We start from the raw sequence: 54,498 nt of genomic DNA, 5'->3' as shown, positions 1-54,498 counted from the left end.
TGTCGGCGGACATGAAAAACTGCCCGTAGGCGGACATGAAAGTGCCCACTGACGGCCAATAAGAACTGCTCACTGGCGGGCACGAATGTGCCCGTTGCCGGCCATGAATCTGCCCAGTCCTGTTGATCCCAGTGCGGCGCGTCTGCGCCGTGGGGGCCTCTCCCGAGGTTCGATGTCGATGCCTAGTCGATTCGAATCACCCGGGAGAGACCACATTGAAGTCTGACGGAGAACTCATGGAAATACTCAATGCCTACGATCTGACTGGGTCGTATCGCGCGGCAGCCGAACTTTGCGGGTGCTCGCATCACACGGTCAAGAAGGCGGTCGAGGACCGCGATGCCGGCCTGCCGCCGCAGGTTCGCCGGGCCCGACTGATCGACGACTTCACCCCGAACCTGGAGAAGTGGGTGCAGGATTCGCACGGCAAGATCCGCGGCGACAAAGCCCACGAACGCTTGGCCGCGTTGGGGTACACCGGCAACGAACGCACCACCCGCCGGGCACTGGCGGAGATCAAAGCTCAATGGCGCCTGGGCAATACGCGAGTGCACCGACCGTGGGTCACCGAACCCGGATTGTGGCTGCAGTACGACTTCGGTGACGGCCCGATCGTGAACGGCCGAAAGGTGGTGCTGCTGGTCGCGTGGTTGGCGTGGTGCCGCTTTCGGATCGTCATCGCCCTGCACGACCGGACCGGGCCGAGCGTGTTCGCCGGCCTCGACCGTGTATTTCGCATCGTCGGCGGCGCTCCGACGTACCTGCTGACCGACAACGAGAAAACGGTCACGACCGGGCACGTGGCGGGGGTTCCGGTCCGCAACCGTCATGCGGTGACCTTCGGCCGCTACTACGGCATCTCCGTCCTGACGTGTGAGCCGGCCGACCCGGCCTCCAAAGGCGGGGTGGAGAACGCCGTCAAACTCGCTAAAGCCGACATCGTGCCGACCGAGACGAACCTGCTAGGCGAGTACGCGAGTTTCGTCGACGTCGAGACCGCGTGCGGCGAGTTCATGACGCTTGTCAACAACCGGGTCCACAGGGCCACCGGCCGGGTACCGGCCGAGATGCTCGAGATCGAACGCACCCAGCTCCATGCGGTGCCCGATCTGCCGCACACCGCGGGCCTGGGGGTGACCCGCAAAGTACCGGACAACACTCCGATGATCACTTTCGAGCACGGCCAATATTCCATCCCGTCAACATTATTGGGACACAGTGTGTGGGTGCGCCACCACCCGGGTACCGATGAGGTCATCATCTGCGCCCTCGACGGCGGTGGCCCGGTCGAAGTGGCCCGGCACCGCCGCACCACCCGCGGCACCCCCGCAATCGATGACGCCCACTTCCCGGATCAGCCCGGCAAGATCCCCGGTGACTACCGGATCCGCGCTCGTAGCGCTGCTGAGCACGCTTTCCTGGCGATCGGAGAGGGCGCGGTGGTGTGGCTCAAAGAAGCCGCCGCCGTCGGGACCGAACGGATCTTTCAGAAGATGACCCACGCCGTGGACCTTTCGACCCTGAGTAGCCGCCCGGATGTGGATTGGGCATTGGGTCACGCCGCGGTGCACGGCCGGTTCGCCACCGGCGACCTCGACTCGATCCTCGCCAGCAAAGGAATGGACCCGACTCGCCACCAAGCCTCCGAAGACACCTCCTTGGCTCAAGGAACAACCGGATGGAACTCGTTCGGCCTCAACAATTCTCACGTAAACGACGAGGACATCGCATGAGTACCCCGACGCTGCCGGCCGAGGTGGAGCAGTTGATGCGCCAACTGCGGCTTCCCCACGCACGGGCGGTCGCCGGCGACGTGTTGGCCACCGCCCGCTCACAACGCTGGGATCCGGCCGAGGTCATCAAAGCGTTGCTGACTGAAGAAGCCGCTGGTCGAGCCCGGTCGATGCTCACCACCCGCCGCAAAGCCGCACGGTTTCCGACCGGCAAAACCTTCGATGTGTGGGACGAGAATGCCTCCTCGATCCCACTGCCCACCCAGCACGCGCTGCGCACCCTGGAATGGGTGGGGCGGCGGGAGAACCTGGTCGTGTGCGGGCCAGCTGGGACGGGGAAGACATTTTTCCTCGAAGCATTGGGACACAATGTTATTGAAGCAGGTATGCCGGTGGCTTGGTTCACCCTCGAACAGCTCGGGGTACTCGTACGTGCCCATCGTGCTGATGATTCTTTGGGCAAAGCCGTCGCCAAGATCGTCCGCGCCGAGCTCATCATTGTCGATGACGTCGGGCTCCTCCCGGTCGGCGCCGACGCTGCCGAGGGGCTCTACCGGATCGTGGAAGCAGCCTACGAACGCCGATCGGTCGCGGTCTCGTCGAACCTGCATCCCAGCGGGTTCGATGAGTTGATGCCCAAAACGTTGGCGACCGCCACCGTGGACCGACTGCTCCACCACGCACACCTCTGCCAGACCAGCGGAGACTCAGTCCGCCTCGCACAAGCCCTGCACGGACAGGGGGTCAAAGCCTTGAACTGACCACCCTCGGAACCGGTGGCGGGCACCGCCGCATGGGCAGATTCATGTCCGCCACCGGGCAGTTCTTATTGGCCACCTACGGGCAGTTTTCAAGTCCGCACATGGGCAGTTCCCGATGACCGTTGACAAAGCTCGAACTGGAGGGCTACCCCGATAGTGAGTCACTACCGAAGTACCGCTGCGTATCGGCGCCGCTGTACGCGACCGTTCACTCGGGACCGAGTTCGTTCAAGCAGCTAATTTCGAAGCTTCACGTACCCGAACGCCTGTGGGAGCACGTTCCGGACAGTCTCAATCTGCGTCAGTCGATCGACGAAATCGAGCAGATGGCGGAGGGGACGAGCTCCTACACCTTCTCCACACCAGGAATGCTGATGGCGTCGTCCGGCTGGACCCACGATCTTGGCGAGGCTCCATTTCGGGTGATCGAGAATCTCTACTTCTCCTGTAGTGGTGCGCAATTACGTGGTGTTGTGGGGGCGGTGCGAACGGTTCTCGTCGATATGGTGGGTGACCTGACCGCGGACCTCCCGATGGCGTCACTTCCTACGAAAGAAACGGTGGATGCTGCTGTGAACGTGAACGTGTACGGAAATGGCGATCACAACCATGTCGAGGTGGGCGGGAATGCGAACGCCCTGAACGTCGGTACTGGAGCGACGCAGAACATCGGCAACACGACTACGAATCCAGCGCTCAGCGAAGTCACTCAGGCGATCACCGCGCTTCGCACCGAACTCGCCGGCATCAGCGACGAGGACGACCGTGCCGACGCAGAGCACGCGCTCACCGAGTTCGAGGAGGCGGTGACGGAGGAGAATCCCGATGAGAGCAAGATCCGCCGTGCCGGCCGTTTCCTCGTCAAGATCCTTACGCCCGCCGCCTCGGCTGGACTTGTAGAAGCTGCGACTGGCCTCGTGCCTCTAGCGATCGCAGCGTTGTAACCGGGCCGGCAACGCAGCAGGAATGTCGGAGGTCCTGGCTACATTCACGGCATGAGAATTCCAGACAAAGATCAGTGGGCTGCGCTGCAGGAGCATGTTGGTACGGGCAGCTACTACGCCCCGCTCGGCTTCTACCTGCCAGTTGTGGCACTAGTTCCCGATCCAACGAGAATTGCTGCTGCAGTTACGACGGTCGACATGAACGGCCCGACTGTTTGGACCTCGTACATCGCAACCGATCGCGCTTTCGCGCACGTGAGCGCATCCTTTGACGCCGAGCTATTTGATGCGGCGCTCGAGGACGAACAGTTCTACCGGCACAACCCGCCAGAGGTGAAGTTGCTGCAGGCCTGGGTCCGGCCGATGTCGTCGATCAGCAGCATCAGCTTTTCTAGCATCGGGCGCCGCGCGACCCCGAGGTCAGAATTCTTCCCAGTCGGCGCCGCGAAAGTCACGTTCGTTGGCGGTGACTCGGTCGAGATTCCAGGCCACGCCAACAATTACGACGAATCGGCGCGCGAGCAGCTCGACGCGTTGCATTCAGTGCTCCGCGGCGCCATCGACAAATGAGTCGAGCGACCAGGGCGTAGCCCGCAGATGGCCCGCAGCAGCTCAGAAGCGCACCCTATCCGGCAAACCGAGCAAACGTAGCTGACCTGCAATAATCGCCACAGTTCATAACAGCTCACGCTCACCATCGCTCGAGTAGTCGTTCTCGCTCTACTACGATGTGTGATCTGCCTCCGGCAAAGGACGTGTGATCTGCAGTAGACCGAACACGATCCGCCCGCTTGGCCTCGGCCAGGCGGGCGGATTTGTTTTGTCCAGAACTCGCGGCGACATCGCCAACCGACTTGTTCGAGGAGTCGCCCGGAGCACGAGAGTGCCGACATCGCTACGGTGGGTATCCAGGGGGGCGATCACCGGATGGGACGGCCGGACCGATCACCGAACGGATAGAGGTGCAACCGTATGCAGGCCGCCGAACAGGTCGTCCTGGTGTCCGATGACGGCACGCCGATCGGTGTCGCCCCCAAGGCAACAGTCCACGACGGCGCTACTCCCTTGCACCTTGCGTTCTCGTGTCATGTATTCGACGGGGAAGGCCGGGTCCTCGTCACGCGGCGGGCTCTGGCCAAGACCACCTGGCCCGGGGTCTGGACGAATTCCTTCTGCGGACATCCCGGTCCGGGAGAAGCGATGGAAGACGCGGTCATGCGTCGAGCCTCGTTCGAATTGGGTATTCGCACAGACCGGATCGCACTGACACTTCCCGACTTTCGGTATCGCGCGGTCGACGGATCCGGAATCGTCGAGAACGAGATCTGTCCTGTCTATCGATCCGATCTGGTGGGCGACCTCCGGCCCAACCCGGACGAAGTCGTGGAAACCCGGTGGGTGCACACGGCGGCCCTTCGCACGGCAATCGATGCAGCGCCATGGGCTTTCAGCCCCTGGCTCGTTCTGCAGGCCCGGCAGCTCTACTGAGCACAGCGTGGCTCGGCCGAGGTCACACCATTCCCACCTCGGACAACATGGTCCGGGTCTGCGCCACAGACGCCAGCTCGTCCAGATCGATGTCGAGTCCGGCAACCTCTGCCAGCGGGGGCAGCTCGTAGGTCGTCGAGGTCACGCCCGACACCACCGGGTATTCGGCCGCCTCGTCCGCGAAGTAGGCTTGCGCGCCCTCGGACAGCAACTCTCGCAGAAACTCGATTGCCTGGGGTTTGTTGTCGGAATATTTGACGACTCCGGCACCGGCGACGTTGACGAGGGCGCCAGGATCTCCGGCGGCGAAGCGGTGCAGGCCGACCGACGAGGCGCCACCGGCGAGGACGAGCGGGTACCAGTAATAGTGGTTCGTGAGCCCCAAGGTCGCCTGTCCAGAGGTCACGGCCTGCACCACGGACCCGTTGTCGGGCAGAGCAATCGGGTCGTTGGCCAGGAAGTTTGTCAGCCACCGGCGAGCCGCATCATCGCCTCGCGTGACCCGCAGCGCCGTGACGAACGACTGGAACGATGGGTTCGTCGGGGCGTAGGTGATCTGGCCCCGCCAGCGCGGATCGAGCAGGCCATCGATCCCGGCAGGTAACTGGGCGTCGGTCACCCGCGCGGAATTGAAGATGAGGACCCGCTCACGCGCTGAGGTCGCGATCCAGGTTCCTTTACTTGATCGATATCGCGCTGGGACCAGGCCGAGGATGTCATCGGGCAACGTCTCGAGCATGTCGTTTTCGTCCAGCATTCCGAGGGCGGCCGCGTCTTGACCGAAGAAAACCTCGGCGGGTGTGTCGTCACCTTCGGCAAGCATTCTTCCCACCTGTGCATGGGTGTTGCCCGCGTAATCGACGTCCACCGTGAAATCCAGTTCGCCGCTGAACAACTCGATCATCGGGGCGACCAGACCTTCGTCCCGTCCCGAATACACGAGGATCGATCCTCGGCCCTCGACGTCCGAATCGCCGCCTGGGGCACCGCAGGCCATCGCAACGGCCAGTAAACCGGAAACCACCACGAACGACAGGGCTCGCTTGAGCAGCGGCACACGATCTCCATTCCTTGAAAAGGGATATACCCGGCTTTTCGGGCGTGCAGATACACAGTAGCGAAGATAGTTGTCACGCACACAAGACGCAGCGCCAATTGCGCGGCGGATTTCTATATCGGCTGTTCAAAGTGCGCTGGCGAGAGTCACCTTCGGACACGATTCGACGTCTACAGTCTTCACTCGATCCGATGGGTCAGGGCCTGCGAAGGCTTTCCGGTATTGATGATCAATCTCTTCCGCGTCGACGACGATCCCGCCTCGGAGCCGTACCCCTGCCGATCGGCAGCATCGGCCAACCATCGATCGAACGGGGATGCCCAATCACGTTCGACCTGCTCATCGAGTGCCTGGAGTCTGTTGTCGATGGGTTCGTGCTGGTCGGGTGGACATTGCTCCCGCAGAGTCTGCAGAAGGGCACGAAGCCGACGCTGTACCTGCGCTGCATTCGACGAGTAGTGACGGATCTCGTCGGTGCCCACGGCGACGAAGTCGTCCCACGTCCGTCGGTAGCCCCCGATGAGCGTCAACGACGCGTACTGCTGGTCGACGCGCATCCGCGGAGCGAGCATCAGCAGGAGATCTTCGATGTGATCGAGTGCCTGCACCGCACGACCGGGGTCATTGATGGCCGGCGACAGCGCCTTGAGCGCAATATCCGAGATCGACTGCAGCGCAGCCGCTGGACTCACGGAAGGCCTGTGTGTGTCCCCGAAGAGCAGGGTGGCCAACAGCTGGTGTGGTCTCACTCCATCGCCAGGACCGTGCACCTCGAACACATCGGCATTGTGCGCCACAAAATCTCCGATACCGATCAACAGATCGACGCGAACATTCCAATCGGTGGCGAGCCGTTGCAGCCTCGGCAGATCGACCGCCATCAACACCCTTCCCTGACTGGGTATCTCACGAAGCTGAATCACGGTTGTCTGCGAACCGGGTGCAGGTTCGACCGCCACCGGTGGTTCGTCGCCCGGATCGCCTGTTGCCTCGACGGGATACACCCGCCGGATCGCGCCGCGTCCCTCGTTGGCGATCCATCGCAACAATTGCGACGAATTCAGAACACTGCCCACCTTGACGACGAGTGCGATGAACATGAAGACACTCAGGATCGTGACAAGGAGCGCCAAGAGTGTCGAAAGACCGGGCGCCGGCACGTCCTTGCTGTCTTCGGCGATGTCGAGGGCGGTGATGAGGGTGAAGACGAACGTAGCCAAGAACGTTCCGATCGACCACCGCATGATGGGATCCTGCTGCAACACCGGGATCACCCGGACAGAGATCTGCGAGGCACCGAATTGCATGGCCAACGTGATTGCGGTGAAGACCAGACCCGTCAGGGTGGCCATCGCGCCGGCGATCACACCGAGAAGTGTCGATGTCGAACTGGCATCCATCCCCTCGATCACAAACGTGTCGTCGACGGTCGTGACGACCAGCGCAGTCAGGATCGACAAGGAGACCAACACCGCGGGAAGTCGCCAGACCGGGATCATGCCCAGTCGGTGTCGGGTGCGCCGCCACCGGATCGCGGTGGCCACTCGGTTCGGGGCCCGAGCACCCGGTTCGGCCACCACCACGTCGATCGGAATCGGCGCAGGGTGATCGGGGATTCCGAACCGACCGGCGACCGCCTCCTGCACGACGATCTTCCATCGTACGATCGGCTCCCGATAGCGCTGCTCGCGGCGGATGGCCTTCTCTCGCTTCCCTGGCCGGGTGCTGTATCGCCACCGGGCCCACGGTGACGCCGGTCGGCCGATCCGGATGGAACCGACGATCAGCAAGGGCAGGACGAACAGACCGATCAGACCGGTCCACAGCTTGCCTTTGAGCAGCGTGATGATCGCCAATACCGCCGACAAGGCCAGCACCACGATCACCGCCACTCTGGCGGCGGTATCCGGCGCATTCTCGTAGTCGTTGAGTTCGCCACCGAACCCGAAGGGCCGCAGACCCATCAGGAACAGGGTGATGACTGCGATCGCGACGAAGACCGCATCGATCGAAGACCGGCCCTCTTCCTCCCAGTACACATCCCTCAGATGCAGCACCAGCGCGAACTCGTCGAGAACCAATGCTGCTCCGATACCGAAGATCGAGGCGAGAAGGCAGTTGGCGATCGGGGTGTGAAAGCTGGCGAGCGCGACAAAGCAGAACCCCGAGATCATCATCATGATCACACCGAAGAACTCGTGATGCATGTGCACGCCGCCGGGTGTCACGTTGCCCGGCCACCACGACACCTGGGCGCGGATCATCCGCACGCTGAACCGGATGAACAGAAACGTCAGGACGAACGCGACCAACAGGAAGAACAACGGCAGGCGGCCAGTATCGACGATGGTGCGGTCAAACCACTCGTACATGCTCACCTCTCGCGTACCGGACCACATCGACGACAGCCATCTGCGAGAACAATATCGCCGAGGACTGCGATTGGTTTGGGCAACGGACGCTCAAGTAAGTTGCGATCATGACTCTCAAGCGCCTGTCCCTGACCATCGTCGCCTCCTCGGCGCTCTTTCTCGCCGCCTGCGGATCCGACGATTCCTCGGACACCGCCGAGTCGACCACCGCAGGTGCCTCCGGCACCGCCGCAGCGGCGACCTGCCCGACCGCAGCTCCCGCGGGCGACGTCGCGCCGGAATGGACGCTTCAGGGCACCACTGGTTCGGTCGAGGTCACCGGTTCCACCGACTCCGCCGCGCCCAAGGTCACCGTGTCCTCTCCGTTCACGGTCGACGCCACCCAGGTACAGACGCTGACCGAGGGCACCGGCGCGGTTGTGCCCGAGACAGCCGAGGTCTCCGTCTGCTACATGGGTGTCAACGGTCGCGACGGTTCGACCTTCGACAGCAGCTACGAGACCGGCTCGCCCGTCGACTTCCCACTGACGGGCGTCATTCCCGGCTTCCAGAAGGCCATCGCCGGACAGAAGGTCGGCTCCACAGTCGGGGTGGCGATGACGTCGGCAGATGGGTATGCCTCCGGTAACCCCGCCGCGGGCATCGAAGCGGGCGACAGCCTGATCTTCGCGATCAAGATCCTGTCGGCGCAAGGCTGACAACCAGCCCGCGGTGATCTGAACCGCCTATGCCGAAGGTCCTCAGGTCTGCTGCGACGAAACCGCGGGAGATCACGTGGTCGATCGCGATGACCGGCGGAAAGGTGCGATCGGCCGGGTAGGTCATCTTCCACATGCCTCCGGACTGTTCGGTGGCATCCCGAAAGCCGTTCTCCAACAACGCTCGATACTGGGCGTGGTCCCAAGTCGAATTGAAATCGCCGCTGACGATCACCCGGTCGGTCGTCGTGGAGTGGACGGTCTGGCGCAGCCGCTTCATCTCCCCCACCCATCGATCAGGGTCGTATGGGTACGGCGGAATGGGATGCACCGCGTACACGGTGGTCGACGACGCACCGGGCAAGTCGACCTCCGCTCGCAGGTTGTTCAGACCGAAACCGTTGAGCTCCGCGGTATTACGCAGCGGGAAGCGACTGAAGATGCCGGTGCCCACGCCCCCGTCGTCCGGCACCACGAACTCATAGGGAAGCATGCTCCGGAGTTCGGTCTGCTCGAATCTGGCCAATGCCGCCGGAGTGATCTCCTGCACCGTGAGCAGGTCGGCACCACTCGATGCGACTTCGGCGACGACATCATCGACGTTGCCCTCCCCCAGAGTGACGTTCGATGTGACCACGGTGATCCGCTCGCCGGCGGGCGCGTCGGTGGCCTTGAGCAGTGGTGCCTGCGTCCAGATCCCGACGCCGAGGAGGATCACCGCCAGCACGGTGGAGATCCAGCGCCGGGTGACGGCCAGGATGATCACCGCCGGGATCGCGGCCAGCAGTAGCCATGGCACCGCGCTGGCGAATGCCGTCGACGCGCGACCTTTGCCGGGGTAGTAGTGCAACCAGATCGCGACGATGACCGCGGCGAGCAACGCCCACCCCAGCACGACCGCGATGAAGTAGAAGACTTTGAAGGCAGCTCCGCGCTGAGCGAGACGCTGCTTCACCCGCCGAATACCTTGAGGACCACTGCCTTGGCTCTGCGGGTGACCCGCAGGTAGTTGTCCAGGAACTCCCCCGAGTCGTCGTCATGCCAGCCGGCGACAAATGCCACCGCTCGCAAGGTCTTGCCGGGCGCAGGTAGTTGGTCGACCGGCTTGCCCCGCACCAGAACCAGCGCATTGCGCGCCTTGGTTGCGGTCAGCCACGCCTCCTTCAGCAAGAGGACGTCGTCCTGGGCCAGCAGCTCGGCCGAACCGATCGCGTCGAGGCATTGGAGCGTCGACGTGTTGTGCAGCGACTGCAACCTGTGCGCGTGCCGCAATTGGAGCAACTGCACGGTCCATTCGACGTCGGCCAGACCGCCGCGACCCAGTTTGGTGTGGGTGGCCGGATCGGCGCCGCGCGGCAAACGTTCCGAGTCGACCCTGGCCTTGATCCGGCGGATCTCGCGCACCGCGTCCGCGGACACTCCCCCAGCCGGGTACCGAATCTGGTCGGCCATGTGCAGGAACGCAACTCCGAGGTCTTCGTCGCCCGCGACCTGGTGTGCCCGCAACAATGCCTGGATCTCCCACGCCTGCGCCCACTGCTGGTAGTACGCCGCGTAGGCGGCCAACGTGCGCACCACCGGTCCGTTGCGCCCTTCCGGCCGCAGGCCGGTGTCGACCTCGAGGGGCGGATCGGAGCTGGGTGTTCCGAGCAGCGACCGCACCCGCTCGGCGATGGTGTTGGCCCAGCGAACGGCTTCGGCCTCATCGGCGCCCTCGACGGGATCGCAGACGAAGAGCACGTCGGCGTCGGAACCGTAGCCGAGTTCACCGCCGCCGAGACGACCCATCCCGATCACGGCCATCGTGGCCGGCGCGGGCGATTCGCGTTCGGCGACAGAAGCGTTCGTGACGACCGTCAGGGCAGCATTGAGCACACCGGCCCAGACCAGCGACAGGGCCCGGCAGACCTCGGGTACGTCGAGCATGCCGAGGATGTCCGCGGAGGCGACTCTGGCGAGTTCGAAACGCCGATGTGAACGCGCGACCGAGATGGACGCCTTGAGGTCGCGCTGGCGGATGGCCGAGGCGACCATGCCGCCCACGACGTCCTGCGGATCGACCTCGACGAGCTTCGGTCCCCTTGCCCCGTCGGCGTACAGCCGGATCACATCCGGCGAACGCATGAGGAGCTCGGCCGCATACGCCGACGTACCGAGTACGGTCATGAGCCGTTCGGCGACCACGCCTTCGTCGCGCAGCAGTCGCAGGAACCAGTCCCGGTCGGCCGCGGCATCACAGAGCCTGCGGTAGTTCAGCAGCCCCGCGTCGGGATCGGGTGTGCGGCTGAGCCATTCGAGCAAGGTTGGGAGCAACAGCTCCTGGATCTGACCTTTTCGGCCCGCTTCGGAGACGAGTGCCTTGAGGTGACCGAGCGCGTTGTCCGGTTTGCCGTAACCGAGGGCCCCCAGCCGGCGAATCGCCGAGGTGTCGGACAGTCGCAGTTCGTCTTTGTCGAAACGGGTCACCGCCTCGAGCAGGGGCCGATAGAACAACTTCTCGTGCAGGCGGCGGACCCGGTGGGATTGCCTGCGGATCTCTTCCCGTAGGACGCCGCCCGCATCGAGGTCGCCGGTGGGCCGGATGTGTGCCGCACGAGCGAGCCACCGCATCGCCTCGATGTCGTCGAACTCGGGCAGGGTGTGAGTCCGTTTGAGCCGCTGGAGCTGTAGGCAGTGCTCGAGCAGGCGTAAGAACTCATACGAGGCCACAAGATTGGCACCGTCGTCGCGACCGATGTACCCGCCGTCACGTAAGACCGTCAGCGCCTCGACCGTGCTCTTCACCCGAAGCGTCTCGTCCACGCGGCCATGCACCATCTGCAGGAGCTGTACCGCGAACTCGACATCGCGCAGGCCGCCCCTGCCGAGCTTGATCTCGCGCTCGCGCAGGTCTTCGGGCAGCATCTCCTCGACGCGACGACGCATCGCCTGGACGTCGATGACGAAGTCCTCGCGCTCGGAGGCCTCCCAGACCATCGGGCTCACCGCATCGACGTAGGCGCGTCCGAGTTCCATGTCGCCGGTCATCGGGCGGGCCTTCAGCAACGCCTGGAATTCCCAGGTCTTGGCCCAGCGCCGGTAGTAGGTCAGGTGCGACTCGAGGGTGCGGGTCAGCGCGCCGGCCTTGCCCTCCGGTCGCAACGCCGCGTCGACCTCGAAGAACGCCATCGATCCGACTCGCATCATCTCGCCCGCGATGCGGCTGGTCTGGCCATCGGCCGGTTCGCTGACGAAGATGACGTCGACGTCGCTGACGTAATTGAGTTCGCGTGCACCGCATTTGCCCATCGCGATGACGGCAAGCCTGGCCGTCAACGGTTTGTCGCCGCAGACCTCGGCGATCGCCACCGCCAGCGCCGCGGTGAGTGCGGCGTCGGCGAGCTCGGCCAAGAAGTTGCTGACCTCGCCGAACCGCAGCACGGGCTCGTCCTCGACGGTGGGTGCGAGATCCCGGGCAGCGACCTGCAGGAGCAGGTCGCGGTAGGCCAGTCGCAGCGCGATGACGGCTTTGGGGCCGGTCAGTTCTGCCCGGTAGATCAAATTGTCGTTGTCCTCGTGGCCCGCTTCGGGCTGCGCCGACACCGCGCCCAGCATCGTGCTCCGCACTTCGGCGACGTCGAGTAGGTCTTCCCGGGTCAGCAACCGCCACGCGTGGGTTTCGGCGACCAGATGATCACCCAGTGCGGTAGAGGATCCCAGCACCGCGAACAGCCGCCCGCGGAACCGTCGATCGGTGCGCAGGAGGTCGTCGATGTCGTTCCAGTCGGGCCCCACGGCCGAGCGCAACCGGACCAGCGCGCGCAACGCGATGTCCGCGCTGGGTGCCCGCGACAGCGACCACAGCAGGTCTACGCACTTCTCTTCGTTCCAGCCGAGTGTGGCCAGGTCATTCGCAGCGGTCGACTCGAGAAGACCCAACCGGCCGACGCCGGGTACGCGAGATCGGGACGCAGGTGGTGTCACAGCTGTAAAGGTACTGGGCTGGTTCTGACGAGCACCAACAACCCACCAACCCGGCCGGACTGATTCCGCCTCGGGAGGCAGAGATCAGATGGGAGGCACCGACTACAGGGAGAGGTAGTTCTTCAGCTCGAACGGTGTCACGTGGCTACGGTATTCGGTCCACTCCGCCCACTTGTTCCGCAGGAAGTACTCGAAGACGTGCTCGCCCACCGCCTCGGCGACCAGTTCGGACTTCTCCATCTTGGTCAGCGCCTCAGCCAGAGAGCCCGGTAGTTCCTTGTAGCCCATCGCCCGACGCTCGGCCGAGGTGAGCGAGAAGACGTCGTCCTCGGCGTGCTCGGGGAGTTCGTACCCTTCTTTGATGCCCTTGAGGCCGGCAGCGAGCAGGACCGCGAAGGTCAGGTAGGGGTTGCAGGCCGAGTCGGGGCTGCGGACCTCGATACGCCGCGACGACGCCTTGTTCGGGGTGTACAGCGGCAACCGGATCAGCGCGGAACGATTCGCCGCGCCCCAGCTGGCCGCTGTCGGGGCCTCTCCACCGTGGATCAGGCGCTTGTAGCTGTTGACCCACTGGTTGGTGATGGCGCTCAGTTCGTCGGCGTGGTGCAGGATGCCCGCGATGAACTGCTTGCCGGTGTCCGACAGCGCCATCGGATCGTCCGGGTTGTGGAACGCGTTGGTGTCGCCTTCGAACAGGCTCATGTGGGTGTGCATTGCCGATCCGGCGTATTCACTGAAAGGCTTCGGCATGAACGTCGCCCAGACGTTTTCCGCGATCGCGACCTCTTTGACCACGTAGCGGAAGGTCATCACGTTGTCGGCCATCGACAGCGCGTCGGCGTAGCGGAGGTCGATCTCCTGCTGGCCGGGCGCTCCCTCGTGATGTGAGAACTCGACGGAGATGCCCATCGACTCGAGGGCCTCGATGGCGTGCCGACGGAAGTTCGGTGCCGAGTCGTGGACGGCCTGATCGAAGTAACCGCCGTTGTCGGCGGGGATCGGGATCGAACCGTCGGTGGTCGGCGGATTCTTGAGCAGGAAGAACTCGATCTCGGGATGGACGTAGCAGCTGAAGCCCTGATCGGCGGCCTTGTTGAGCTGGCGGCGGAGCACGTGCCGCGAGTCCGCCCACGACGGTTCCCCGTCGGGCATCACGATGTCGCAGAACATCCTGGCGGAGTGGTGCCGACCCGTGCTCGTCGTCCACGGCAGGATCTGGAAGGTCGAGGGGTCGGGCTTGGCGATGGTGTCTGCCTCCGAGACCCGCGAGAAGCCCTCGATGGCGGATCCGTCGAAGCCGATGCCCTCGGCGAAAGCGCCTTCGAGCTCGGCCGGCGCGATGGCAACCGACTTCAGATATCCGAGTACGTCGGTGAACCACAGACGAACAAAACGAATGTCGCGCTCTTCGAGCGTCCGGAGCACGAATTCTTTTTGGCGATCCATGACATCGGAGCCTAGGAGCGCCCTGTTAAATGCATGTTACGGGCGCGCTTCAACCAGAATATCCAGGGCATTTCTGGCAAGAATCTCAGCATTTGAGGCCTTCGTCCGGCAGGGTGAGATTTACGAAGTAATCAGTGACGGCGTCGTCGACGCATTCGTGACCCTCCAGAGACGCCGTGTGCTGAGCACCCTCGTATGTGATGAGCCGGGCCCCCAACTGCGCCGCGAGATCGACACCGGCCTGATACGGGGTCGCGGGGTCGTTGGTTGTCGAGATGACAACAGTCGTGGGCAGATTCGGGATGTTCAGATCGTGCGGCGTGCTGGTGGGCGGTACGGCCCAGAATGCGCATACGTCGCGCGCGCCCGTGCCGGTGCCGCGCCCGTCATCGGTGAACGGCGCGGCGCGCCGTCCCTCGACCTCGAGCCGGTCGATCTCGGCCTGATCGGTCAATCGCTGGTCGTCGACGCAACGGATCGCCGTGAATGCGTCCGAGCTGTTGCTGTATTCGCCGGCCGCGTCGCGTCCCTCGTAGAGGTCGGCCAATCGCAGCAGGGTGTCTCCGCGACCGCCTGCGAGTTCGGTCAGCGCTTCCCGCAGGGGCTCCCACAGCACGCCCGAATACATGGCCTGTGCGACACCGGTCATCGCGTCGTCGTAGGTCAGGGGACGGCCGTCCGACGTCGGCGCGGGTTTGTCGATCAGTGGTCTGGTCAGTTCCTGGAACCGGGTAGTCGCAGTCGCTGGGTCGTCACCGAGGGCACAGCCGCCGCGCGTGATGCAGTCGGCCGCGAACGCGTCGAACGTCGACTGGAACCCGGCGAGTTGCCGGATGTTCTCGTCGACCGGGTTCGCCGAGGGATCGACCGCACCGTCGTTGACCATCGCCCGGACCTTGGTCGGGAACTGCTCGGCGTACGCAGATCCGATCCTGGTGCCATAGGAATAACCGAGGTAGTTGAGCTGGTCGTCGCCGAGCGCCGCCCTCAGCACGTCCAGGTCCTTCGCCACGTCGACGGTTCCGACGTGCGCGAGAAAGTCCGTACCGACCCGCTCCGCGCACTTGTCGGCGTCTGCCTTGTTCTCCGCCTCGATCTTCGCGATGCCGGCCGGGCTCATGTCGACCAACGTCTCGGCTCGCTCGTCATCACGCTCTTGCGCTGTGAAACAACGGATCTGCGGCGTCGACTTGCCGATCCCTCGCGGATCGAAGCCGATCAGGTCGAATCGTTCCCCGAGATCGAGAGCGCCGAAAGTCTGCGCCTGCCCGGCCATGAACTCGACTCCTGACGCGCCGGGACCACCGGGATTCATCAGCAGCGAGCCCACCTTGTCACCGGACGCGCGGACCCGGAAGATCGCGATCTCCGCGGCGTCGCCGTCGGGGTTCTCGTAGTCGACGGGCACCGTGATCGTCGCGCAGTCGCTGCGGTCCTCCGGGTAGCCGGTCGTCTCCTGGTCGGCGTAGTCGGCACACGATTCCCAGCGGATCGTCTGGCCGTAGAATCGGTCGAGGTTCGGCGCCGGCCCGGCGCCGACACTGAACGTGGCATCCTCGGCCTGCCCGTCGACGCTCTCGGTGCAGGCCGTCCCCGCCATCACCACCAGCACCGCACCGATCACGCCGAACCATCGCCGCACCCGCGGTCGCCTTCGCCTGCTCACCAGGCACATCGTGCCACGGGGCCCGCCGGCGCAGTCCACGGAACACGTCCCCCGATGTGACAAATTCGACAGCTACCTGCTGTTTCCCGGCAGCCATACCGGTGCCACACTGGTGGGGTCATCCACCCACCCGGGTACCTGCTGACGCAGGACTCGAGGCACGAAAGAGACAACGATGTCTGAGAATTCGGTTTATGGTGCTGCGCATTCGGCAAACGATTCGGCCGGCGCAGCCGATTCCCCCCGACGCCGCGTGACCCGCGTGCACCATCTCGCCCAGATGAAGGCCGAGGGCGAAAAGTGGTCCATGCTCACCGCCTACGATTTTTCCAGTGCCCGGATCTTCGACGAGGCACAGATCCCGGTCCTTCTCGTCGGAGACTCCGCCGCCAACGTCGTCTACGGGTACGACACCACCATCCCCGTCAGCATCGATGAACTCCTTCCGCTCGTCCGTGGCGTCGTCAAGGGCGCCCCTCACGCGCTGGTCGTCGCCGACCTGCCCTTCGGCAGCTACGAAGCGGGCCCGCAGCAGGCCCTCGAATCCTCCATCCGATTCTTCAAGGAAGGCGGCGCCCACGCCGTCAAGCTCGAAGGTGGCGAACGGGTCGCCGACCAGATCGCGACCCTCACCGCTGCCGGTATCCCCGTCATGGCCCACATCGGCTTCACCCCGCAGAGCGTCAACGGCCTCGGCGGCTTCCGGGTGCAAGGCCGCGGCGACGCCGGTGACCAGCTGATCAACGACGCGATCGCCGTGCAGGAAGCGGGCGCCTTCGCCGTTGTCATGGAGATGGTCCCCGCCGATCTCGCAGGCCAGATCAGCCGCAAGCTCACCATCCCGACGGTCGGCATCGGCGCGGGCAACGAAACCGATGCCCAGGTTCTCGTCTGGCAGGACATGGCCGGTTTCACCCACGGCAAGACCGCCAGATTCGTCAAGCGGTATGCCGACGTCGGCGGCGAGTTGCGCCGCGCGGCAGAACAATACAACGACGAGGTGCGTCGCGGGACCTTCCCGGGACCCGAGCACAGCTACTGATCCGACGCCCGATCTTGGTGGGTTCTGGCGAGCATTCACCCTGCTCGACGTCGCCGGAACCCACCACTTTCGGGTCCGTGGGCCACGGGACGGGCATAGTGGACACATGCGTGACTTCTATCCACCGATCGAGCCCTTTGCCGCCGGCCACCTCGATGTCGGTGACGGACAACAGATCTACTGGGAACAGAGCGGCAACCCTGCCGGCAAGCCTGCGATCTTCGTGCACGGCGGACCAGGCGGCGGCACTGCGCCGGCCCAACGGCGATTCTTCAACCCCGACGCGTATCGGATCATTCTGTTCGACCAGCGCGGCTGCGGTAAGTCCACGCCCCACATCGCCGACGGTGCCGACCTCTCGGTCAACACCACCGACCACCTGATCTCCGACATGGAAAAGCTCCGCGCGGAGTTCTCCATCGATCGCTGGCAGGTCTTCGGCGGGTCGTGGGGCTCGACCCTCGGTCTCGCCTACGCTCAACGCCATCCCGAGCGGGTCACCGAGCTGGTGCTACGCGGGATCTTCCTGCTTCGCCGCAGCGAAATCGACTGGTATTACAACGGAGGCGCTGCCAACATCTACCCCGACCTCTGGGAGGGCTATCTCGAACCCATCCCGGCCGGCGAGCGTGAGGGTGATCTCGTCGAGGTGTACCACCGACTTCTCACCGGCAGCGACCCGGTTGCGGCAACCCGTGCTGCAGTGGCCTGGACGACCTGGGAGAAGTCGACGAGTTACCTTCTGCCACAGGCCGATGACGACGACGGATCCGACTCCGATCGGTACGCATTGGCGTTCGCCGGAATCGAGAACCACTACTTCTACAATCGCGGCTTCCTCGACGAAGGACAACTACTCGCCGATGCGCCTCTGATCAAAGACATTCCCGGCGTCATCGTGCAGGGACGCTACGACGTGGTGTGCCCCGCACGCAGCGCGTGGGACCTGCACCGCGCGTGGCCCATCGCCGACCTGCACATCGTGGACGACGCCGGTCATGCGTCGTTCGAGATCGGGATCCGCCATCATCTGATCGAGGCGACGGACCGCTTTGCAGGTCTTGCCGCCGCTGAGAAAGGACACTGAGTTGACCGCGCACGAGGCCCTGGAGATCGAGCTCAAGTACGACTTGAACGCCGGCGCGTCGGTGCCGGACCTCACCGTGCTCGACGCGGTGCAGTCGGTGACCGGTCCGGTCGTCGAGCATCTCGATGCCACCTACTACGACACCGACGCCCTCGATCTGGCGGGCAACAAGATCACCCTCCGACGCCGCGAGGGCGGCCACGACGAGGGGTGGCATCTCAAACGCCCGGCGACGTCCGCAGGGCCCGGACGCCGAGAGATGCAGGTCGGATTGGAAACGGCCGCCGATCCCTTCTCCGAGGTATTGGTCCCGACCGAACTCACCGACCATGTCCAGGTCCATGTACGCGGTCGACGGCTGTCCCCTATCGCCACGATCTCGACCGTTCGCCGCATCACCGAACTGCACGATTCGGCAGGCCAGGTTCTCGCCGTTCTCTGCGAGGACAGCGTCGCCACCCAGTCGCTGTTGCCGGGTGGTCACGCGCAGACATGGAACGAGTGGGAACTCGAACTCGTGGCAGGCGACGAGAAGTTGCTGAAGGCAGCGGACAAGGTGCTGCGCAGCAGCGGCGCCCGTACCGCGTCGAGTGCGTCGAAACTCGCTCGCGCCATCGGACCGACCCCGACCGGCAGCGACTCGACGAGGCACGGAGGCAAGAAGTCGGCGGCGAAGAAGTTGTCTGCGCTCGAGTTGGTGATCGCAGAACTCGCCGAACACCGTGACCATCTCATCGCCCAGGACCCGCTGGTGCGGGTCGACGCACCTGACTCGGTGCACCAGATGCGGGTCGCGACCCGGCGCGCTCGCAGCGTCCTGCGGTCGTTCCCAGAAGTTCTGCACGGCGACGTGATCGGACACCTCGAAGGCGAGCTGAAGCACTTGGCGGGCATTCTCGGTGATGCGCGCGACGCCGAGGTGCAACTCGAACGCAACCGCCACCTGCTCGAAGGTGAGTCCGCGCCCGCGACCATCATCGCGGCGTTGGTCGACGACCAGATCAGGACCTGTGGATCCACGGTCGAGGTGGTGCTCGATTACCTCAGGTCCACCAGGTACTACAACTTGCTCAACGAACTCGACAGCACCGTGGCCGAACCACAGCCCGGACCCGACTCCGATCTCACTGCGACGAAGGCCCTCGACGAGGCGGTGGCACGCAGCGCCAAGCGGGTTCGGAAGGCCCAGCGCAAGCTCGAAGGACTCACCGTCGAGTCCGCGGAGTGGATCGAGCAGTTGCACACCATTCGCAAACGGGCAAAACAGTTGCGTTACACCACAGATTCGGCTGACCGGCTGGGCACCGACAAGTACAGGAAGATCGCGAAGCAGGCCAAGCAGGAGCAGGCCGCACTGGGCGACTTCCACGATGCCGAGGTCAGTCGCGAACACCTCGCTCAGTTGGCCGGGGGTTCCGGCATCTCGGTCGCCGACGCCTTCGTCTACGGCCGCCTGGATGCCCGCGAGCAGGCGGCCGCCCAGATCGCGATGCGTGAGTACCTCAAGGCGAAGTCTCGGCTGTGAACACCAGATTCGGGCCATGCGTGTCGGCACTGGTCAGGCGCACCGAGATCTGACTGCCCTCGGCCGGGTCTCCGATACAGGTCGCGAAGACGGCGGGTTCGGCGATGAAGATCTGGGCGGGGCGCTTACCCCGTTTCGGGTGCAGGACGGTGGCCGAGAAGATCTCGCCCACCCGGTCTGCGAGCAGGATGGCCTCGGCGAGGTCGAGTCCCGCCCGGTCCGCCCGCCCCGCAACGGAGCCCGAACTGCGCATGATCTCGGGCAGGGTCGGCAGTGCCGCGAGTACCCACTCGGGCACCGGTTCGCCCGTGTGCAACGCCAGGCACACCTCTGTGGCGAAGCGGTCCGCCAACCGACGCAGCGGTGCGGTGACGTGGGCATAGACCCCGGCGATTCCGCCGTGGGTGGTCACCGCGTCGGCCGGGACCTCCCCCAGCAAAGCGAGATAGTCACTGCCGCGGAGCAACGTGGTGGCGTCGGACATCAGCGCGAGCGTGGTGGGGGCCTGGGGATCGAGCCCGGCCAGGAATGCCCCCGGAGAGAGCGATTCGGGCCACGACACCCCCAGGGCGACCGCCGATTTGCGCAGAGCCGCGACCTCGCCGTCCTGCGCATCGGGCAGCGTTCGCAGCAGGCCGACCGCGTGGTCGAGCATGAGTTCACCCGCACACATACCTGTCAGCAGTGAGACCTGCGAGTTCCACATGTCTGCACGGGTTCTCGGCTGCACCGACAGCTCCCAATTACCGTCGGCGTCGCGAATCACATCCTGCTCGGGCAGACCGAGCTCGATGGCTCCCCGACTGATCGACAACCTCTGCCGCACCTCACCGAAATCGGGCAGAGCCGCGATCGAGGGGTGCAGGGTGCCGGCAGCGTGGTCGGCCATGACGCCCGCATAGTCCAGGCGCGCCACGGACTTCACCCGCGCCCTGGTCAGCTCCACCGACACCGGGATCGCCTCGGCGTCGACGACGATGCGCCAGAGCACCGCGGGCCGGATCTGTTCGGGGAGCAACGAACCGGTGTTCTCCGACAACGCCCGCGGGTGCAGGGGAACGTTGCCGTCCGGGAAGTAGATGGTCTGTCCGCGTCGCCGGGTCTCCTGGTCGAGTGCGCCCTGCGGCACGACCAGAGCCGCAACGTCTGCGATCGCGTAGTGCACGATGAAACCGTCGCCGTCCCGGGCGATGTGCACGGCTTGATCGAGATCCACCGAACCAGGCGGATCGATGGTCACCAACGCGAGGTCGGTGCGATCGATCCGAGCGTCGGCGAGGCGGTCGACCGCGGTCTCGGCCTCGTGCTGGGCCGCGGCACCGAACTCCTCGGACAGCCCCAGGTCGGTCCGAATGGCGCCGAAATCTATGTCTGCGGCACGGAGTCTGCGTTGCACAAGCCCCAGACTATCGGGCGCAGAATCTGCCCCGGGCGAACGAGCCGGCCTGTAAGCCGGATCCTGTGCCGCCCACCTCACGGTGGGCGGTAGCGGCCATCCATCTGGGCACACCGTCGCCGGGTACCTCGAGCGGTCCACCCGCAGGCTCGGGCGAGCAGCCCTCGAACGCCTGCGCAGCCGCACCGGTTAGATGCGGCCTTCGACCTTGCTCCGGGTGGGGTTTACCGAGCCACCACGGTCACCCGTGGCGCTGGTGCGCTCTTACCGCACCGTTTCACCCTTACCGGCTTGCGCCGGCGGTCTGTTTTCTGTGGCACTGTCCCGCGGGTCACCCCGGGTTGCTGTTGGCAACCACCCTGCTCTGTGGAGTCCGGACTTTCCTCGACCGTGGGCAGGTGCGCGTGAGCGACTGTCCCCGCGATCGCGGCCGCCCGGCCGGCTCGTTCGCTCCATCACTCTACGTTCTCGCCGACTGCGGTTCGCACCCGCGACCCGCCGCAGTGAACAATCAACGCGTGGATGTCGTGTCATTGGTGCTGCTGATGGCGGCCCTGGGATTTGCCGTATGGCGTCCACGAGGCCTCCCCGAAGCCACCGTCGCCGTCCCGGCGGCCCTGACGGTCGTCGCTGCGGGGGTCGTGGAGGTCGATCGGGCCTGGTCCGAGGTGACCGCGCTCTCGTCGACGGTGCTGTTCCTCGCGGCGCTCCTGGTGCTGTCCTATGCCTGTTCGGTCCTGGGCGTGTTCACCTGGCTCGCAGCGGTGATCGCTCGGCGGGCCTCGCCGTCAGCCGGCGACACGCGGCCGAACCGTCATCGGCTGCTGGCCCTGGTGTTCGGTGCCGCGGCGCTGACCACCGCTGCGCTGAGTCTCGACGCGACCGTGCTGCTGCTGACCCCGGTGCTGTTGTCGATGACCCGGACCCTGCGGGTGTCAGCGCGGCCATACAGCTATGCCACGGTGACACTGGCCAACTCGGCGTCGACGTTGATGCCCGTCTCCAACCTCACCAATCTGCTCGCGTTCGCGGCGACCGGACTCGGCTTCGTCGAGTTCACCCTGTTGATGGCACTGCCGTGGCTGATCACCCTCGTCGTCGAGTTCGTGGTGTTCTGCATTTTCTTCCGCGGCGATCTCCGTGAGCGCCCGCACCCCGACCACATCGAGGATCCCGGTCCCGCGCCCCGGCTACCACTGGCGCTGCTGGCGATCACCCTCGTCTCTTTCGGACTCAGCTCGGTGGTCGGCATCGAGCCGGTGTGGTGCGCGGTTGTCGGAGCCGTCGTGATGTCCGCCCTGGCGCTGCGTGCAGGGTCCAGTTCACCGCTGACACTGGCGCTGTCGGCAAAACCCGGCTTCCTGCTGTTCGTGTTCGCGCTCGGCGTCCTGGTCGCGGGCATCTCCGACGGCGGGATCGGCACCGGCCTCGCCGACATCCTGCCGGGCGGCACCGGGTTGGCCGATCTCCTCGTCGTCGCCGCGATCTCGGCAGTGATCGCGAACCTGATCAACAACATCCCCGCGGCACTGCTGATGCTGGCCGCGTTGGGGTCGGGCGCCCCGGCACCGCTGGTGCTGGCCATGCTCCTCGGGGTCAACATCGGACCCACCCTGACTTACCTGGGCTCGCTGGCAAATCTGCTGTGGCTCAAGCTGGTTCAACACGACGGACAACAGGTCACCGTGCGGGAGTTCACGCTGGTCGGGCTGGCCACCGTGCCGGTCACCTTGGTGATGTCGGTGATCGCGTTGTGGGCCGTGACCTGAGGCGGATCAGTCGTGACCCGGCATCGCGCTTCGGACCGACTGCAGCGCCGCGATGAGGTCGCCGACGATCTCCGAGTGCGCGGCGGGCGATCTCACGACCGCCGACACCGACACCCGCAGCGCTCGCTCCCGATCGCGCGTGAATGCGATTCCCGCCAACGGAGTGCGCTCGTAGAGGACCGTCCACTCCTCGGGGTGATTGAGCAGCTCCATGGTCGCCGTGTGATCGACCGGCAACGGCGGCGCCTGCCGCGGCCGTTCCAGCCCATGCCGATCAAAAGCGTCGCGGATCACGTTGTGTAACAACACCTGATCGCGGGCAGAGGGCAACAGCAACGGGTAGCCACCGAGCTCGGCCAGCCCCACCTCGTCGGCACCCGCCAGGGGATGACTCTGCGACATCGCGACCACGAGGTCGTCGACCCAGAGCTCCTGGACCGCCAGCCCAGGCCGATCGAGGCCGCCACGGATGAGTGCGAGGTCGACGTCGCCGCCCAGGACTGCTTCGATACGTTGATCGAAGCTCTTGATGATGAACTCGATCTCGACGTCGAGGTGCTCGTTCCGCAACTGCGCGATGGCCGCGAGCGACTGCTGGGCGAACGACATGTTCGCCGCCATCCGGACGCGGCCGCTGGGGGTACGGGCGGTGGCGGTGATCATCGACTCGATCTGCAGCATCTGCTGCGCCAACGGCAGCACCTGGGCGCCCAGGTCGGTGAGCCGCACGAGCCTGGTCGAACGCTCGATCAGTTTTGCGCCGAGTTCGTGCTCGAGGCGCGCCACCTGATGGCTGATCGCCGATTGCGAGATGAAGCAGCGCGCCGCAGCCCTGCTGAAGCTCAGCTCCTCGGCGACGGTGACGAAGTAGGTCAGCTGGCGTAGTTCCACACGACCAGGATATATGAGCGATGCAGATAAGTTCTATCTAAACATTGTGTTTGATCAGGCGCTGATAAGGGATTACTTCTTGTTAGGTGCGCGCTGTACTAGGCAGTAGTCGCCAACAGGAGATAAAAGGATCATGAACACAATGCCCGCACCTCACCGCGTGCCCACTCATCTGGACGTCGACGTCGCCATCGTCGGATCGGGATTCGGCGGGTTGACTGCTGCTCAGAAGCTGGCCAAGACCGGCCTGCGCGTCGCGTTGATCTCCAGCACTCCCGAGCATCTGTTCCAGCCGCTGCTCTACCAGGTGGCGACCGGTGTACTGAACAGTGAAGAGATCGCACCGGACGTTGCCGGGATCCTGCGCAAGCACCGCAACGTCGAGGTCATCCTGGGCACCGTGACCGAAGTGGACCCTGATGCCGGGGTTCTGCGTTACCGCCACGACGGACCGACGCAGACCATCTCGTTCCGCTACCTGATCGCCTCGACCGGTGCCACGCAGTCGTACTTCGGACGTGACGAGTTCGCGCACTACTCCTATTCGCTCAAGACGATCGACGACGCCACGAACCTGCGCACGCAGATTCGCCGATGCTTCGAGGAAGCAGCCAGGACCGACGACGCCGACCTGCGTCGACGCCTACTCAGCTTCGTCGTCGTCGGGGCGGGCCCGACCGGCGTCGAGGTCGCAGGCCAGATCCGCGAACTCGCCACCCGCTACTACAAGCTCGACGATGTGTCGGTGTATCTCGTCGAGGGCGCAGGCAACGCGCTGCCCGTCTACGGCGGCTCGCTCTCCGCTTATGCGAAGAAGGCCCTCGAACGCGGCGGCGTCGAGGTACTGCTCGATTCGCTGGTGACAGAGATGGATTCAGACGGCGTCACCATCAAGGTCGGTGGCGCAGCCACTCGACGTATCGCCGCGGACACCGTGGTCTGGTCGGCCGGCGTGCAGGCCAGCCCGTTCGCAGCGGTACTCGCGAAGGCGACCGGCAGCGAGACCGACCGGGCGGGCAGACTCCTGATCAACCAGGATCTGACCGTGGGCGGATACGCCAACGTCTACGCGATCGGCGACATGACCTCGCTGAACGGATACCCGGGACAGAGCCCGGTGGCGATGCAGCAGGCCCGTCATGCAGCAGATGTGATCAGCCGAAAGAAGCTACCGGGCACCGCCTTCGAGTATTTCGACAAGGGCAGCATGTCGGTGATCAACCGGTTCAGCGCGGTCGTCGCACTCAACGAACGGGTCCGCTTCGGTGGCTTCATCGCGTGGCTGACCTGGCTGGCCGTGCACCTGTTCTACCTGGTGGGTTTCCGCAACCGGTTCGCGGCCATCGCCTCGTGGCTGTTTGCTTTCATCGGCAGTAACCGGCCAGGCTTCGCGCAGGCCGACAAGGTGGATTCTGAGGCCAGACGCCAGCCCAAGGCGAGCTGACGCCAACGCTCAATCGCCGCGCCCGCACTCGAGTTTCCCTCGGGTGCGGGCGCGTTGGCGTGTGAGGTCAGAACTCGCCGAGGTGGCTGGTGTCGTTCACGAGGCGGACCGACGCACCACCGTCGGGATAGAACTCGGCAACACTCAGCGACGCCAGGTCCAGATGCATGCGGTACAGGAACGATGAACCGACACCCAATGCATCACGCAGCGTCACCTTGATCGGCGTGACGTGCGAGACGACGAGCACCTCGCCACCGGCGTAGCGATCGACGAGTTCGGTTCGCGCGTCCAGTACGCGCTGCGTGACGGCGTCGAAGCTCTCGCCACCCGGCGGCGCCACAGAGGTGTCACCCATCCACGTGGTGTGCAGCTCACGATCGCGCTGCGCCGCCTCGCCGAACGTCAGACCCTCCCAGGCGCCGAAGTCGGTCTCGGTGAGACCCTCGTGGATCTGCACCGGCAGTCCCAGTTCGGCAGCGGCGGCTTCAGCCGTCGCGAGCGCGCGGGACAGCGGCGAGGACACGACCGCGGCGATACCCGCGCCACCGGCGTCGCGCTGCGCGCGTGCGGCCAATCGCTTCGCTGCGCGAGCGACCTGATCGCGACCCAGCTCCGTCAGCTCCGGGTTGCCGCGGCCGGAATAGCGTCGTTCGATCGACAGCGGTGTCTGACCGTGCCGCAGCAGGAGCAGTCGCGTGGGCTCGCCGCGCGCCCCGGTCCACCCCGGTGAGGGCTTGAGCTTCTCATCCGGTTGCGGAGCTTCGGATGCCGGACTCACGCCCAACCCGGCCGCCGCATCCATGGCCTCGTTCGCCAGCCGATCGGCGTGCGAGTTCTGAGCTCGGGGGATCCAATGGAAGTCGACGCTCGCGAATCTGCCGACCAACTGCTTGGCCTGCTCCGCGAGCGGAATCATGTCCGGATGCTTGATCTTCCATCGTCCCGACATCTGTTCGACCACGAGTTTGGAGTCCATGCGGACCTGCACCTCGTCGGCCCCGACCTCGGCGGCGGCAGCCAGGCCGGCGATCAGTCCGCGGTACTCGGCGACGTTGTTCGTCGCGATCCCCAGGGCTTCCTTGCGTTCGGCCAGCACGGCTGAACGATCGTCGGAGAAGACCACCGCGCCGTACCCGGCCGGGCCGGGGTTGCCCCGCGAGCCGCCATCGGCCTCGACCACGACTCTCATTTCGCCGACAGACCGGATTCGTGGGTCCGGACCAGGATGGCGCCGCACTCGTCGCACCGGACGACCTCGTCGCTCGCAGTCGCGGTGATACGACCGATCAGCCCGCGGTCCAGTTCCATCCGGCAGGCGCCGCAGCGCCCGGCGCGCAGCAGTCCGGCCCCGACGTGTCCATTCCTCACCTGGCGTTCGTAGATCGCCAGCAGCGCCTCATCGACGTTCGCGATCAGGGCCGCACGCTTGGCCTTCGCGTCGGCCTCGTCCTGGGCGATCTTCTCGAGCGCGACGTCGCGTCGCGCGGTGGCCTCTTCGATCTGGCGCTCCGAATGGTTGGTCATCGCGGAAGCACGTTGCTCGTCGGCCGACACCGCCTCCTGCTGCTCCATCACCTCGAGCATCTCGTCTTCGAGCATGGAGCGCCGCCGGATCAGACCGACAACCTCATGTTCCAACTCGCTCAGTGCTTTCGCAGGCAAGTTGCCCGCTGCGAGTTGCTGATTGTCTTTCTGCTCTCGCAACGACATCGACGTGATCTCGTTGTCGAGCCGGCGTGACTCGCGAAGCAGGTCCTCGGCCGCGATCTGCGCGCGCACCGCTTCGTCGCGCTGCGTCTGCAGTTGCTCACCGAGCGCCGCCAATTCGGCGTTCTCGGGCAACATCGCCCGCCGGTGATCAATACGCAGGAGTTCGGAATCGATGTCGGCGATGTCCAACATCAATCGTTGGGCGGCCGGGTCTGCTTTCACCAGTGTCTCTTCATTCCTCTGCTGTCCGGCCCCGCGGCCGGATCGTCGCCAAGTCCGACATCTATCGCCAGGATGACATTGTGCAACGGTACGCGGTCTGCGCCCCCGTCCCGTCACCGCGGCGCTTGCGGCGCACGTCAGGATCCCCGTTGGGCATGGATCGTCCACGGGTCTGTCGGGACGCCGAACACATCGGTGCGCAGTCCGGGCAGGGTTGCCGCCAGCAACCGGCTCACCTGCGAACACCAGGGGAACTCCGTGGCCCAGTGCCCGGCGTCGATCAGCGCGGGCGGACCGCCGCGCAGGTGTTCGTCCACCGGGTGATGCCGGAGATCGCCGGTGACATAGACATCCGCGCCACTGCCGCGCGCAGTGTCGAGCAGCGAATCGCCGGCCCCACCGCACACCGCCACCGTCCGGACGATCTGCTGCGGATCACCCGCCGCGCGGATCCCGACCGGCGCTGCCGGCAGTGAGCGGGACACGAGGTGGGTGAACTCGGCGAGCGTCATCGGCTCGGCGAGTTGGCCGATCCGGCCCAATCCCTCATCGCTGTCGGCCGCGGCCATCTCCACGAGGTCGAAGGCGGGCTCCTCATAGGGATGCGCGGCGCGCAGAGCGGCGAGAACGTCGTCGCGAACCGCACGGTGAGCCACCATCTCGACGCGGTTCTCGGCGACCTGGGTCAGCTCCCCGGTCGATCCCACTGCCGGGTTCGCGCTCGTTCCCGGCAAGAACTGCCCGGTGCCTGTCGTACTCCAACAGCAGTGGCTGTAGTCCCCGATCCGACCGGCCCCGGCCTCGAACATCGCCTCGCGCACCGTCCGGGCATCGGCGGTCGGTACGAACACCGCCCACTTATCCGTCGGGACAGCGGGTTTGGGGTCGAGTGGCCGCAGCGCGGTGAGTCCGAGCAGGTCGGCCAACGCGTCGGACACTCCCGGATTCGCCGAGTCCGCGTTGGTGTGCGCCGTGTACAGGGCACATCCGCTGCGGATCAGGCGATGCACGAGGCGCCCTTTGGAGGTGTGGACGCCCACGGTGTCCACACCTCGCAGCAGCAGCGGATGATGCGCCACGATGAGTTTCACGCTGTCGGCGATCGCGCGGTCGACCACCTCATCGGTGACGTCGACGCAGCAGAGCACCGAATCGACCGATTCGGCCGGATCGCCGCAGACCAGGCCGATGGAATCCCAACTCTCGGCGAGCCGAGCCGGGTAGGCGCGTTCGAGAACATCGATCACGTCGGTGAGTGTGGTCATCAGAGCACCTTCCTCAGTGCTGCGATCAATCCGGCGACGGTGGCCTCGTCTCGAACGGCGAGCCGTAGGTGGTCGGGACCCAATCCGACGAAGTTGGCGCAACTGCGCACCGCGTAACCGTGTTCACGCAGCCTGTTCTTGATGACGGTGCCGTCGGCAACGGCGACGATCACAAAGGAACCCCGCGGTGACCCGATCACGTGGAGACCGACCGATCGCAGCGCGTCGATCATCGAGGTTCGTTGCGTGGCAACCGATACTGCCTGTTCGTGGGCGTAGCGTGACGCCTGGGCGCCCGCACAGACCTCCAGGGCGGCCAGCTGCAGGGTCCCCAGTGGCCAATGCGGTCGGCGGGCCGACAACTGTTGCAGCACAGCGGGATCCCCGAGCAGGTATCCGGCACGCAGCCCGGCCAGCGCGAAGGTCTTGGTGATGCTGCGCAACACCAGCACTCCGCTGTGTCGGACGCCGGAGAAGCTCTCCGGTTCGCCGGGAACGATGTCCGCGAATGCCTCGTCGACCACCACGACCCGACCGGGCCGCACGAGTGACTCGATGGCCACACGCGGATGCAGCACCGACGTCGGATTCGTCGGATTCCCCAGCACCACCAGGTCCGCGATGTCGGGCACCAGATGCGGATCGAGTTCCCACGGCTCGGGGAGAACAACGTGATCGATCTCGATCCCGGCCGCCCGCAGCGCGCGTTCGGGCTCGGTGAACGACGGCTGGACGAGGGCGGCCCGCCGGGGTGCCAGCTGTGGCAGCAACGCGAACCCCTCCGCTGCACCGGACAGCAGCAACACTTCTGCGGGGTCGCGCCCGTGGCGGTGTGCGATGGCCGCAACCGCTCTGCGTTCGTCGTCGGCGGAGGGATAGCCGGCCAGGTCATCGAGACGGCCGGCGAGTACCTCCCGCACGAAACGGGGCGTCGAACCACGCACGTTCACCGCGAAGTCGACCAACCCGGGCTCTGCGTCGACATCGCCGTGCCGCCCGAGGTCCGCCAGCGAAGCCTGCGTCCATTCCGATCCCACGGTTCGGATTCCTGATTTCACACTTGTCGAGCCTACGGGCAGGATGGACGAGGTGAGTTCGCCCAACGTTTCTCCCCGACCCGACCCCGCCGACCCTGCCACCGTCCTGTTGTTCGATCTCGATGGCACCATCACCGATTCGTTCGCAGGCATCGAGAACAGCTTCCGTCACGCGCTGGCCGCAGTCGGGGCACCGGAGCCCGACCGTGCCCTGGTTGCGGGTATCGCAGGCCCGCCGATGGTCGACAGCCTGCGCGGCATGCAGCTCTCCGACGCCGACGTGGAAGCGGCGATGCTCGCCTACCGCGAACGGTATGTCGCGACCGGATGGCTCGAGAACTCGGTGTTCGACGGGATGGCGGCGCTGTTGGCCGACCTGTCCGACTCCGGCCGGCCGATGGCCGTGGCCACGTCCAAGAACCAGACGACAGCCCGCCGGATCCTCGAGCATTTCGGGCTCGACGGTCACTTCCAGTACATCGCGGGCGCCTCCGACGACGGAAGCCGACGGACGAAATCCGACGTGATCGAACACGCACTGAGTTCGCTCGGGATCACCGATGTGGCGAAGCGACCGGTCGTCATGATCGGTGATCGCCACCACGACGTGCACGGCTCCGCCGAGTTCGGCATCCCGGCGGTCTTCGTCACCTGGGGATACGCACTGGACAACGAGGACTCCGACGCGGCCTGGACCGTCGAGTCCGTGTCGGCGCTGCGGGAGCTCATCCATGCCTGAACGTCTACACGTCACCTTCGTCTGCACCGGCAACATCTGCCGATCACCGATGGGCCAGAACATCTTCCGGCACGCCCTCGACGACGCGGGCCTCGCGGAGCAGGTCCGCGTGAGCAGCTGCGGGACGGGTGACTGGCACGTCGGCGAGGCCGCCGATGTCCGTGCCCGCACCGAACTGACCTCCGCCGGATGCGACGACGAACACGTCGCGGCCCAGCTCGGCAGCGAGCATCTGTCCGCGGATCTGTTGCTCGCCATGGACACCGGTCACTTCGCCGCGCTACGCGACGCCGGGGTCGCCGACCGTTCCGCACTCCTGCGCAGCTTCGATCCCGGTGCCGACAGCGACGACGTCGCCGACCCCTATTTCGGGTCGGACGCCGACTTCACCGACGTCCGCATGCAGATCGAAGCCGCGATGCCCGGTCTGATCGAGTGGGTCCGTACCCGCCTGTAGACCCACCGCCACACCCACCCGGCCGCGGTACACCCGGCTGCTGAAGCACCCGGCTGTACCTGGAACGAGTGGGTGTGTGGTCGGTCAGAGAATCGCCGGTGAGATGAGGCCGTGTATGAACCGCATCTTGTCGAGCACCTTCGCGGGCAGCACGAACGGGTACAGGTCCTGATGACCCATCGAGCGGTTGATCTGGTTCAACGCCCAGGTCAGCGGTAGCCAGAGATCGATGATCTGGTCGAAGCCCACGTCGCCCAGAAGCACACTGTCGAGCGTCGCCCCGCTGGGCGCCATGGCGAACGCCGCGGCGGTGTCGAGGGTGTCGCGGATGTGCAGGTAGTGCGCGAAGGTCTCGGCCCAGTCTTCCGCCGGATGCATCGTGGCGTACGAAGAGACGAAATCGCTCTTCCAGTTGTCGGGCGGCCCTTCGCTGTAGTGACGATCGAGCGCGGCCTGATAGTCGTCGTCAGGGTTCCCGAACAGTTCCTCGAAACGCGGCCGGTGTTCGCCGGTTCCGACCAGCACCATCTGGTAGTAGTGCCCGATCTCGTGGCGGAAGTGCCCGATGAGGGTGCGATAGGGCTCATCCATCGACACCCGCAGCTGTTCCCGGTGGACGTCGTCGCCTTCCGCGAGGTCGAGTGTGACGACCCCGTCGGCGTGGCCGGTGATCACCGGGTTGTTCGCACTCGAGAGCAGGTCGAACGCCAGGCCGGTCTGCGGGTCGACGTCCCGTCCCCGGATCGGCAGGCCCAGCTCGTCGAGTTCGAGGATCACCCTGCGCTTGTTGGTCTCGGCGTCTCCGAAGACGGAGATCGCATCGACATCGGTGTCGGCCGGACGGGTCCGGGTCAACCGGCACGACTCGCACAGCGCCGACGGATCCGGTTCTCCGGCAGGGGTACTCGCGCCCGGTTCGACCGGAGGGATCAGCCAGTTGCAGGCGATGAGGTCGAAGTTGGCGCACCGCACCAGCGTCTCGCCGTCGACTTCGGTGGTGGCGTTCTCGTCGAGCACGTACATGGTCCGGGCGGGAAGGTGGAACCCGAGCGGACTCTTGCAATTGAGGCACAGGGTGTTTTCGAACGACAACTTCTGGCCACATTTGCGGCAGACCAGATCGCGCATGAGGACTCTCCGATCAGATGATGATGGGGCGGCGCGGCGAAGGCCCGCCGCCTGGGGACCGCAATTTCTCGACCGCCCCTCTGCGGTCAACAATAACCATGCTCTCCCGCGCATCCGACGTCGCTGCGGCGGCCACCCCAGAACTTCGTCTCGGTGCGCTCGGTACCGTATGGGTGTGCGAATCCTGCGGAACTTCCTACGTCCGGGCTGGATTTCGCTCGCGCTGGTGGTCGTGGGCTTCGCTGCCGCGTGCTTCTGGGTGCTGGCGCCCTGGCAACTCGGTAAGAACTCGCAGAACGAGCACCAGAACGATCTGATCAAGCGGGCCGAATCGGCGGAGCCGGTACCGGTGGCCGAGCTGTACCGAGATGGCCGGCCGATCACCGACGCCGAGTGGAGCCGGGTCCAGCTCACCGGTTCGTATCTGCCGGACAAGGAAGTCGTCGTCCGGCTGCGTTCGGTGGAAGGCTCCCCCGCCTACGAGGTGCTCACGCCGTTCGTCGAGACCGCTGGCAGCACGTATCTGGTCAACCGGGGATACGTGACCCCGGAACAGGGCACTGCGCTGCCACCCATTACCCCGGCACCGACCGGACAGGTGACCGTCCAGGCCCGGATCCGGGCGTCGGAGAGCACCATGCCCGGTCGCGAACCCCGCACCGAAGCAGGGGCGATACAGGTCTACTCGATCGATCCCGTATTGATCAGCCGCACTGTGGGCGTACCGCTGGCCGCCGGTTATCTGCAGTTGACCGATGGGCAGCCCGGCGCGCTCGGAGTGATCTCGCTGCCGCAGCTCGAGACCGGCCCCTATCTGTCCTACGGATTGCAGTGGCTGGCCTTCGGTTTGATGGCCCCCCTCGGGCTGGGCTACTTCGCGTGGTCGGAGATCAAGCAACGGCGGGCGAACGCAAGCGGTACCGACGTGCCGCCCCGCAAGCCGCGCGAACGGGGCAAGCAGACCAGAGAGGCGCTCGCGGCCTCGTCGACGCACCGCGAGAGTGCGTCCGCGCGGGGGGTCATCGGTTCAGGCCCGACGGGCGACAACGGTTCGAACCAGAAGCTGACCGACCGCTACGGCCGCGAGCGCACCTAGCTGCACCTGGCGCGACAGCGTCGTCGCCCGCTGCACATCGTGGACGGTCGGCGGCGTACCCCGGCCCAGAACGGGTCGCGAATCCGTGCCGTGCCGGTAGACGGTGATCCCTCCCAGACTCACCCCGAGGACACCGGCGAACGACGCCTCCACCACCCCGGCGTTGGGGCTCGGATGGGCCGCGGCATCACGTCGTACGGCTGCCGTCCCGGACCGGCGGTCGGGTCCGATCGCGAGCACCAGGACCGCGGTCAACCGGGCCGGCAGGTAGTTGGCAACGTCGTCGAGTCGGGCACTGGCCCATCCGAATCGGAGGTACCGGTCACTTCGGTAGCCGACCATCGCGTCGAGGGTGTTGGCCATCCGGTACCCCAGCAGTCCCGGCACGCCGGCGACCGCACCCCAGAACAAGGGTGCGACAGCAGCGTCGGAGGTGTTCTCTGCGACGGACTCGATGGTCGCCCGCGCCATTCCCGCGCTGTCCAGACTGGCCGGGTCGCGCCCGCACAGGCTCGGGATGAGTGCACGCGCAGATTCCACCTCGTCGGCCGCGAGCGCCCCACCGAGGCGCTCGCCAACCGCAGTCAGTGAGGTCCCGCCCAGGGCGATCCACGTCGCCACAGCCACCGACACGGCTCCTCCGCGTCGGCACAGGTAGCCGGTGCCGACTGCCCCGCCTACGCAGATCGTGGTGAAAGCCGCACCAGCCCAGCGCGAATCGCGGTAGAGCAGTTTTTCGAGGGAGCCGGCGACGTTTCCCATGCCGGCTACGGGATGCAGGCGCACGGGATCACCGAACACGCGGTCCAGCAGGTAACCGGCGCTCAGGCCCGCGGCCCGCGTCCACACATCTGATGCCATGTAGGTCAATATCTCAGACACCCACCACCTGCTACGACCGCCACGGGTGCGAACGGCACCGGCAGCTGGTGAGGGTACCCTCATCCTCGCCAGGTGCCGCTTCAACGTCGCAGCGGTGCCCGGCCCACTGCACATGCGGGCAAGCACATCGAGAACAATGACAGGCATATGAAAACTTCCAATCTGCCCGGCGATGCCCAGTACACCGGGGACCAGCGGTTGTGGCTGTCGGGATTCCTGGCAGGTTTCGACTCAGCCGTCGCCGGGACCACGCGTGACGACGTGCTGGCCACCGCGTTGGAGGCACTCCGCGAACTCGACACCGTCACCGCTCCCGAGGTACGTCCTGCCCAGGAAGCTCCGGGCAAGTCGGACAAACCGAAACGATCACCCTGGACTCGAAAGAATCCGTACAGCGCCAAGCTCGTCGCCAACCGGCCATTGCGTGGTTCCGAATCCGGCAAAGACGTGCGGCATGTGGTGTTCGACCTCGGCGACAGCGACATCGACTACGAGGCCGGTGATGGGCTCGGTGTTCGGCCGGTCAACGATCCCGAGCTGGTCGCCGCGCTGATCGAGCGCATCGGCGCCGATCCCGGCGAGTCGATCACCACTCGCACAGGCGAGTCGACACTGCTCGAGCTGCTGACCTACGAGTACGAGATCTCGCTACCGACCCGCGAGCTCATCGACCACGTGGCCGACCGGACCGGCGACGCCGAGTTGGTGCACGTGCTCTCCACCGAAGAACGCGAAGCCCTCGAAGGCTGGCTGTGGGGCAAGGATGTCCTCGACCTGCTGGACCTGGATCCGAACCTGGAGATCACCGCGACCCAACTCCTCGAGTTGCTGCGGCCACTGGCACATCGCGTGTACTCGATCTCGTCGTCCCCACTCACCCACAAGGGCATGGTGCATCTGACGGTGGCCGCGGTGCGGCATCGATCCGCGCAGCGCGACAGACGCGGCCAGTGTTCGACGTATCTCGCTGATCGGGTGGGCGCAGGCAACACCGCCGGTGTGTTCTTGTCCAGGAACCGCTCGTTCCGCCTGCCCGCGGACGATGCGGCGCCGGTGATCATGGTCGGCCCCGGGACCGGCGTCGCGCCTTTCCGCTCGTTCCTCTACGAGCGGAAAGCCCGGGGAGCCACCGGAACCAATTGGCTGTTCTTCGGAGACCAGTACCGCGCAACAGATTTCATGTACGAAGATGAGCTCGTGCAGTTTCAGCGCGACGGTGTCCTGCACCGTCTGGACCTTGCGTTCTCGCGCGATCAGGAACAAAAGATCTACGTGCAGGACAGGATGCGCGAGCACGGGCAGGAGTTGTTCCGCTGGCTTGACGTCGGCGCCTACTTCTACGTGTGCGGGGACGCCGCGCAGATGGCGCGGGACGTCGACACCGCCCTCCACGACGTGATCGCCGAGTACGGCGGCCTCGACGAGGAAGCCGCAGAAGACTACGTGAACACCCTCAAACGCGAAAAGCGTTACCTGCGCGACGTGTACTGAGTCCCCGGTGGCAAAAGGACGCAGGAACACGCGATCGCGGAACGCCTCTGGCAGCGAGGCCGCTGCGGGGCCCGAAGCCGGCATCTATCCGATCGACACCGGTACCTGTGAGCTGATCCGCGACCACCTCACCGACGGCTGGATCATCACCGTCAACGGGGCGCAGAGTTCACACATCAACCTCACCGACCCGGCCCAGCTCGATTTCGAATACATGCAGTGGATCGCCGAAATCGCCAAGGAACACTGGGAGTCCGACGCCCGGTTGCGGGTCCTGCACCTCGGCGCCGGAGCATGCACGCTGGCCCGGTACTTCGCTGCGACGTACCCTGCTGCACGGCAGGTGGCAGTCGACATCGATCAGCGGCTGACCGAACTCGTCCGCGAGTGGTTCGACCTCCCACGTGCCCCACTGCTGCGGCTCCGCGTCGGCGACGCCCGCGCCGTCACGGAGTCGCTGACCGAGTCCACCCGCGACCTGATCATCCGCGACGTCTTCGCCGGCACCCGGACCCCACCGGCTCTGACCACTCTCGAGTTCACCCAGCAGGTTCGCAGGGTCCTCGCACCCGGCGGCATCTATGTGATCAATTGCGGTGACACGCGAGATCTCTCGCTTGCCCGCTCCGAAGCTGCGACCCTCGGCGCTGTTTTCGAACAGCTGACCGTCATCGCCGATCCCGCCATGCTCAAGGGCCGTCGCTACGGCAACATCGTCATCGCAGGCAGCGACGTTCCGTTCGGCGACTCCCCCGCGCTGACGCGCAATCTCCTCGGTGGTGTCCCCGCCCAGGTCTGGCTCGATCCCAAGGTGCGCAGCTTCGCCGCGGCAGGCAAGGTCCTGCGGGACTGACCGGCCGTGGGGCTACGGTGGAAACCGTGCTTCCAGTGATAGAACTCGATGAGCTGGCCACCGCTGAGGGCCGGGCACTCCTTCGTGATGTGACGCACGAGGTCGGCTTCTTCTATCTGGTCGGCCATGGCGTCGACGAAGAGTTGATCTCACGGGTGCGCGCCGCCGCCCGGGCATTCTTCGCGCTGCCCGAGCACGACAAGCTCTCGATCGCGATGATCAACAGTCCGCACTTCCGTGGATACAACCGGCTTGGTGGAGAGTTCACCAATGGCGAGATCGACTGGCGAGAGCAGATAGACATCGGTCCCGAACGCGAGCCCGTCCCCGACGCCGACGGGTACATGCGCCTGCAGGGCCCCAATCAGTGGCCTGCTGCACTGCCCGAATTACGCAGTGCGGTCAGCGAATACAACGATGCGCTCGCCGGCGTCGCTCTGCGGCTGCTGCAGAACTGGGCAGCAGGTCTGGGCGCTGACCCGCATGTATTCGACAGCGCGTTCGCCGAGCTCCCCGCGACCCTGATCAAACTCGTTCGTTACCCCGCGCGGGCGGAAGCAGCGGTGGCAGGCGATCAGGGGGTGGGCGCGCACAAGGACTCGGGCGTGCTGACACTCCTGCTCCTCGAACCAGGGTCGGCAGGACTACAGGTGGAGGCCACCGACGGCAGCTGGATCGACGCACCGCCGCGGGAAGGAGCGTTTGTGGTGAACGTCGGCGAGATGCTCGAAGTGGCCACCGGCGGTTACCTCCGGGCGACCAAACACCGGGTACTCACCCCGCCGGGTGCGGCCGAACGTCTGTCGATCCCTTACTTCTACAGCCCGGCCCTCGACGCTGTGATCCCCACCATCCGATTGCCGAAGACGTTGGCAGACAAAGCCCGTGGCGTCGAACAGGATCCGGCCAATCCTCTGTTCACCACGTACGGCGAAAACACTTGGAAGAGCCGGACCCGCGCCCACCCCGACGTCTTCGCGAAGTGGTATCCGGCAGAGGCCGCCGCCCGCACGGCGATCTCGAACACCTGATGCGCGTATTCGTCACCGGCGGCACCGGGGCCATCGGGCGATACACCGTCCCGGCGTTGATCCGTGATGGGCATGCGGTGACCGCGTTGGCACGTTCAGCTGAGAAAGCCGATTGGCTCAACCGCCAAGGCGCTACACCCATCGCCGTCTCCCTCTTCGACCGCGAAGCTCTCGCCCGCGCCTTCGACGGTCATGACACCGTGGCGAATCTCGCCTCCGCACTACCCAGCACCACGCGCTTCGCGAGTTCGAGGGCATGGCGCGACTGCACCCGAATCCGGGGTGAGGGTTCGGCGACTGTCGCGGCGGCCGCAGCGATAGCCGGGGTCGAGCGGATCATCCAGGAATCGGTCACGATGATCTATCGCGACAACGGCGCGGACTGGATCGACGAGGACGCTCCCGTCGAGGCCTACCCGATTGCCCGTACCAATCTCGCGGCAGAGGCCAATGCCCGTGGCTTCGCGCGAACCGGTGGGACGCCGATCATCCTGCGGTTCGGGTTGTTCTATGGCCCGGGCGCAGCACACAGCGAGCAGATCTTCGCCCTCGCCCGCCGGCACATCGGACTCGTGTCCGGACGGCCGGACTCGTACCTGTCGTGCATCCACGTCTCCGATGGCGCCGATGCGGTCGCCGCCGCGGTCGGTGCCCGCGCGGGCACCTACAACATCGTCGACGACGAGCCACTGACGAAGCTCGACCACGCTCAGGCCTGCGCTGATGCCGCAGACGCGGCGATGTGGGTCCGGGGACCGGGACGCGCAGGATTGTTGGCCGGCGACCGGCTCACCTCGCTGACCAGGTCGGTGCGGGCCGCGAACACCCGATTCCGCGAAGAGAGCGGCTGGCGTCCCGCGTACCCGAGTGCTCGCGAAGGCTGGGCCGCGACTGCCCGGGTGTTGGCCGGCTCGCGAACTGGGTCAGCCTGACAGTTGCCAGGCGAGCGCCGCGGCAAACGCCCCGCTTGCGTTGACTGCCCAGTGCAGTGCCATCGGGGCGAGCAGGCTGTCACTGCGCCGCCGGAGCCAGATGAACAGCAGTCCGGACGCGCCGGTCAGCACCACCGCCCCTACGATTCCAGCGGTTTGGGCAGCGATCCCCGAGCCCAGCAGATCGGTCAGACCACCGTTTCCCGCCGTGAGCCCGGTGGAGGACGCAACGTGCCATAGCCCGAACAGGCCGGCGCCGACGAGGTAGACCACCCGCACCGAAGCCACGCGGGTGAGCGTCGCGTTGAGGACGCCGCGGAAGAGCAGTTCCTCCGGGATCACCGTTTGCAGCGGGATGATCACCAGGGCGCCCCACAGTGCGACTGACACGCTGTCGTACCGCTCGGAGAGGAACAGCGATCTGGTCAGCGGCAGCAGCGCACCACCGATCGCGATGACTACCACCGGGCCCAGGATCACCGCCGCGTATCTCAGTCCTCGGCGGTGCTGACTCCGTGCGAGACCGAGTTCCGCCCAGGAGAACCCGCGCCGGCGTGCGTAGAGCACAGCTACGAGTGCACCAAGAGGCACCACGACCGAGATCGCATGCTCGACGGTGAAGTGCGCGAGCACGTTGATCAGTGCCAACAGCCCGACCACCACCGCCACATCGCGCATCCACAGACTTTATCCAGCGCAGGGGTGGGCCGCGCGTGATGCAGCGAGGAACGCGAGCGCGCAGCGCCCGTGAGCGCAGGGGTGGGCCGCGCGTGATGCAGCGAGGAACGAGGGAGCGCAGCGACTGAGAGACGAGTGAAGAACGCGCAATAAGGCCCACGACGAAGCGAACAATCAACCCTGTCGGTGGCTCGCGCTAGCCTCTCGCCACAGTCGATTTCTGCACCACCAGCCACAAGGGGGCATCATGCGCACACAGTCCGATCCGGTCGAGTTCGCTCATCGGGCGATCGCCAAGCGCTACTGGACCGTCACCGCTGTCCGCGCAGCTCAGCGGGTCGGGTTCCCGTCGTTTGCCTACACCACCGGGCTGACCTCACTCGGTCATCCCGAGCTGATCATCTATGGTCTCGAGCCCGGCGTCGCCGGGTCGATCCTCAACACGGTCGGGCATCGGATCGCCCGCGCCGGCGGGCGTCTCATGGTCGGTGAGCGGCTCTCCGGGTTCATCGACGGTGAGCGGGATCTGATGGTCATCGAAGCCCTGACCACCTCCGATCTACGGGTCGCCAATTCCGTGTACGGGTCGGTGTCTGCGTTGCAGTTGGTGTGGCCGGATGCTGCGGGCCAGTATCCGTGGAGCGCCGGCTACGGCATCGCGAAGACGGTGCAACCGCTCGCGGGTCTGCCTGCCGCCTGAATGACATCGCCGGTGCCACGGCCGATGACCGATAGATAATGGGGCGATGGTCTCTCTGACGCGCGGCGCCAACGCCGGCATTCCCACCGGTCTCCTCAGTGTCGCGGTGTCGGGCGCTGTGCCTGGCTCCGTGGACGTGATGGCGTTCCAGTTGGCAGGCAACCGCAAGACCCGCACCGACGCCGACTTCATCTTCTTCAATCAGCCGCAGTCGCCGGAGGGTGGTGTGGTGCTGACTTCGGGCACCACACTGTCGGTCGATCTCGCGCGAGTACCGGCGGACGTCGACACCATCGCGTTCGCGGTCGCGTGCGATGAGGGCTTCAGCTCGACGTTGGCAGCGCTCCCGGGCCTGGGGGCATCGCTCAGCGGCGGCGGCGTCGAGATCGAGTTGCCGGCCGGAGGTCTCACCACCGAGCGGGCGGCGGTGCTGGGTGAGATCTACCGGCGCGGCGGCGAGTGGAAGGTCCGCAACGTCAGCGCCGGGTGGGATCGGGGGTTCGCCGATCTGGTCCGTGAGCACGGTGTCAGCGTCGACGATGACCCAGCGCCTGCCGCGGCAGCTTCGTCGGCATCTGAATCGGCGGTGAGAAGTGTTGCCGGAGAAGAGAAGCTCTCCCTCGAGAAGCGTCAGCGCCTCGACATGCGAAAGCGCGAGGTCCACAAGGTCCTGCTGAGCAAGAACGCGACCGGAGTGCGTGCCCGGGTGATCATCGTCATCGACAAGACCGGCAGCATGACCCAGCAGTACTCCCGCAAGGTGGTGCACCGGGTGGTCGAGCGCATGTTGGCCGTCGCGACGCAGATCGACGACGACGGTCAACTCGAGCCGTACATGTATGCCCGCGGATTCGCGAAGGTGCCCGACATCAGCGTGGAGAACGTGGAGTCGTGGACCGAGGAATATCTGCACCTGTCCGGCACTCATGGGCGTTTCGACTATGACTCGATCGGCCTCTCCAACGACGAACTGCCGATCATGAACGAGATCTTGAACTCGGCGGTTCCCGGTCGACCCGTGCTGGTCCTGTTCTTCACCGATGGCGGTTTCCGCAAGAAGGGGCCGATCAGCCAGTTGATGCGTGCGGCGTCGACAGCCCCGGTGTTCTGGCAGTTCGTCGGCATCGGCAGAGCCAATTACGGTGTGCTCGAACAACTCGACGAGATGGAGGGCCGCACCGTCGACAACGCCGGCTTTTTTGCCCTCGACGACATCGATCAGGTGTCCGATGACGAACTCTACAAACGCCTGCTGTCCGAGTTCCCCGATTGGCTCACCGCAGCCAAACGCGCGAACATCCTCCCCTGACACCGATGATGGGGCCTTTTGGCGACGCCCACCTGGGCATTTGTTCGCCAAAAGGCCCCACTATCGGGGGATGGGGTCAGGCGCGGGAGGCCTTGCCCATCGCCCGGACACCGACCGCGAGGCCGCCACACGCCATCAGCACCGCGGCGAGTACACCGCTCATGATCGTCTGGGTGTCGAAGTCTCCGACGAACAGGACTCGTTCGGCTTCCACGACGTAGTGGAGTGGATTGATGTCGACCAGGAACTGCATCCACCGCGGCGCGTCATCGAGCGGCAACATCGTGCCCGAGAGGATGAGCAGCGGGAACATCAGGGTCTGCTGGACGGTCCAGAACACCCAGTCCTGTTCGCGGACAGCCAGTGCGAGGCTGTACGACAGCGCGCCGAGGCCGACGCCGAACACTCCGAGGATGATGATGCCGATTACCGCGCCGCCGAGATTGATGTCGAAGCCCAGCGGTAGTCCGATGAGCAGGATGATCATCGCCTGGGCGGCCAGCGGCACCATTTCCTTCAGTGCCCGGCCGAGCAGCAAGGAACTACGACTGAGCGGAGTGACCAACATTCGCTCGTGCGACCCGGTGTGCATCTCGTCCAACAGATTCGCGCCCGTCATCGAGGTTCCGAAGATCGCGATCATGGCGAGCACCCCGGGAATGAACCAATTCCAGACGTTCCCTGAATGACCGGCGCCGGGAACATCTTTGAGTAGTGGGCCGAACAGTGCCAACAGGATCAGCGGTTGTATCAGCGAAAAGATGACGGTGAACGGGTCGCGGATGGTGGGCCGCAGTTCGCGGACCAGGACGATGGAGCTGTCTCGAACGAGGGTGGTTGCCATGGGGGTTCTCCTGAGTCTTCGTGATCGAGTTGGGGTGGTGGTCAGGCCGCTGCGGTTTCACGCAGACTGCGACCGGTGAGGGTGAGGAAGACATCGTCGAGAGTCGGCCGCGAGGACCGGGCGGCGCAGATGGTGATGCCCCGCTCCGCAGCCGCGGTGATCAGGATCGGCAGCATGATGTCGGCGCCTGCCACCTGCAGATCCACCGAGGTTCCGGTGATGTCCGCTCCATGGACATTGTCGAAACCGGCGGTGAGACGCACCAGTTCGTCAGCGTCGGAGACCGAGCCGACGGACAATTCGACGCGGTCGCCCGCCAGGTTGTCCTTCAGCGCTGCCGCGGAGTCGTCGGCGATCACCGTGCCCTTGTCGATGACCACCACCCGCTCGGCCATCGCGTCCGCCTCATCGAGGTAGTGAGTGGTGAGGACGATCGTCGCGCCCGTCTCGGCACGCAGTCGCTGTATGTGGGTCCACAGGTTTGCCCGACTCTGCGGGTCCATTCCAGTGGTCGGTTCGTCGAGAAAGATCACCGGTGGCCGGTGCACGATGCCGAGCGCGATGTCGAGGCGGCGACGTTGACCGCCCGACAACGTGCTCACCTTGCGGCTCTCCATCCCCGTCAGATCCAGTGCCGCGATGAGTTCGTCCGCACGCGAAGCACTTTCGGACTTCTTGATGCCGTAGCACAGCCCCTGGGTCACTAACTCTTCGCGAACGCGCTGATTGTTTCCGCCGCCGTTGCCCTGACCGACGTAACCGATCTTGCGGCGGACGGCATCGGGGTCCTCGGCAATGTTGTGGCCGGCCAACCACGCTGACCCCGAGGTGGGACGGAGCAGCGTGGTGATCATCCGAAGTGTTGTCGACTTGCCGGCGCCGTTGGGGCCGAGGAATGCCACCAACTCCCCCTCCGCCACCGCCAGGTCGATGCCCTTGACGGCCTCCACAGTGTTCTTGCCCTGCTTGAACGTCTTCGTCAGACCGGCAACCTCGATGGCCGGCGTGGTGGTGCTGGATGTGATTGTCATGATTTCCCTCCGTTGAGTGCCCGTGAAATGCATTGACATCAAGCTATGACCCATTGAGGACAGATACCGTCCTCAATCTCTGGCATTGTGGAAAACATGTTGGACACCTCAGCGCGACTGCTCCGCCTACTGAGCCTGTTGCAAACACGCAAGGACTGGTCAGGAGCAGATCTGGCGGAACGATTGGACATCACGACGCGAACGGTGCGCCGCGATGTCGACCGGTTACGCGAGCTCGGGTACCCGGTAGAGGCGAGCGTCGGAGTCGGCGGCGGGTATCAACTGGGCGCCGGCGCCGAGATGCCACCGCTACTGCTCGACGACCAGGAGGTGCTGGCCGTGGCCCTCGGGCTGGGTGCGGGAGCCACCGGTTCAGTGGCCGGACTCGACGAGGCATCGGTGCGGGCCATGTCCAAACTCCGCCAGGTGATGCCGTCGCGACTGCGGCACCGGCTCGACTCGCTGCAGGTCGACGCCACCCCGACGCGGGCGCCGGTCTCCCAAGTCGAGGCCGCGGTGCTGTCCGACGTCGCTGCGGTCTGCCACCGGCACGAGCGACTTCGCTTCGACTATCGGGCTCGCGGTGGCGCGGAGAGTCGCCGGGAGGTCGAACCATATCGACTGGTGCGCAGCGGTTTACGGTGGTATCTCTTGGCATGGGATCTCGGCCGCGACGACTGGCGATCATTCCGGGTCGACCGGCTCACGCCGAAGATTCCGACCGGACCCCGCTTCGTTCCACGGGAGCTACCGGAAGGTGGTGCCGCTGCGTACGTCGCCCGGAGCCTGGGTTCGGTGTATCGGCAGGCCACGGCGCGCGTCGAGATCCACAGCCCGCTCGAGCAGGTGGCCGAGATGGTCGACGCAGAGTGGGGTGTGGTCGAGTCGGGTGATGTGAACAGTTGCGAGGTAGCACTTTTCGGACAATCCGTCAGCTCGATAGCGCGGTGGCTTCACGCTTTCGACGCCGACTTCACCGTGATCGGGCCCGCCGAACTCCGCGAGGAATGCGCCGGTTTGGCTGACCATCACCTCAAGATCGCAGACCGCTACCGCAACGCCTGAGACCTCGCCCCGTCCGCCGCCTTCGCTGACCGGGTCAGACCAATCCCTCTCGCTGCGCCACGGACTGCCGGTCCACCCGCGAGAAGACGTCGAGACGGAAGTCGGTGTCGAGATATCCGGCCGTATGGGCCAACTCCGAGTCTCTCAACCGATCATGCACCTGATCGCCGGTCTGCGGATATTCCTCGACCGGCCAGCGCCAGTGCACCGCGATCAACTCACCGTCATCGGACAGCGCTGCCGCCGCATTCGCGATGACGCTGTCGAGTTGTGCGGGGTCGAGATAGTAGAGGACTTCGCTGAGAACGATGAGGTCGAACGTTCCTGTCGGCCAGTCGACGACGAAATCGCGCGTCTCGACAACTACTCGCCCGCCGAGCGGCTCCAGACGCCCAGCGGCGATCTGCACTGCCTTGTCGCTGAGGTCCACCGCGAGCAACTGGTCGCATCGAGCCGCCAAATGCTCACTGAGCACGCCGATGGAACAACCTGCTTCGAACGCCCTGCCGTATCGCGGGGCCGACAAGGCCGCCAATGTCATCTGATATTTGCGCTGCTCGTACCAGCGACTGGTGAAACCCCACGGATCGTCGCTGTCGCGATACATCTCGTGAAAGTAGCTCTCCTCCATGTGCGTCACCGTGAGAACACGTATTCGTTGCGGCGAAGCAGCCGTTCGAGTATGTGCGAGGGCAGCACCACCTGATCGGCCTCCGCGTCGGACAGCGGGTGGATCTGCGATGTGAAGGCTTCCACCGCTGCGGTTTTGGTCGCCATCGCGCCGTCGTCGAGGCGATGCGACCGCAGTGCGTCCCATTCGATCGTATCCTCGCCGGGAATCGCCCAGTGCCACATCCAGATTGGGTATTGCCACAGCGGCAGACCACGTTCCCCGCAGATCCGGGTGGCACACCGGCCCACGGCCTCGTGATCGGGATGGCCGTCGTGCTCCCAGACCGACAGCACCCCGCTGATCATGTCCGGGCGTTCGTCGAGAACCGATTCGACGATGCGCGTCATCGCGGCATCTGCGGTGGTGAGCGCGCCGTCGGGCAGCCCGCCCCAGACCGAATGCTCCAACCCCAGGATGTCTGTGGCCGCGTCCAATTCGCCGCGCCGGATGGTCGCCAGATCCTCAGGAGAGTGGGTAGGCGACCCCGGGTGCGATCCCGAGCCATCAGACAGGCACACGGTGACCACCTCGATACCGGCTGCGGCAGCGGCGATCATGATGCCGCCCGCACCCAGGATCTCGTCGTCCGGGTGCGCGGCGAGCACCACGAGGCGTTCCAGGTCGGCCTCGAGCCTCGGGATCTCAGCGCGCTTCGAGAACCATTGCTGCCAGTCCGATTCTGTCGTGCCGACGTCGGTGACGGGGGCAACCCCGAATCGCTCTGTACTCGTCATGATCGGTCTCCGAAGACGTCTGGCGTACGGCCTGCGACGAGTCGACCCAGCGCGGCGAGGTCGTGGTCCGCGTGCGATTGCCTGATGTACACAGCGAGATCGGCGACCGCTTGCGCGTGGTCACGAGAGCGCACCAGCGGCGCCGGTCCCAGCGCCCTGTTCACCCGATCGATCACCGCCGTTGCGATCTGCTCGATGCCCCACCGCACGCGGAAGGCCCGACGCTGCGCCGAGGCGGCGTCGGTCGGGGCCTTGTCGATGGCATCAGCGGCGCACAGCAACTGTGCCCAGCCGTCGGCGAGCAGCGCGTCGACCGCACCGAGGTGCATCATCAGGATGTCGTCGCTGTCGGCATGGGCCTTGTCATAGAGGGCCTCCGCCACCTTTGCCGCGCCGCCGAGCCAACACGACGCGACCCCTACTCCGCCGTGCCAGAACCCTGCGCGCTCGAGGTAGTCGCCCGGCTCACCGATGGCCTGTGCAGCCGCGTTCTCGAATTCGACTGCCTCGGTGTCGGTTGCGGCCATACCGACGTTCTGCCAGCCGTCGGATTGCGGATGGACGCCGTGCTGGGCCAAGTCCACGGCGAACAGTCGACGTCGCTCACCGTCGCGGGCGGTCACCAGCGCGTGTGTACAGCCGACAGCTCCAGAACACCACGGCTTGGTTCCCGACAGCTGCCACCGGTCGCCGAATCGACGGGCCGTGAGCACGTGAGACGGCGGCTCTGCGGCCCACACACCCCACAATTCGCCGTTGCCGGTCCTGGACCCGGCGATCTCCGCGAGGATGGCGTCGGCATCGAGGTGGGCTTCGACCATCCGCCCGACGCTGATGTCCGATCGGGTGAGTTCTGCCAGGGTTCGGAAGCGGGTCGCGGTGTCACCATGACCCGGCAGGGGTGCCGCGAGTTCGCCCGAATCGACGATCTGCAGGGCCCGGTAGGCCGCCGATGGTGTCACGACGCCTCACCTGCGCTCTCCAGACCGCGCAGATGGTCGGCGAAACCACCGGCCAGGCGCCCGTACGGACGTGTCGAGGTGATCACCGGCGCCCGGGCGCTCCACTCGATCGACATCCCGGCAATGCGTAACCGGTTCACGAGGTCCACGTCTTCGTCGCGGTCGACAAGTGCGAAACCGCCGACGCCGAAGTACACCGTCGCCCACATTGCGAGGTTGGCACCGTGAACATGGCGGTGTCCGTCACTCGCCTGGTATTCCGCAGAGAAACGTTCTGCCACTTCGGTGGGCCACTGTGCCCAGTCATCGCCTACGACGGTGCCGGCGAACACGTCAGCACCGCCGATCGCCGCGTCGATCTGTGTGGCGAGCCAATCGGCCGGAACAACCGAATCCGCATCGGTGGTCGCGAACCACGTCGACTCGTCCCACGTGCTCGTCTCGAAGCCGACCTTCCGGGCTCGACCCACTGATCGCCCCGACACCGTGACCGCCGTGATCGGCGGTGATACGCACGCCGCAGTGCCGTCGGTGCAGTCGTCGAGCACGACGATCACCTCGACAGGACAGCTGATCTCGGCGGAGGAGGCGGTGATCGACTCCAGGCAGAAGGGCAGTAGTGCCTGCTCATTATGAGCAGGCACCACGACGACGATCTGCTCAGGTCTTCGACCCTTGTCCATCAGCGTGAACTTCGTCCGGGCTGACCGGTCAGGCTCTCCACGGTCGCGTCGAGATCATGCGCGAGATGCAGGCTGTCCTGAAACACCCGCTTGGCTCCGGCGCCGCGCAGTGCGTCGCCGCTGATCCCACCGGTCAGCACCGCGACCGACCGCGCCCCCGCCTTCGTGGCGGCGATCGAGTCCCATGTCGCGTCGCCCACCATGACGGCATTGGCGGGTGAGACGCCCGCACGCTCGATGGCGATCTTCACGACCGTTGCATCGGGTTTCGCGGTATCGACATCCTCGCCCGAAGTCACTGCGTCGACGTGTTCTTCGACATCGAGCAGGTCCCGGAGCAGCTTTAGCTCATCTTCCGGTGCAGAGGTAGCGAGCACCGTGACGAATCCGAGTTCTTTGGAACGCCGCACCACCTCTCGCGCGCCGGGTAGGAGCGCGAGCGTGTCCCCTCGTGCCAGATAGATCTCCTTGTGCTTCGACGACGCCGCATCCGCGATGTCCGAACGCCCGGGGGCTTCGTCGTTCACCCCGGCGATCTGCAGCAGTTCATCGATCAGCAGCGACCCGTCCATACCGATCCGCCGATGGACCTCCCACAGGGGTACGGTCAGGCCGACGTCGGACAGGGCATCACGCCACGCGATCACGTGCGCGTACACCGAATCAACCAGTGTGCCATCGACATCGAAGAGAATCGCGACCTGCTCGCCCACGTCTACGCCTTCTCTTGCATGCTGCTCCGCGCCGAGTTCCCCTGGTCCGCTGCCTTCGGGTCGGTCTCGTCGGCCTTGGCCCGGACGCCTTCTTGAACGGTCTTGCCCAGATCGGGGTCGACGCGGTTCCAGTACTCGAAGGCCCGCTCGAGCACCGGCTCGCTGACAGCGTTCAGGAGGTGGCCGATGATGTTGTCGGCCAGCCTCTCTCGCTCGCCGTCGTCGAGCACTTCCCGCACCATGGTGCCCGCCTGGCCGAAGTCGTCGTCCTCAGGGTGGTCCACGTATGCGCTACGGACGATCTGACCGTCGGCAGCCCAGCCGGGATCGACCTGGAACGCCTGTGTGGCTGCAGGGCCACCCTTCGAGTTCGGTGCGTACACGGGGTCAGAGACGTTCTGAACCCGCATCGCACCATCTTTGGAGTACGAGTGCACCGGAGACTTGGAGGCGTTGACCGGGATCTGCTTGTAGTTGACACCGATGCGGTACCGGTGGGCGTCCGCGTAGGCGAATCCGCGCGCCAACAGCATCCGGTCGGGGCTCAGCCCGATTCCCGGGACCAGATTGTTCGGCTCGAAGGCGAGCTGCTCGATCTGGGTGTGGTGATCGGTCGGGTTTTGATTGAGCGTCATCTTCCCGACCTCCACCAGCGGGTAATCGCCGTGCGGCCAGACCTTCGTCAGGTCGAAGGGATTGAATCGGTACGAGGCGGCGTCGTCAAACGGCATGAGTTGCACCTTCAACGTCCATGACGGGAACTCGCCCTTGTCGATGTGCTCGTACAGGTCCCGCGTGTGGTAGTCGGTGTCGGCCGAGGCCATCTGATCCGCCTCGTCCTGCGTGAAGAACTGATGACCCTGATCAGTGATGAAGTGGTACTTCACCCAGTGCTTGATGCCTTCGGCATTGACCCAGAGATACGTGTGCGAGCTGTAGCCGTTCATGTGCCGCCACGTGCGCGGAATACCGCGATCACCCATCAACCAGGTGACCTGGTGCGCCGACTCCGGCGACAGGCTCCAGAAGTCCCATTGCATGTCGTGGTCGCGAAGGTTGTTGTCGGCGCGACGCTTCTGGGATCGGATGAAGTGCTGGAACTTCAGCGGATCCTTGATGAAGAAGACCGGCGTGTTGTTGCCGACCATGTCGTACACACCCTCGCTGGTGTAGAACTTCAGCGCGAAACCACGCGGGTCACGCCAGGTGTCGGGGCTGCCCCGCTCGCCCGCGACCGTGGAGAATCTCGCCGCCATCTCTGTGGTGGTCCCCGGCTGGAACACGGCGGCACTGGTGTAACCCGATACGTCGCCGGTCACCTCGAACGAACCGAAGGCACCGCTGCCCTTGGCGTGTGGTTGGCGCTCCGGGATCCGCTCGCGGTTGAACTGTGCCATCTGCTCGATCAGATAGTGGTCGTGCAGCACGATGGGTCCACCGGCACCCACGGTCAATGAATGCTCATCGCTCGATACAGGCGCTCCGGCATCCGTGGTGGTGTAAATCTGCTCGTCTGGCATATCGGCCTCCGACCGTCGTTGTTCGGTAGAACCGCCGGTCCTAGGGCTGTAGGCCGACGTCCCCGCGGGCGCACCGGCCGTGCGCATCGAAAAGCCAGGCACAGCCGCCGCTCCAAGGAGCCTTACCCGGAGACGTCCCGGTCGAAACCGCGCCGGAGCGCTATGGTGCGGGACCGTCGGCGACCGGCACAGCGGATCCGTCCGTCGCCGTGTCGGCGCCCGGCGCGCGAGCGAGGTCGGCGCGCAGTTCCCTGATCTCCGCATGCAATGCGTTGATCTGCTTGCGGGTCGCCACCATGTTGGCCTCGTCGTCTTCGTTCACCCGCTCGACGATCCAGGTTGCGATCGTCGCGGTGACCACACCGATGAGGCTGATCCCGCCGATCATCAACCCGACGGCGATGACTCGACCGGTGAGGGTCGTCGGGGAATAGTCGCCATATCCGATCGTGGTGATCGTCGTGATCGACCACCACAGCGCATCCCCGAACGTCCGAATGGTCGCGTCGGCCCGGTCGCGTTCGGTGTCGAGGATCGCGAGCGATGCGACGAAGATCAGGACCAGGACAGTCACCACCGTGAACATCAGGACTCGGCCGCGAATGGCGCGTCCGGTCACCCGATGCAACACCGCCAGTACCGCGAGCAGTCTCAGCAGCCGAAGCGGGCGCAGCACCGGCAGAGCGACGATCAGCAGTTCCGGCAGATGACGAGCGAACCACCGGCTTCTGTTGTCCGACAGGATCAATCGGACCAAGTAGTCGACCACAAAGGTCGCCCAGGACACCCAGATGGTGAGTTCGAGAAGTCGGCCGTAGACACCGGCCGGTTCGTCCAGCACCTCGACGGCGTACGCCGTGATGAACACGACCCCCACGACGGCCAGCGGCCACTCGGTGAGCGCGATCCACCGTTCCTGCGTCATCGCCGGCCGCGTGTGCGAGACACGATCGGTGTCGGTGCTCATCGTCTTCCCCTCGGTTGCCAGAAGGTCAGTAAACCGCAGCTCAGACCTCATCTGGCGGTGATCGAGGAACTCGCATACCGAAACAGCACTGTGCCGCGGACCCGAAAGGAATCCGCGGCACAGTGGATGGTTCGACTAGGAAGCGGCGACTGGCTTTCTGTCGTCGGTCTCGACCTTGTCCCACCGGTCGTCTCCGTCGTCGACCATGGACAGCTCGTCGAACGGATCCTTGCCGGCCAGAACGCCGTTGACCTTGTCCATGTCGACGGTCTTGGTCCACGAGCCGACCAGAACGGTGGCAACAGCGTTGCCCGAGAAGTTGGTGACCGCGCGGGCCTCGGACATGAACCGGTCGATGCCGACGATCAGTCCGACGCCGTCGAGCAGTTCCGGACGGTGGCTCTGCAGACCGCCTGCCAGGGTGGCCAGTCCGGCACCGCTGACGCCGGCCGCTCCCTTGGAGGCGACGATCATGAACACCAGCAGCGAGATCTGCTCACTCAGCGAGAGCGGGTCGCCCATCGCCTCCGCGACGAACAGCGAGGCCATGGTCAGGTAGATCGCCGTGCCGTCGAGGTTGAACGAATATCCGGTCGGCACGACGACACCGACAGTGGTGCGCTCGACACCGAGGTGCTCCATCTTCGCGATCAGTCGTGGCAGGGCCGACTCGGACGACGAGGTGGCGAAGATCAGCAGATACTCGCGGGCCAGGTACCGGACGAGCTTGAAGATCGAGACGCCCGACACGAAGCGCAGCAACAGGCCGAGGATCACGAAGACGAAGATCGCGCAGGTCACATAGAAGCCGAGCATCAGCGTCAGCAGCTCGGTGATCGCGCTCCAACCGGTCTGCCCGACGACGTTGGCGATGGCACCGAAGGCACCGATCGGCGCGAGCCACAGGATCATGCCGAGGACCTTGAACACGACCTTCTGGATCAGCTCGATCGCTCGCAGGATGGGGTCGCCACTCTTGGTCGGCAGGGCCTGGATGGCGAACCCGACGAGCAGCGCGATGAACAGGGTCTGCAGCACGCTGCCCTCGGTCAATGCGGACAGCATCGAGGTGGGGATGATCCCCTGAAGGAAGTCGAGGGTGCCGCCGGCCTCATGGGCCTTGTCTGCCAGCTCTTCGCCGGTGCCCATCTTGGACGGGTCGATCGTGAGTCCACTGCCCGGGCTGAGCAGGTTGCCCACCACCAGTCCGATTGCCAGGGCGACGGTCGACATCAGCAGGAAGTAGCCGAAGGCGAGTCCGCCCACCTTGCCCACCGTTGCGGCCGCTCGAACCGACCCGATACCGAGCACGATCGTGCAGAAGATCACGGGGCTGATCATCATCTTGATCAAGCTCACGAACATGGTGCCGAGGACGCCGAGGTCTTCGCCCACCCCCGGAGCCACCAGCCCGACGATCACACCGGCGACGACCGCAACGATCACCGCTATGTAGAGCCAGTGCGTACGGTCTCGCTTCTTGGGAGCCGGCGGCTGCGCGGCTGTCGAACGATCTTCTGCTGTTGTCATGATCGACTTCCTTTGTGAATGCGGAAGGAACGGGTCTGAAAGAATGGTGTTCCCCAAAGTGAGCCAGGTCACGCTTTAGTTCATTTCGTTCAGACGGAGTTGTTCATGACGAAGTTCGTGCCCCGCTCGCTGGCCGGTCAGGCCTTCGTGCTGCAGCTCGTGGTGGTCGCCGTCATCGTGATCGCGGGCAGCACGCTGGCCCTGCTCGATGCGCGTCGCGACGGCGATTCCGCCGCCCGGCAGCAGGTCATCGGGATCGCGAGTGCGCTGGCGCAGTCGCCCGCGACGGCCGCCGCCATCGAGGACGGCACCGCACCGCAGATACTTCAACCCATCACCGAACGTGTCCGGGAAGACACCGGCGTCGCCTTCATCACGATCATGGCGCCCGACCGCACCCGCTTCACACACACCAACCCCGCTCTCATCGGGCAGGACTACCTCGGCACCATCGCACCGGCGTTGCAGGGCAGGACGTTCACCGAGGTCTACACGGGAACCCTCGGACCATCCGTCCGCGCCGTCGCCCCGGTCCGCTCATCATCCGGGGAGGTCATCGGTCTGGTGTCGGCCGGCATCACCCAGCAGACCCTCGCCCAGCGCTGGCGGCAGGAGCTGCCGCAGATCATCCTCATCGCCCTTGCCGCGCTGGGGGTCTCGTTGGTCGGCATCTGGGCGATCCGGCGCAGGTTGCTCCGGCAGACCCACGGCCTCGGACCGACGGAACTACAGGTGATGTACGAGCATCACGACGCAGTTTTGCACTCGGTGTCCGAAGGTCTGATCGTGCTCGACCGCCGCGGCGTCGCGTTGGCGAACGACGAAGCTCGCAGACTGCTGTCCTTGCCCGACGGCGACATCGACAAAAGTGAGCTGCCGCCGTTCTTGCGCTCGTACTCCCCCGGCGCGCGCGACGAGGTGCACGTGACCGGCGACCGCGTTCTGGTGGTCAACCGGTCACACGTCCCCGGCGAGCGATCCCCCGACACCGAGGTCGTCACCATCCGCGACCGAACCGAGTTGCAGGGTGCTCTCGGTGAGCTGGATTCGATGAAGGTGTTCGCGGAATCACTGCGCTCGCAGGCGCATGAATCCGCCAACCGCCTGCACACGATCGTCACGCTCGTCGAGATGGGCCGCGGCGACGAGGCCGTCAAGTTCGCGACCACCGAACTCGAACTGTCCCAACGTCTCGTCGACCGCATGTCGGAAGCAGTTCGCGAACCCGCCCTGGCCGCGCTGCTGCTCGGTAAGAGTTCCCAGGCCGATGAGCGTGGGATCAATCTGACCATCACCGACGACACCGAACTGTCCGCAGACGCAGAGGATGTGCCGCTGACCGGACAGGAGCTGATCACCGTGGTCGGGAACCTGATCGACAACGCGCTCGACGCCTGCGACCGCGACGATCCCTGGGTGGAAGTCACTGTGCGACAGGACGATGACGACCTCCTGATCCAGGTCGCCGACAGCGGCCACGGGATGGACCCCGACGAGTTCACCCGAGCCGTACAACGCGGGTACTCGACGAAGTCCGGAGGTGAACAGGGCCGGCGAGGCTTGGGCCTGGCGCTGGTCGCGCAGGTGGTAAATCGCCATCAGGGCACGCTCACCGCCGAGATGACCTACGGTTCGGTCGTGACTGTGAGAGTTGGTAAGGAGCAGCGGTGATCAACGTCCTCATCGTCGAAGACGAACCCCTGATCGCCGAGGCACACCGCACCTATCTCGGCAGAGTTGCCGGGTTCAACGCTGTTGCAACGGTCAACACAGCTCAGGAAGCGATGCGCGTCGCAGCCAACGCAGCTGCGAGCGACGCCCCCGTCGACCTCGTCCTTCTCGACATCGGGTTGCCCGACGCGAGCGGCATCGACCTCGCGTCCGCGCTGTCGGGACTTCGGCCGGCGCCGGACATCATCGCCATCACCTCCGAACGCGACCTCGAAGTGGTCCGCGCCGCGGTCTCCAACGGAGCACTGGCGTACCTGCTCAAGCCCTTCACGTTTGCCGCGTTCCGCGATCGGCTCGAGCGCTACCAGCGATACCGCGAGGCCCTGCCTGCCGGAACAGATGCCGCCAGCCAGGCCGAAGTCGACCGCGCGTTCGCCGAATTACGCACCGGTACAGATCGATCCGTTGCACCAAAAGGCGCTGCACCCGGAACCACCGACGAAATCGCGCGTGTCGTGCGCGACGCCGTCGACGGCATCACCGCCGCCGACGCAGCCAAGATCGTCGGTGTGTCACGCGTGACGGCCTGGCGCTACCTCGAGCGCCTCGCCGACGACGGAACATTGCTGCGCCACACCGACTACGGCAATGCCGGACGGCCCAAAATCCGCTATCAATGGCGACGCTGACCGAAATCGCCCTGAGATCGTCCGATTCTGGGGGGTCGGATGGCATTATGCCCTCGGTGGGTGCTCACGGGGACGATCCCAGGGACTATTTGCCGCAGGCGATGCCATCGCGGTCCCGGTCAAGGCTCGTGCTGTAACCAGGTTCGCCTTTGTAGATCGGTGCTACCCCCGCCGCCTTTGCCTCAGTGCAGTTCGAGAAAGACGCCGACGGGAGATCAGGCTCAGGCGCCGGCGGAACGTAAACGGGTGTGGAAGTCTGCGGAACCAGTGGGACAGGTGTTTGGGTCGCGGTATCCGGTACGTCGCGGGTGGGCGGAACCTCGACGATCGACGTGACCACTGACGTCACGACAGTCGTCGAGGTCGGTGTCTTCGTGGTGGTCGACGTCTCGACGACAGTCTTCGGCTCCTCATTCTCTTCCGGGTCCGGTGCCACGAGGCCGACGATAGCGCCACGTGGTCGCGGCGTTACACATCTCGTCACCAGATTCGTCCTCTGGTAGGGGCGTCGAGGGGAATGCGGGCTGTTGCAATTTGTACATAGTTGGCCGGTTCGGCGTCGGCTTGTCTAGCCGGTTTGTGGTGGTTTGTGGGCGATAAT

Annotated in this window: 49 protein-coding genes and 1 other RNA gene; 23 read left to right on the top strand and 27 right to left on the bottom strand. The window is 65.3% G+C overall.

What is annotated here, in order from left to right:
- The first annotated feature begins 215 nt into the window (after positions 1-215).
- The 5 genes from istA to idi all read left to right on the top strand — a co-directional run bounded on the left by istA (position 216) and on the right by idi (position 4,926).
- On the top strand, positions 216-1,733 hold the full coding sequence (gene istA / locus BFL43_RS05710; protein WP_084889768.1) for an IS21 family transposase: 1,518 nt from the start codon (positions 216-218) through the stop codon (positions 1,731-1,733).
- The gene (gene istB / locus BFL43_RS05705) at positions 1,730-2,494 is read left to right on the top strand and encodes an IS21-like element helper ATPase IstB (RefSeq protein WP_084889766.1); all 765 of its coding nucleotides are present in this window, start codon (positions 1,730-1,732) and stop codon (positions 2,492-2,494) included. Before istA ends, istB begins: the two co-directional genes overlap by 4 nt.
- A gap of 122 nt (positions 2,495-2,616) precedes the next feature.
- Positions 2,617-3,438, top strand: coding sequence for a hypothetical protein (locus BFL43_RS05700; protein ID WP_084891594.1), 822 nt, complete (start codon positions 2,617-2,619; stop codon positions 3,436-3,438).
- Positions 3,439-3,489: 51 nt separating this feature from the next.
- Positions 3,490-4,008: a hypothetical protein gene (locus BFL43_RS05695; protein WP_143695117.1), complete on the top strand. Its 519-nt coding sequence runs from the start codon at positions 3,490-3,492 to the stop codon at positions 4,006-4,008.
- Between the two features lie 402 nt (positions 4,009-4,410).
- On the top strand, positions 4,411-4,926 hold the full coding sequence (gene idi / locus BFL43_RS05690; RefSeq protein ID WP_084891590.1) for an isopentenyl-diphosphate Delta-isomerase: 516 nt from the start codon (positions 4,411-4,413) through the stop codon (positions 4,924-4,926).
- Between the two features lie 22 nt (positions 4,927-4,948).
- Here the strand turns inward: idi and BFL43_RS05685 are convergent, their stop codons facing one another.
- Positions 4,949-5,983, bottom strand: a complete 1,035-nt coding sequence (locus tag BFL43_RS05685) for an extracellular solute-binding protein (protein WP_240498084.1) — start codon at positions 5,981-5,983, stop codon at positions 4,949-4,951.
- Positions 5,984-6,162: 179 nt separating this feature from the next.
- Complete coding sequence (locus tag BFL43_RS05680; protein ID WP_084891589.1) at positions 6,163-8,355, bottom strand: DUF2254 domain-containing protein; 2,193 nt, start codon at positions 8,353-8,355, stop codon at positions 6,163-6,165.
- A 107-nt stretch (positions 8,356-8,462) separates the two neighbouring features.
- Between BFL43_RS05680 and BFL43_RS05675 the strand changes: the two genes are divergently transcribed.
- Entirely contained in the window at positions 8,463-9,053 is a 591-nt protein-coding gene (locus BFL43_RS05675; protein ID WP_084891587.1) for an FKBP-type peptidyl-prolyl cis-trans isomerase, read from the top strand.
- Here BFL43_RS05675 and BFL43_RS05670 read toward each other — a convergent pair.
- From BFL43_RS05670 to BFL43_RS05655, 4 genes are all read right to left on the bottom strand, one after another.
- Entirely contained in the window at positions 9,028-10,008 is a 981-nt protein-coding gene (locus BFL43_RS05670) for an endonuclease/exonuclease/phosphatase family protein (protein ID WP_168176536.1), read from the bottom strand. The genes BFL43_RS05675 and BFL43_RS05670 overlap by 26 nt on opposite strands.
- Positions 10,005-13,016, bottom strand: a complete 3,012-nt coding sequence (locus tag BFL43_RS05665) for a bifunctional [glutamine synthetase] adenylyltransferase/[glutamine synthetase]-adenylyl-L-tyrosine phosphorylase (RefSeq protein WP_084891583.1) — start codon at positions 13,014-13,016, stop codon at positions 10,005-10,007. The genes BFL43_RS05670 and BFL43_RS05665 overlap by 4 nt, the downstream gene beginning before the upstream one ends.
- Before the next feature lie 102 nt (positions 13,017-13,118).
- Positions 13,119-14,462: a type I glutamate--ammonia ligase gene (gene glnA, locus BFL43_RS05660; protein WP_084891581.1), complete on the bottom strand. Its 1,344-nt coding sequence runs from the start codon at positions 14,460-14,462 to the stop codon at positions 13,119-13,121.
- 85 nt (positions 14,463-14,547) lie between these two features.
- Positions 14,548-16,137 carry an alpha/beta hydrolase gene (locus tag BFL43_RS05655; RefSeq protein ID WP_084891610.1) on the bottom strand — a complete coding sequence of 530 codons (1,590 nt, stop codon included), beginning with the start codon at positions 16,135-16,137 and terminating at the stop codon, positions 14,548-14,550.
- Positions 16,138-16,303: 166 nt separating this feature from the next.
- Between BFL43_RS05655 and panB the strand changes: the two genes are divergently transcribed.
- From panB to BFL43_RS05640, 3 genes are all read left to right on the top strand, one after another.
- Positions 16,304-17,170, top strand: coding sequence for a 3-methyl-2-oxobutanoate hydroxymethyltransferase (gene panB, locus BFL43_RS05650; protein WP_084891579.1), 867 nt, complete (start codon positions 16,304-16,306; stop codon positions 17,168-17,170).
- Between the two features lie 106 nt (positions 17,171-17,276).
- Positions 17,277-18,257 carry a prolyl aminopeptidase gene (gene pip / locus BFL43_RS05645; RefSeq protein ID WP_084891577.1) on the top strand — a complete coding sequence of 327 codons (981 nt, stop codon included), beginning with the start codon at positions 17,277-17,279 and terminating at the stop codon, positions 18,255-18,257.
- Between the two features lies 1 nt (position 18,258).
- Positions 18,259-19,782 carry a CYTH and CHAD domain-containing protein gene (locus BFL43_RS05640; protein ID WP_084891608.1) on the top strand — a complete coding sequence of 508 codons (1,524 nt, stop codon included), beginning with the start codon at positions 18,259-18,261 and terminating at the stop codon, positions 19,780-19,782.
- On the opposite strand, the gene BFL43_RS05635 is transcribed toward BFL43_RS05640, so the two are convergent.
- Both BFL43_RS05635 and rnpB read right to left on the bottom strand, forming a co-directional pair.
- On the bottom strand, positions 19,760-21,178 hold the full coding sequence (locus BFL43_RS05635; RefSeq protein ID WP_084891575.1) for an RNB domain-containing ribonuclease: 1,419 nt from the start codon (positions 21,176-21,178) through the stop codon (positions 19,760-19,762). The two genes, BFL43_RS05640 and BFL43_RS05635, sit on opposite strands and share 23 nt — an antisense overlap.
- A gap of 36 nt (positions 21,179-21,214) precedes the next feature.
- An RNA gene (gene rnpB, locus BFL43_RS05630) (RNase P RNA component class A) lies at positions 21,215-21,624 on the bottom strand.
- 72 nt (positions 21,625-21,696) lie between these two features.
- On the opposite strand from rnpB, the gene BFL43_RS05625 reads away from it, so the two are divergent.
- Positions 21,697-22,947 carry an SLC13 family permease gene (locus BFL43_RS05625; RefSeq protein ID WP_084891606.1) on the top strand — a complete coding sequence of 417 codons (1,251 nt, stop codon included), beginning with the start codon at positions 21,697-21,699 and terminating at the stop codon, positions 22,945-22,947.
- 6 nt (positions 22,948-22,953) lie between these two features.
- Here the strand turns inward: BFL43_RS05625 and BFL43_RS05620 are convergent, their stop codons facing one another.
- Entirely contained in the window at positions 22,954-23,838 is an 885-nt protein-coding gene (locus tag BFL43_RS05620) for a LysR family transcriptional regulator (protein WP_084891572.1), read from the bottom strand.
- Positions 23,839-23,971: 133 nt separating this feature from the next.
- Between BFL43_RS05620 and BFL43_RS05615 the strand changes: the two genes are divergently transcribed.
- Complete coding sequence (locus tag BFL43_RS05615) at positions 23,972-25,282, top strand: NAD(P)/FAD-dependent oxidoreductase (protein WP_084891570.1); 1,311 nt, start codon at positions 23,972-23,974, stop codon at positions 25,280-25,282.
- A 67-nt stretch (positions 25,283-25,349) separates the two neighbouring features.
- Here BFL43_RS05615 and BFL43_RS05610 read toward each other — a convergent pair whose 3' ends face one another.
- The 4 genes from BFL43_RS05610 to cobC form a co-directional block, all read right to left on the bottom strand.
- The gene (locus tag BFL43_RS05610; RefSeq protein ID WP_084891568.1) at positions 25,350-26,474 is read right to left on the bottom strand and encodes a bifunctional RNase H/acid phosphatase; all 1,125 of its coding nucleotides are present in this window, start codon (positions 26,472-26,474) and stop codon (positions 25,350-25,352) included.
- Complete coding sequence (locus BFL43_RS05605) at positions 26,471-27,217, bottom strand: C4-type zinc ribbon domain-containing protein (RefSeq protein ID WP_084891567.1); 747 nt, start codon at positions 27,215-27,217, stop codon at positions 26,471-26,473. The genes BFL43_RS05610 and BFL43_RS05605 overlap by 4 nt, the downstream gene beginning before the upstream one ends.
- A 137-nt stretch (positions 27,218-27,354) precedes the next feature.
- A complete protein-coding gene (locus BFL43_RS05600) occupies positions 27,355-28,482 on the bottom strand; it encodes a Nif3-like dinuclear metal center hexameric protein (protein ID WP_084891565.1) in 1,128 nt (375 codons plus the stop codon).
- Positions 28,482-29,540, bottom strand: coding sequence for an Rv2231c family pyridoxal phosphate-dependent protein CobC (gene cobC / locus BFL43_RS05595; protein WP_240498083.1), 1,059 nt, complete (start codon positions 29,538-29,540; stop codon positions 28,482-28,484). Before cobC ends, BFL43_RS05600 begins: the two co-directional genes overlap by 1 nt.
- A 31-nt stretch (positions 29,541-29,571) precedes the next feature.
- On the opposite strand from cobC, the gene BFL43_RS05590 reads away from it, so the two are divergent.
- Positions 29,572-30,258, top strand: coding sequence for an HAD-IA family hydrolase (locus BFL43_RS05590; RefSeq protein ID WP_240498082.1), 687 nt, complete (start codon positions 29,572-29,574; stop codon positions 30,256-30,258).
- Complete coding sequence (locus BFL43_RS05585) at positions 30,251-30,715, top strand: low molecular weight protein-tyrosine-phosphatase (RefSeq protein WP_084891561.1); 465 nt, start codon at positions 30,251-30,253, stop codon at positions 30,713-30,715. Before BFL43_RS05590 ends, BFL43_RS05585 begins: the two co-directional genes overlap by 8 nt.
- An 84-nt stretch (positions 30,716-30,799) precedes the next feature.
- On the opposite strand, the gene BFL43_RS05580 is transcribed toward BFL43_RS05585, so the two are convergent.
- The gene (locus BFL43_RS05580; RefSeq protein ID WP_084891559.1) at positions 30,800-31,843 is read right to left on the bottom strand and encodes a putative zinc-binding metallopeptidase; all 1,044 of its coding nucleotides are present in this window, start codon (positions 31,841-31,843) and stop codon (positions 30,800-30,802) included.
- A gap of 175 nt (positions 31,844-32,018) precedes the next feature.
- Here BFL43_RS05580 and BFL43_RS05575 point away from each other — a divergent pair, with 175 nt between their 5' ends.
- A complete protein-coding gene (locus tag BFL43_RS05575; RefSeq protein WP_084891602.1) occupies positions 32,019-32,939 on the top strand; it encodes an SURF1 family protein in 921 nt (306 codons plus the stop codon).
- Here the strand turns inward: BFL43_RS05575 and BFL43_RS05570 are convergent.
- A complete protein-coding gene (locus BFL43_RS05570) occupies positions 32,871-33,800 on the bottom strand; it encodes a cobalamin biosynthesis protein (protein WP_084891557.1) in 930 nt (309 codons plus the stop codon). The genes BFL43_RS05575 and BFL43_RS05570 overlap by 69 nt on opposite strands.
- A gap of 168 nt (positions 33,801-33,968) precedes the next feature.
- Between BFL43_RS05570 and BFL43_RS05565 the strand changes: the two genes are divergently transcribed.
- From BFL43_RS05565 to BFL43_RS05550, 4 genes are read left to right on the top strand one after another with little or no spacing between them, the layout of a single operon-like run.
- Positions 33,969-35,312 (top strand): sulfite reductase subunit alpha, encoded by a 1,344-nt coding sequence (locus BFL43_RS05565; RefSeq protein ID WP_084891555.1) that lies wholly within the window; start codon positions 33,969-33,971, stop codon positions 35,310-35,312.
- 7 nt (positions 35,313-35,319) lie between these two features.
- Positions 35,320-36,165 carry a fused MFS/spermidine synthase gene (locus BFL43_RS05560; protein WP_084891553.1) on the top strand — a complete coding sequence of 282 codons (846 nt, stop codon included), beginning with the start codon at positions 35,320-35,322 and terminating at the stop codon, positions 36,163-36,165.
- A 26-nt stretch (positions 36,166-36,191) separates the two neighbouring features.
- On the top strand, positions 36,192-37,196 hold the full coding sequence (locus BFL43_RS05555) for a 2-oxoglutarate and iron-dependent oxygenase domain-containing protein (protein WP_084891600.1): 1,005 nt from the start codon (positions 36,192-36,194) through the stop codon (positions 37,194-37,196).
- Positions 37,196-38,128 (top strand): NAD(P)-dependent oxidoreductase, encoded by a 933-nt coding sequence (locus BFL43_RS05550; RefSeq protein ID WP_084891551.1) that lies wholly within the window; start codon positions 37,196-37,198, stop codon positions 38,126-38,128. Before BFL43_RS05555 ends, BFL43_RS05550 begins: the two co-directional genes overlap by 1 nt.
- On the opposite strand, the gene BFL43_RS05545 is transcribed toward BFL43_RS05550, so the two are convergent.
- On the bottom strand, positions 38,120-38,806 hold the full coding sequence (locus tag BFL43_RS05545; protein WP_084891550.1) for a CPBP family intramembrane glutamic endopeptidase: 687 nt from the start codon (positions 38,804-38,806) through the stop codon (positions 38,120-38,122). The genes BFL43_RS05550 and BFL43_RS05545 overlap by 9 nt on opposite strands.
- Positions 38,807-39,053: 247 nt before the next feature.
- On the opposite strand from BFL43_RS05545, the gene BFL43_RS05540 reads away from it, so the two are divergent.
- Together BFL43_RS05540 and BFL43_RS05535 are read left to right on the top strand one after the other, a co-directional pair.
- Complete coding sequence (locus BFL43_RS05540; RefSeq protein WP_084891548.1) at positions 39,054-39,506, top strand: DUF4262 domain-containing protein; 453 nt, start codon at positions 39,054-39,056, stop codon at positions 39,504-39,506.
- Positions 39,507-39,552: 46 nt separating this feature from the next.
- Positions 39,553-40,815 (top strand): VWA domain-containing protein, encoded by a 1,263-nt coding sequence (locus BFL43_RS05535; protein ID WP_084891546.1) that lies wholly within the window; start codon positions 39,553-39,555, stop codon positions 40,813-40,815.
- 76 nt (positions 40,816-40,891) lie between these two features.
- On the opposite strand, the gene BFL43_RS05530 is transcribed toward BFL43_RS05535, so the two are convergent.
- Both BFL43_RS05530 and BFL43_RS05525 read right to left on the bottom strand, forming a co-directional pair.
- Positions 40,892-41,659 carry an ABC transporter permease gene (locus BFL43_RS05530; protein ID WP_084891545.1) on the bottom strand — a complete coding sequence of 256 codons (768 nt, stop codon included), beginning with the start codon at positions 41,657-41,659 and terminating at the stop codon, positions 40,892-40,894.
- 41 nt (positions 41,660-41,700) lie between these two features.
- The gene (locus tag BFL43_RS05525; RefSeq protein ID WP_084891543.1) at positions 41,701-42,690 is read right to left on the bottom strand and encodes an ABC transporter ATP-binding protein; all 990 of its coding nucleotides are present in this window, start codon (positions 42,688-42,690) and stop codon (positions 41,701-41,703) included.
- Positions 42,691-42,786: 96 nt separating this feature from the next.
- On the opposite strand from BFL43_RS05525, the gene BFL43_RS05520 reads away from it, so the two are divergent.
- Positions 42,787-43,755: a YafY family protein gene (locus BFL43_RS05520; protein WP_084891541.1), complete on the top strand. Its 969-nt coding sequence runs from the start codon at positions 42,787-42,789 to the stop codon at positions 43,753-43,755.
- Positions 43,756-43,789: 34 nt separating this feature from the next.
- On the opposite strand, the gene BFL43_RS05515 is transcribed toward BFL43_RS05520, so the two are convergent.
- The 8 genes from BFL43_RS05515 to BFL43_RS05480 form a co-directional block, all read right to left on the bottom strand.
- Entirely contained in the window at positions 43,790-44,386 is a 597-nt protein-coding gene (locus tag BFL43_RS05515) for an SAM-dependent methyltransferase (RefSeq protein WP_143695115.1), read from the bottom strand.
- 5 nt (positions 44,387-44,391) lie between these two features.
- The gene (locus BFL43_RS05510; protein WP_084891539.1) at positions 44,392-45,162 is read right to left on the bottom strand and encodes a PIG-L family deacetylase; all 771 of its coding nucleotides are present in this window, start codon (positions 45,160-45,162) and stop codon (positions 44,392-44,394) included.
- Positions 45,159-46,124, bottom strand: coding sequence for an acyl-CoA dehydrogenase family protein (locus BFL43_RS05505; RefSeq protein ID WP_084891538.1), 966 nt, complete (start codon positions 46,122-46,124; stop codon positions 45,159-45,161). The genes BFL43_RS05510 and BFL43_RS05505 overlap by 4 nt, the downstream gene beginning before the upstream one ends.
- Entirely contained in the window at positions 46,121-46,807 is a 687-nt protein-coding gene (locus BFL43_RS05500) for a glycosyltransferase (protein WP_084891536.1), read from the bottom strand. The genes BFL43_RS05505 and BFL43_RS05500 overlap by 4 nt, the downstream gene beginning before the upstream one ends.
- On the bottom strand, positions 46,807-47,520 hold the full coding sequence (locus BFL43_RS05495; protein WP_084891534.1) for an HAD family hydrolase: 714 nt from the start codon (positions 47,518-47,520) through the stop codon (positions 46,807-46,809). Before BFL43_RS05495 ends, BFL43_RS05500 begins: the two co-directional genes overlap by 1 nt.
- Positions 47,521-47,522: 2 nt before the next feature.
- Positions 47,523-49,040, bottom strand: coding sequence for a catalase (locus tag BFL43_RS05490; protein ID WP_084891532.1), 1,518 nt, complete (start codon positions 49,038-49,040; stop codon positions 47,523-47,525).
- Positions 49,041-49,200: 160 nt separating this feature from the next.
- A complete protein-coding gene (locus BFL43_RS05485; protein WP_143695119.1) occupies positions 49,201-49,965 on the bottom strand; it encodes a potassium channel family protein in 765 nt (254 codons plus the stop codon).
- A gap of 177 nt (positions 49,966-50,142) precedes the next feature.
- Entirely contained in the window at positions 50,143-51,537 is a 1,395-nt protein-coding gene (locus BFL43_RS05480; RefSeq protein WP_084891531.1) for a cation:dicarboxylase symporter family transporter, read from the bottom strand.
- Between the two features lie 105 nt (positions 51,538-51,642).
- On the opposite strand from BFL43_RS05480, the gene BFL43_RS05475 reads away from it, so the two are divergent.
- Together BFL43_RS05475 and BFL43_RS05470 are read left to right on the top strand one after the other, a co-directional pair.
- Positions 51,643-53,208, top strand: a complete 1,566-nt coding sequence (locus BFL43_RS05475) for a sensor histidine kinase (protein WP_084891529.1) — start codon at positions 51,643-51,645, stop codon at positions 53,206-53,208.
- Positions 53,205-53,897 (top strand): response regulator, encoded by a 693-nt coding sequence (locus BFL43_RS05470; protein ID WP_084891527.1) that lies wholly within the window; start codon positions 53,205-53,207, stop codon positions 53,895-53,897. The genes BFL43_RS05475 and BFL43_RS05470 overlap by 4 nt, the downstream gene beginning before the upstream one ends.
- An 85-nt stretch (positions 53,898-53,982) precedes the next feature.
- Here the strand turns inward: BFL43_RS05470 and BFL43_RS05465 are convergent, their stop codons facing one another.
- Positions 53,983-54,333, bottom strand: a complete 351-nt coding sequence (locus BFL43_RS05465) for an excalibur calcium-binding domain-containing protein (RefSeq protein ID WP_240498081.1) — start codon at positions 54,331-54,333, stop codon at positions 53,983-53,985.
- Between the last annotated feature and the right edge of the window lie 165 nt (positions 54,334-54,498).

Source organism: Williamsia sp. 1135 (genome assembly GCF_002095395.1).
Taxonomy (GTDB): Bacteria; Actinomycetota; Actinomycetes; order Mycobacteriales; family Mycobacteriaceae; genus Williamsia.
The sequence above is the reverse complement of the archived record's forward strand: the minus strand, read 5'-3'. Positions and strand labels throughout refer to the sequence as shown.

Bases quoted from the DNA above. Each gene is read 5' to 3' on its own strand.
- BFL43_RS05480 (WP_084891531.1), bottom strand. From the start codon at position 51,537: ATGACAACAGCAGAAGATCGTTCGACAGCCGCGCAGCCGCCGGCTCCC.
- BFL43_RS05540 (WP_084891548.1), top strand. From the start codon at position 39,054: ATGCGCACACAGTCCGATCCGGTCGAGTTCGCTCATCGGGCGATCGCC.
- BFL43_RS05695 (WP_143695117.1), top strand. From the start codon at position 3,490: ATGAGAATTCCAGACAAAGATCAGTGGGCTGCGCTGCAGGAGCATGTT.
- BFL43_RS05610 (WP_084891568.1), bottom strand. From the start codon at position 26,474: ATGAGAGTCGTGGTCGAGGCCGATGGCGGCTCGCGGGGCAACCCCGGC.
- BFL43_RS05525 (WP_084891543.1), bottom strand. From the start codon at position 42,690: ATGACAATCACATCCAGCACCACCACGCCGGCCATCGAGGTTGCCGGT.
- BFL43_RS05565 (WP_084891555.1), top strand. From the start codon at position 33,969: ATGAAAACTTCCAATCTGCCCGGCGATGCCCAGTACACCGGGGACCAG.
- idi (WP_084891590.1), top strand. From the start codon at position 4,411: ATGCAGGCCGCCGAACAGGTCGTCCTGGTGTCCGATGACGGCACGCCG.
- BFL43_RS05615 (WP_084891570.1), top strand. From the start codon at position 23,972: ATGAACACAATGCCCGCACCTCACCGCGTGCCCACTCATCTGGACGTC.
- BFL43_RS05510 (WP_084891539.1), bottom strand. From the start codon at position 45,162: ATGACGAGTACAGAGCGATTCGGGGTTGCCCCCGTCACCGACGTCGGC.
- BFL43_RS05550 (WP_084891551.1), top strand. From the start codon at position 37,196: ATGCGCGTATTCGTCACCGGCGGCACCGGGGCCATCGGGCGATACACC.
- istB (WP_084889766.1), top strand. From the start codon at position 1,730: ATGAGTACCCCGACGCTGCCGGCCGAGGTGGAGCAGTTGATGCGCCAA.
- BFL43_RS05475 (WP_084891529.1), top strand. From the start codon at position 51,643: ATGACGAAGTTCGTGCCCCGCTCGCTGGCCGGTCAGGCCTTCGTGCTG.
- BFL43_RS05580 (WP_084891559.1), bottom strand. From the start codon at position 31,843: ATGCGCGATCTGGTCTGCCGCAAATGTGGCCAGAAGTTGTCGTTCGAA.
- BFL43_RS05570 (WP_084891557.1), bottom strand. From the start codon at position 33,800: ATGGCATCAGATGTGTGGACGCGGGCCGCGGGCCTGAGCGCCGGTTAC.
- glnA (WP_084891581.1), bottom strand. From the start codon at position 14,462: ATGGATCGCCAAAAAGAATTCGTGCTCCGGACGCTCGAAGAGCGCGAC.
- BFL43_RS05535 (WP_084891546.1), top strand. From the start codon at position 39,553: ATGGTCTCTCTGACGCGCGGCGCCAACGCCGGCATTCCCACCGGTCTC.
- BFL43_RS05655 (WP_084891610.1), bottom strand. From the start codon at position 16,137: ATGTGCCTGGTGAGCAGGCGAAGGCGACCGCGGGTGCGGCGATGGTTC.
- BFL43_RS05500 (WP_084891536.1), bottom strand. From the start codon at position 46,807: ATGGACAAGGGTCGAAGACCTGAGCAGATCGTCGTCGTGGTGCCTGCT.
- BFL43_RS05675 (WP_084891587.1), top strand. From the start codon at position 8,463: ATGACTCTCAAGCGCCTGTCCCTGACCATCGTCGCCTCCTCGGCGCTC.
- BFL43_RS05515 (WP_143695115.1), bottom strand. From the start codon at position 44,386: ATGGAGGAGAGCTACTTTCACGAGATGTATCGCGACAGCGACGATCCG.
- BFL43_RS05530 (WP_084891545.1), bottom strand. From the start codon at position 41,659: ATGGCAACCACCCTCGTTCGAGACAGCTCCATCGTCCTGGTCCGCGAA.
- BFL43_RS05545 (WP_084891550.1), bottom strand. From the start codon at position 38,806: ATGCGCGATGTGGCGGTGGTGGTCGGGCTGTTGGCACTGATCAACGTG.
- BFL43_RS05600 (WP_084891565.1), bottom strand. From the start codon at position 28,482: ATGACCACACTCACCGACGTGATCGATGTTCTCGAACGCGCCTACCCG.
- BFL43_RS05680 (WP_084891589.1), bottom strand. From the start codon at position 8,355: ATGTACGAGTGGTTTGACCGCACCATCGTCGATACTGGCCGCCTGCCG.
- pip (WP_084891577.1), top strand. From the start codon at position 17,277: ATGCGTGACTTCTATCCACCGATCGAGCCCTTTGCCGCCGGCCACCTC.
- BFL43_RS05585 (WP_084891561.1), top strand. From the start codon at position 30,251: ATGCCTGAACGTCTACACGTCACCTTCGTCTGCACCGGCAACATCTGC.
- panB (WP_084891579.1), top strand. From the start codon at position 16,304: ATGTCTGAGAATTCGGTTTATGGTGCTGCGCATTCGGCAAACGATTCG.
- BFL43_RS05520 (WP_084891541.1), top strand. From the start codon at position 42,787: ATGTTGGACACCTCAGCGCGACTGCTCCGCCTACTGAGCCTGTTGCAA.
- BFL43_RS05490 (WP_084891532.1), bottom strand. From the start codon at position 49,040: ATGCCAGACGAGCAGATTTACACCACCACGGATGCCGGAGCGCCTGTA.
- BFL43_RS05485 (WP_143695119.1), bottom strand. From the start codon at position 49,965: ATGACGCAGGAACGGTGGATCGCGCTCACCGAGTGGCCGCTGGCCGTC.